We start from the raw sequence: 57671 nt of genomic DNA on the forward strand, positions 1-57671 counted from the left end.
TGGCGCCCTGCTCATCGTGCTCGGTCATGACCCAGTTCATCAGGTTGGCGAACGGAATGGGCCTCATGATGTCGCTCATTGTCTTATCCCCTCTATTTCATGACAGCTAGGACGGGGCCCACTGTCATAATCCAAACATCTCCCTCGACATGACAGGTAGGACGGGGCCCCGTGTCATAATCTGGCGGCTTCCCGCGCGCAGGCGCACGACGGGCGCAAAAGCATGACAGCTGGAACCGTCCTAACTGTCATACGGTTAATAGGTGCGGCCGTTGAGGTCGCCCCAGAGCTTCTTGGACTGCTCCATCGTCCAGGCGTTGATGCGCTCCTCGTCGAAGGCCACGAACTCGCGGTCCTTGTAGAGCACACGGCCGTTGACGATGGTGGTGCGGCAGTTCTTGCCCATCATGCCGAACAGCATGTGGCCGTCGACGTTCTCCTCGCTGAACGGCGTGAACTTGTTGTAGTCCATCACGATGACGTCGGCGGCGGCCCCCGGCTTCAAAACGCCGATCTCGCGGCCGAAGTAGGTGCTCGCCATGGCGGGATTGTTCTGGAAGAGCATCGTCATGGCCTCGCCCCAGCCGACGTTCGGCATGGCGGCGTTGTGGCGCTGGATGATCAGGAAGACCTTCAGGCTCTCGAGCATGTCGTGCGTGTAGGCGTCGGTACCCATGTGCACCGAGATGCCGCGGCGGAAAAACTCGAGCACCGGCGCGCAGCCGACGGCGTTGCCCATATTGGACTCGGGGTTGTTCACGATATGGGTGCCGGTCTCCTTGATGATGTCCATCTCGGCAGGCGTCACGTGGATGCAGTGGCCGAGCATCGTCCGCGGACCCAGCAGGTCATGCTGGAGCAGGCGCTCAATCGGCGAGATGCCGCCGCGATTCAGGCGCGAATCCCACACGTCGTTCATGCCCTCGCACACATGGATGTGGAACCCGGTGAGGCCGTTGTTGGCCTCGGCCATCTTGTCCATGGTCTCGTCGGAGAGTGTGAAGGTGGCGTGCCCGCCGAACATGGCGGCGATCATGGAGTTGCCCTCGGCCTGGGCCTTCGCGGCCCACTGCGCGAACTCGGCGTTCTCGGCGATCGACTGGTCGCGCTTCTCATCGCCGCGGCGGTCGGAGGTCTCGTAGCACAGGCAGGCGCGGATGCCCGTCTCCTCGCAGACGTCCTTGATGGCAAAGAGGCTGCCGGGGATCTCGCAGAAGCTCGCGTGGTGGTCGAAGATCGTGGTCACGCCGTCGCGCAGGCTGTCGAGCACCGTGGCGTAGGCCGAGGCGCGCGTGCCGTCGAGCGTCAGGTTGTCGTCGATCTTCCACCACTGCTGCTCGAGGTTCTCGAGGAAGTTCGTGGGGTTGCAGCCCTTGATGGCAAGGCCGCGGGCCAGGCCGGAGTAGATATGCGTGTGGCAGTTCACGAGACCGGGCATGATGATGCCGCCGTGGGCGTCCACGTACTCCGCATCCGGATTCGCCTTGACCAGCTCGTCCTCGGCCCCGACGGCGACGATGCTGTCGCCGTCGATGAGCACCGCCCCGCGCTCCAGATAGGGCATCTCCACGTCACGCGTGACGACCGAACCGTTACCAACGATGAGCATGGGTTCTCCTTTCGTCGTCTAAGGCGGGGTTTAACACCTCGGACAGATATGGGTCGGTACGGCAGGGGGTCATCCCTACCGCACGCAGCGCGCCGGAACCCCGGTCGGCGGGCACCTCCCCCACCATCGCGCCTCTAGGCATGGGCTGCGGCAGGGCGAGTTCACGCCCTGCCGCGCGTGGCGGGATGACGCTCCCGTCGGGCGATAAGCGGATTACTTCTTGTGATCGGGCAGAACCGTACCGACCGCGGCCTCCTTGGCGGCGTCGACGTGACGGTCGACCGGCGGGGTGGGCGGAAGGATGAGGTTCAGGATGATGGCCATGATGGCGCAGGGGGTGATGGCGTTGGAACCCACGACGGTGGAGATCCAGGTGGGCATGCCCTCGCCCGCCAGGCAGCCGGATGCCATCCAGATGCCGAGGCCGAACACGACGGAGGTGCCCACGATGGTGGCCACGCGCTGGGTCAGGCCCTCCTTGGTGAACATGCGGATGCCGTTCATGGTGATGGTGCCGAACACGCCGACGGTCGCGCCGCCGATGACGGGCTGCGGGATGGCGGTCAGCAGGGCGGAAAGCTGCGGGAACAGGCCGGCGAGCGCGAAGACCGCGGCGACGATGGCGAAGACCCACTTGTTGATGACCTTGTTGGAAGCGATGATGCCCACGTTCTGGCCGAGCGCGCTGGTAGGCAGGCCGCCCAGGAAGGCGGAGATGATGCTCGTCACGCCCTGGGAGACGATGGCGCCGGAGAGCTCGCGCTCCTCGGGCATGCGGTCGATGGAGCCCAGGCAGGCGGCGGAGACGTCGCCGATGACCTGGATGGCGACCATGGGATAGACCACGGCGAGCGTGATGCAGACCTCGGGATGGAACTCGAGCGCATAGGGCATGATCTTGGGCAGGGCGAAGATGCCGGCCGAGCCGACGCTCGAGAAGTCGAGCATGCCGAAGGGCGCGGACACGATGATGCCCACGATCATGCCGAAGAACACGCTGCCGAGCTTGAGCGTGCCCTTGGTGAAGTTGGACAGGAAGAAGACCACAGCGAAGGTGATGAGCGCCACGATCCAGCTCTGCGGGGTGCCCCAGATGGGCGTGCCCTCGCCGCCGGCCATGTACTTCACGGCGGTGGGATACAGCGACACGCCGATGGTGAAGATGACCGTGCCGGTCACGACCGGCGGGAACAGGTTCTTGACCTTGCTGTAGAACAGGCCGAAGAGGATCGCCGCGATACCGCCGACGATCTCGCCGCCGAGCAGCGAGCCGAACGAGAAGTCGGCGCCCATGGCCTGCAGCGCAGGCAGGAAGGCGAACGAGACGCCCATGACGATGGGCAGGCCGCCGCCGATGCGGCGGAAGGGGGCGAACGCCTGGAGCGCGGTGTCGATGGCCGAAAGGATCAGCGCGACCTGGATGATGTCGGTGCGCTGCTGCGCCGTCCAGCCGTAGACCGAGGCGATGATGATCGCTGGGGTGATGATGCCCGCAAACGACGCCAGAACGTGCTGCAGGGCGCAGGGGAGCATGTCCTTGATGGGCGGCATACCCTCCCGGGTAAAGAGATAATCGTGCGCGCTGCCCGTCTTCTGGGCTGTTGCTGTCTGTTGCGTCATAGGCGTGTACCTCCCGTGAGTTACGCATCCGCAGCACCCGTAGCTTCAGCAGATGCGAAGCCGCTCCCCTCTGAAGCGGCGCCTAGCTTGACATCCGGGCGATGGCCGCCCGGCCATTAAATAGCCTGTCCCTCTACCGGCGATTCAATGCGAACAAACAATTAGTTAGGCTAACTGAATGTTTGTACTATTCTTATAGACCTCCATCCCATCGGTTACAAGAAAACCCGTGTGCGGTTCGGTGAGCGGTGCTTTCCGACCGCTCACCGTGCTTTACAAACCCCCGTCTACTTCGGAGCGGATGCGTGCGATACCGCTCTTCTACCCGATAAACGAGCCCTGCGCGATCTGCTCGGCGATACCGAGATAGCGCTCCTGGACATACGGCTCCACGAGCACATCCGACAGCGTGCCGACGCTGATGCCGCCCGTGGAGGCGTCGCCGGCAACCGTCTTGTTGCCAAAGGAGCCGCTCTCGATATCGCGAAACGCGTTTCTCATCATCATGGCGTTATCGGTCACGATGCTGCCGGCGATCACCTGGTCGTAGGCGCTGCCGGCGTCGTTGGGCTGCGCGATGGCCATGCCGAAACCGGTCTCGCTCAGGGCGCGGCGCGCGCCAACGTCGACAATCGACGCGTCGCCGAACAGGACGTCGACCTGGTGCTCCCGGATCATCTCGAGCGCGATCTCGTAGCCGCGCTCCTCGTCGTCGAACGACTCGGCGTAATCGGCGACCACCCGGATGTTCCCGTTGATGGCGCGCGCCGCGGCCTCGTAGTTCTCGACCTTGACCTTCGTGCCCGCAAGGCCGGTGCCCCCGATGAAGCCGATCACACCGGCCTGCGAGATGAGGCCCGCAAGCGCGCCGGCGAGCTGGCCGATCTGCGCGTTGTTGGGCACGAGGTTCTCGACGTTGTCGAGCTCGAAATCGCCGTTCAGCACGATGAACTTCACGTCCTCGTGCGAGGCGGCGACATCTGCCACCGCCTCGGTGTACTGCGCGCCCGGAGCGAAGACGATGGTGCAGCCGTCGGCGATCAGGTCCTCGATTGCCTGGGGCCAATCGGGCTCGGACACGCTCTCGGTCACGGTGTGCTCCCACTGATGGGCCTCGGCGGCATCCACGAGCGCCCGGTAGCAGCTCTCGCCCCAGCCGCCATCGTCGATGACGCCGTCGATGAACATACCCGCCTTATGGGGCGCGTCCTTCGAGCAGGCGGAGAGGGTCGTCGGCAGCACGAGGGCGCATGCGGCTGCAAGCGAGCAGCGGATGGCGTTCCTACGGCTGATTGCATAAGCGGTCATTGTTCACCCCACTGATGTATGCGTTACCTATCAATGTGTAAGATGCCCCGCCCTCCACCCCGCGCGGGGCAAGCGGGCGGCGCGAACAATCGGCAAGCGGTCGGGCGGCAACCGGGAGGGATTCCGATGCGCAGAACACGGGAGCATCCGCGCACGGAACCGGAGGCCGCCCGAACGCCGGGGAGGGACTAGGCGGCGTCGCCCGCGTGCTCGGCGCTGACGCGCTCGGCGATATCGGCGCACTCGTTCACCGCGCGCTCCACCGCGTTCACGATGTTCTGGTAGCCCGTACAGCGGCAGAGGTGACCCGAGATGAGCTTGCGGATCTCGTCGCGCGTGTAGCGCTTGCCGGAGCCCACGATCTCGGTCGCGCTCATGATGATGCCGGGCGTGCAGAAGCCGCACTGGACGGCGGCCTCGTCGACGAGCGCCTGCTGGACGGGCGTCAGCGTGCCGTCGCGCGCGAGCAGGCCCTCGGTGGTGATGATCTCGACGCCCTCGCACCATACGGTGAGATAGAGGCACGAATCGATGGCGGTGCCGTCGAGCAGCACGGTGCAGGCGCCGCACTCCTCCACCTCGCAGCCGCGCTTGACGCTCGTGAGGCCCAGGCGGTCGCGCAGGGTATCGAGCAGCATCTCGCGCTCGTCGACGCCGACCTCCATCGGCTTGCCGTTCACGGTCATCTTCACGAAGCGCATCATGCGTGCGCGCCTCCCTTCAGGGCCGTCTCGCGGATAAGACGGCGCGACAGCTCGACGATGAGCTGCAGACGGAACTCCTTGGACGCGCGCCAGCTCGTGCGCGGGTTCATCTCGGCGCAGGCGAGCTCGCCCACGCGCTCCACGGCCGCCTCGACCGTAAGCCCGCGCAGGGCGTCCTCCGTGGCGGTCGCGCGCTTGGGGTACGGGCCGGCCACGCCGAAGGCGAGGCGAATGTCGGCGATATGCTCGCCATCCGTATCCATCTTCACCAGGCAGCCCACGCCCATCGTGGCGATCTCGAGCGCCTCGCGCTTGCCGTACTTGCAGTAGGTGCCGGCAAAGCCCTCGTAGCCCGCGCGTGGAAAGCGGATGCACACGAGTACCTCGTCGTGCGCGCGGCTCGTGCGGCCGGGGCCGGTGTACCACTCCGACACGGGGATGTCGCGCACGCCCGCGGGCCCCTGCACGCGCATCACGGCGTCGTAGGCGACCACGCTCGAGGCGGTGTCCGCCGAGGTGATGCCGTTGCACACGTTGCCGCCGATGGTGCCCACGGCGCGCAGCTGCGGGCCGCCGGGCGTGTCGGCCGCCATGCACAGGGCGCCCAGATACCGCGCGACAAGTGGATTCTCATGCACCTCGCGAAACGTGCAGGCAGCGCCGATCTCGATGGTGCCGTCGGCGCACATGCGGATGCCGCGCAGTTCGGGCAGGTTGTGGATCGATACCAGACGGCAGCCCGCATGGCGGCCCTCGCGGATCTGCACGAGCAGGTCGGTGCCGGCGGAGATGATGATGGCCTCGGGGTCGGCCGCAAGCGCGGCGACGGCGTCGTCCACCGAGGTCGACAAGTGGATGGATTCGAAGTCGTACATCAGATGAGCCCCTCTTCCTTGAACTTGGCGACGAGCCGCTGCTGCGTCATCGGAATCTGGTAGAACGCGCATCCCGTCGCGTCGAGGATGGCGTTGCGCAGCGCCGGCGTGGGCGGCATGAGCGGCGGCTCGCCGAGCGCCTTGTTGCCGTACGGGCCGCTCGGGTCGTCGGTCTCCACGAACAGGCAGCGCAGGTCGGGCACGTCCATGGCCGTCGGGATCTTGTAGTCGAGCAGGTTGGGGTTGAGCAGGCGGCCGGTCGCAGGATCGATGAGCTGCTCCTCGTAGAGCGCCGCACCGATGCCCTGCGCCATGCCGCCGTGCACCTGGCCCTCGGCCGTGGCCGGGTTCAGGATGCGGCCCGAATCGTGCACGTTCAGGATGTCCAGGATCTTCACGCGGCCGAGCGGCATGTCGACCTCGACCTTCACGAAGCAGGTGCCGAAGGCGAAGGTGTTGTCGCGCACCTGGGCGGTTTCCTCGGCATGGATGTGGACGGAGTGGCGGAAGCTGTAGAACGCCTCCTGCGCGAGGTCGCCCATGTCGAGGACCTTCGTCCCGGCCTCATCCACGATCTCGCCGTCGACGATATCCAGGCCGCGCGCGTCGGGCAGCAGCTCGTAGGCGTAGTCGAGGATGTTTTTGCGGAACGTCTCGGCTACCTTTTCACCGCGTGGCCCGTCACGTAGCTCTGGCGCGACGCGTAGGCGCCCGTGTCGAAGGGCGTGACGTCGGTGTCCTGGAAGCTCACGATGTGCATCCAGCTCGTCGGGATGCCGATGGTCTCGGCCGCCATCTGCGAGAACACGGTGTCGGCACCCTGGCCGATCTCGGTGGCGCCGATGGAAAGCTGGCAGGTGCCGTCCTGGTTCAGCACGAGGCGCGCCGTGGAGGTCTCGAGCGAGATGGGATACACGCCGGTCTTGTACACGAAGGCGCTCATGCCGATGCCGTGGCGGATGGGGCCGGTCTCGTCCTTGTACTTAGCCTTGAACTCATCCCAACCGGAGGCCTCGCGCCCGGCGATGAGCGTCTCGGGAAAGCCGTTCGCATGGTTGGCGATGCCGTTGAAGGGGTCCGCATAGCCTTCCGGCATGAGGTTCTTCAGGCGGAAGTCGATGGGGTCCCAGCCCTCCTTGCGGGCGATGTCGTCCATCATGCACTCGACGGTGAACTGGCCCTGGGGCATGCCGTAGGCGCGCATGGCGCCGGGCGCGGGGATATTGGTATAGACGATCGTGGCCTGCGTATGGCAGCCGACCTTGTCCTTGTACGCCCAGCGGAAGGCGTTGATGGCGTTGGCCGCCAGCGCATGGCCATGGCTCGCGTAGCCACCCTGGTTCGAGAAGCACTCGCAGCTGCGCGCGATGATGTTCATGTCGTCATCGTAGGCGCACTGCACGTTGAAGCTCATGGGGTGGCGCGAGCGGGTGTTCTGGAAGACTTCCTCGCGCGGGAGCTCGATTTCCACCACGCGGCCGCCGAGCTCACGGGTGAGCCAGGCGCACAGGGGCTCGTAGAGCACCTCCTGCTTGTTGCCGAAGCCGCCGCCGATATAGGGCTTGATCACGCGGATATCGCCCCAGCCGCAGCCAAGCGCCTGACCGCAGACGCGGCGCACGATGTGCGGAATCTGCGTGGACGACACCACGGTGATGCGCTTGCCCTCCATGTAGGCGAAGCAGACGTTCGTCTCGATATGCGTCTAATCGACCTGCTGGGTCTCGGTATGGGCCTCGTAATGATGGTATTTCGGGTCGGCGAGCGCCGCCTCCACCGAGTCATAGCCGGTGCCCTCGAGCGGGGTCACCATGTCGGAGTGCGCGAGCACGTTCGTCTCGCGGACCTCGGGGTGCAGCACCGGCGCATCCGGCGCGAGCGCCTGCTCCACCGTGGTCATGACCGGCAGCTCCTCGTAGGTCGTGTGCGCGAGCACGGCGCGCACGCCGCGGTCGGCCGCCACGTTGTCCTCGGCCACCACGACGGCGATGTCGTCGCCGTAGATGCGCACGCGGTCGTCGAGCAGGCGGCGGTCCGCCACGTCCTGGTGCGCGGGCTCCACGCTCCAGGGATGCCCCGGCGTGGGAAAGCGGTGCACGGGCACGTCCTTGTACGTGAAGACGGCAACCACCCCGGGGATGGCCTCGGCCTCGGTCGTGTCGATCTCGCGCACCCAGCCGTTGGCGATCTGGGCGTGCACGAGGCGCGCCACCAGGCACGGCTTGGGGCACAGGTCGTCGGTGTACTTCGCCGTACCCTTCACCTTGTCGAGCGCGTCGACGCGCGTCACGGCGGTGCCAACCTCGCGCATGGGGGCGACCTTTTTCCAGAATTGCTGCTCCATGCGTCTCCCTCCTCGTTTCGCTTCCTGTTCCTATGCGTCAGGGACCGCCCGGCAGCGTGGACCCGCGCGGCGGGCAGCTGCTCAGAAGCCGACGTGTCCCCAGGGCCCGGCGATCAACCGGTCCCGTTCGATACGAGATGTGATATGAAATGTGAAAACGTTGCTTCCCGACCGTCTTACCTACAAGGTCGGGAACGCATGCGCTACGGACGATGCGCGCTGCTGGAGCCCGCACACGATGCAGACCTCATGAAACCCCCTTTTTCGCCACGGGTTCCCTCCCGTGGCAGTCCATGCGCACGCCAAGCGGTCCAGCGGAATCTCTCACCTTCAAAACCGGTAGCATGTGCAACCTAGGAGCTCTAACAGGCATTATACGCATCGCGGGGACCTATGACCGCCTCAGGATAAAAATAGTTATCTATTAACGGGGATAATTCGTAGCTGCGCTTTTTCGGAATCGTGATAATAAAAAGTTGTAACGCTATCCGCTCGCAGGCGCAAATCGACCGTTGGCGGGCGCTCCACCGTTGCATTCGCGTTCCCGCCACGGGACAATGAGAATACCTTATCGCGTTGGGAGAGCACATGAACAAGACGGTCGAGGGCTACCTGCCCTTCTTCAATTTCCTGAGCACCATCGTCGGCGGCAACACCGAGGTCGTCCTGCACGACTTCACCGACCTGTCACACTCCATCGTCGCGCTCCACAACGGGCACGTCTCGGGCCGCAAGCTGGGCGCTCCCGCCACGGACTTCGCGCTCAAGATGATCAGCAGCGATATCCCCGCCGATCAGGACCATACGGATATCTACCAGTCGCACAGCACGTCCGGCAGGCCGCTGCGCTCCTCGACGCTCTTCATCCGCGAGGACGGCAAGCTCGTGGGCATGCTCTGCGTCAACACCGACACCTCGATCATCGTCAAGCTCCAGTCGCTCGTCGACACCATCGTCGAGACGCTTCCCCCTGGAACCAACGACAATCAGGGCGAGCAGGGGCGCCATGCGGGCGCCATCGGCGAAAACCTGACCGCCTCCGTCGACGACCTCGTGGAGAAGACCGTCAGCGAGTTCGCCACCGCGCGGGACAAGACGGCCTCGGAGCTTTCGCCCAACGAGCGCCTCGAGCTCGTCAAGATGCTCCAGGACGACGGCGTCTTCCTGCTCAAGGGTGCGGTCACCGTCGTCGCCCAGTCGCTGGAGATCTCAGAGCCGAGCGTCTACCGCTACCTGCAGAAGGTGCGCCGGGGCTAATGGCCCGTTTCATAAACTAAAAACCTATTCGCTCGGCCCCTCGCCCGTGCGCGAGCGGCGGATGCTGCGCAGGCCGCGATAGATCGTAGGCTCCGAGATGCCGAGCAGGCAGGCGATCTCGCCCACCGCGCCCTTGATGCGAAAGACCCCCTGGGAATCCAGGACGCTCAGCAGGCGCAGGCGCTCGTCGGCGGGGATCTTCGTTCCCTCGAAGCCCAGAAGCCGGCAGGCGTCCTTGAGGGCGGCCTCCACCGAATCGCCCGAGGCGCTCATGGTGCGCTCGGATGCAACGGAGTCGAACTGGTCGCGCACGGCGCCCAGACGCTGCTGGCGCTGGCCGTCGGCGCCGCCGGGAATATAGGACTCAATGAGCCCGTGCAGGGCGTCCTCAAGTGTGCGGAAGGCGGCGATATCGCGGTTGATGCTCAAAAAGCCGACGATGCGATCGTCCTCGCGAATGGGATAGACGCCCGAATAGAGCGTGCGGCCGTCGAGCGATTTGGTGGGAAAGCCCGTGCGATGCCCCTCGAGCTCCTCAGGATGCTCAAGGAGCTCCGTCAGGTAATCCGAGAGCGGCGCACCCTCGCGACGGCCCGACACATACGGATGCACGAGCTTGATGAGCGAATGCGACGGGTCCTCCAGGTCGTGCAGGGCGATCTCGGTCTGGGCGCCGAACATATCGCCCAGAAAAACGCACAGGGGGATGTAGCGGGATACCGTCTGGTTCATGGGGTTCGCACCCTTCATCGCGGGGCGGAAGAGGGTCGTGGCAAAACGATTCGGCAGCCCGCGGCGCACGGCGGCTGGTGACCGACCTTCAGCATAGCATCGTACCCCACGGGCACCGAAGGATTCTTCCGGCACTTGAGGGCTGCGGGCGGCACGCCGAAAGACGTGCCGCCCGCAGATGCCTGATACGTTGTGGGAGTTCGCCTACAGCGCGGCGATGACCTCGATCTCGACGAGGCCGCCGGCGGGAAGCGCAGCCACCTGGAAGGCGCTGCGGGCCGGGAAGGGCTCGGAGAACTTGGAGGCGTAGATCTCGTTCACGGTGGCGAAGTCGGCGATGTCGGCCAGGAGCACCGTGGTCTTCACGACGTTGTCGAACGTGGCGCCCGCGGCGGCGAGCAGGGCCTCGATGTTGGCGAGGGACTGGGCAGCCTGGGCCTCGATGCCCTCGGGGAGCTTGCCCGTCGCGGGGTCGATGCCGAGCTGGCCGGACAGGAACAGCATGTTGCCCGTCTTGATGCCGGCAGAGTAGGGGCCGAGGGCGGCAGGGGCCTTATCGGAGGAAACGACGTTCTTGTCCATGGAATGCTCCTTTGCAATACGTTGGAACGGTATATCCACAACGGATGCCGGTGTCCGGAGGCTATGCGTGGACCTCGGCATCCGTTGCGGCATGGGGCCGAAAAAGGCACGAGAGGCCCCGGCGCGATGCGCTGATTTCGATACTAGCCCGCCAGCTGATGCTGTGCAAGTTTTTTATCGGTACTAAGAATGTTTTATCTTCCAACGGTGGCATCTTCGGTCCCTGCGGCGGCCTGCGCACGCGAGGCCACACCACCATGCGGATAGCCTGCGGAGATGCGCGGCCGCGCTTGCGGCAACGCTATACTCTTGTCCGATACACAGCCAGAACCTGCAGAAAGGCGCGTATGTCGCAATCGCTTGGGCACCTCGTGCCGCCCCGTCATCCCGAGCTCCTCTCCCCCGCGGGAGGCCCCGAGCCCTTCGCCGCGGCCCTCGCGGCGGGAGCCGACGCCATCTACTGCGGCATGGGCACCTTCAACGCCCGCCGCAAGGCCACGAACTTCACCGACGAGGCCTTCGAGGCCGCCTGCCGTGCGGCGCACCTCGCCGGCGCCCGCGTCTACGTGACGGTGAACATCGTCATCAAGGACACCGAGATGGCCGATGCCCTCGAGCTCATCCGCCGCTGCGCCGCGCTCGGCGCCGACGCCTTCATCATCCAGGACTGGGGCCTCTTCTTCGAGGTGCGCCGTCTCATGCCCGAGCTCGAGCTCCACGTGTCCACGCAGGCGAACATCCACGACCTGCGCGGTGCCCTCTGGTGCCGCGAGGCGGGAGCCGACCGCGTGACGCTTTCGCGCGAGCTCTCGGTCCCCGAGATCGACCGCATCTCGCAGGCGGGTATCGACCTCGAGGTCTTCTCCCACGGCTCCATCTGCTTCTCGTATTCCGGCGTCTGCCTGCTGTCGAGCTTTGCCTGCGCCGGCCGCTCGGCCAACCGCGGCATGTGCGCTCAGCCCTGTCGCCTTCCCTACGAGCTGCTCGACGAGGACGGCTCCGTCATCCCCACGCCCGGCCGTGAGCGCGCCCTGTGCCCGCGCGACAACTGCACGGCCGACATGCTGCCCGAACTCCTGCGCGCCGGCGCGGGTGCCCTCAAGCTCGAGGGGCGCATGAAGGCTCCCGACTACGTCTACTCCGTGACCCGCGCCTACCGCGAGGCCCTCGACGACGCCATCGCCGGACGCACGCCGGACGCACGCGACGCCGCTGACCGCGCCCGCCGCCTCAAGCGGTGCTTCAACCGCGACTTCACGAGTGCCTACCAGCATGGCACCTCTGGCGACGAGATGATGAGCTACGAGCGCTCCAACAACCGCGGCCAGATCGTGGGCGAGGTCGTGGGCAGCAGGCGCGCCAACAACCCCAAGGGCCTGCACCCCGACGACCGCCGCGTGCGCGCCGCCATCGTGCGCATCCGCCTCGACGAGCCCGTGGGTGCCGGCGACCTGCTCGAGCTGCGCCACGACGACGAGTTCGACCAGTTCCTGACCGTGATCGCCCAGGCCGATGCCGCTGCGGGCGAGACCATCGAGTGCCGAGCCGCGCGCTCCATGCCCGAAGGCGCCCTCGTGCGCCTCATCCGCAGCCAGGCCGCGCTCGATGAGGCCTCTGCCGCCCTGCATCGCGACGTCCCGCGCAAGCGGGCGGTCCACGTGAGGGTTCGCGCGCACAAGGGCGAGCCCTTCACCGTCGAGCTCGCCTGCGCCGACGACCCCGCCGCCACCGCCTGCGCCGCCGGCTTCACCGTCGAGCCCGCGCGCACGAAGGCGGTCACCGAAGCGGACCTCATCGAGCACGTCGGCCGCATGGGCTCAAGCCCCTTCGAGGCGGCATCGTTCGACATCGACCTCGAGGACGGCTGCGGCATGGGTTTCTCCGCCGTGCACAAGGTGCGCGCACAGGCCTGCGAAGCACTCGAAGACGTCATCGTTGCGGGTTACCGCGAGCGCGCCGAACGCTTGGCTGTACTCGAGGGCTTCGAGCAGACAGCCTACACGGCGGCCAGCGCCGAAGCACCGTCGGCGGATGGCGCTCCCCTGCCCCAGATCTGCGCCGTCGCGACCACCATCGAGGCGGCAGAGGCCGCCCGTGCGGCGGGAGCCGACCGCATCTACATGACCACGGACATCCTCGAGGCGGCGGGCCTCGATGCCGAGCACACTGCCGTGCGCGGCATCGTGCCCATCCTGGACGAGATCTGCCGCGCCGCCGACGGCGAGCGCCTCGACCCCTGGCTGCAGGCGGGCAGCCCCGCCGCCATCGGCAACATCTCGGAGCTCGCCCGCGCCGCCGAGGTCGGTGCGGCGCCCGAGATCCGCACCTGCCTGCCCGTCCACAACGTCGCCTGCATTCGCGCCCTCGAGGCGCACGGCGCCGCGGGCTTCTGGCTTTCCCCCGAGCTCACCTTGGACGAGATCGAGCGCATCGCCCCGCACGCCACGGCACCCGTAGGCATCGTCGTGTCCGGCCGCCCGCGCGTGATGACGAGCGAGCACTGCATCCTGCAGGTGGCGGGCGCCTGCATCCACGACTGCGCACGCTGTCGCCTGCGCTCGCGTGGGCTTGCCCTGCGCAATATCGACGGCAAGGTGCTGCCCGTTCGCACCGACATCCACGGCCGCTCGCGCCTCTACGACGGCTTCCCGCTCGACCTCACCCCGCAGATGGGCAAGCTGCTCGCCGCGGGCGTGACGCGCTTCGCCGTCGATGGCACGCTGCTTGAGGCAGGCGAGCTCGCGAACCTCGTCGAGCGCGCATGCCGCGCACGCGACGCCGCGCTCGCCGGCCGCAAGCCTGCCCCGCGGTTGAAGGGTGCCACCGCAGGCTGCCTGTTCGTAGGTGTCGACTAACATGCCAACCCCGCTCGCGATCCTCTTCGAATCCGATACGCTCGTCGCCGTGGACAAGCCTGCCGGCATCATCGTCCACGGCGACGGCACGGGCGCAGAGACGCTCACCGACCGCCTCGCCGCAACCCTCGCCGCGCGCGGGGGCGAGGTGGCAACCCGTATCGACGAGCTGCAGGCCCTCCAGCGCCTCGACCGCGAGACCTCGGGCATCGTGCTGTTCTCGACCGCCAAGGCGACGCAGGGCACCTACGACCGCGCCATCGCCGAGCACCGCTTTGAGAAACGCTACCTCGCGATCGTGGAGGGCAAGCCGAACTGGCGCGAGCGCACCTTCACCGGGCCCATCGGCCGCGATCGCCACGACGCACGCCGCATGCGCGTCAGCCGAACCGGCAAGCCAGCCACGACGCACGCGCGCGTGCTGGCCGCAAGAACCGTGCACGGCCGCGCGCTCACCCTGCTCGACATCCGCATCGAGACGGGCCGCAAGCACCAGATCCGCGTGCACCTCTCGCATGCCGGGCTGCCCCTCATGGGAGACGCCCTCTACGGCCGTGCGGACACCGCCGGACTCATGCTCCACGCCGCGCATCTGGCCTTCACCGACCCGGTCAGCGGCGAGCACGTGTCGATCGACGCACCTGCACCTGTGCGGATGCGAACCCTCTTCGGCCGCAAACTAGGTCCGGCATAGCCTCTACCCGCAATACCTGGCCCACAAGGCGGCCAAACATGCGAGAACCAGCGCGAGCGGGTAAAATCCTATGATCCGGCGAGGTCCGTGCGCGGGCGGCGCTCCATTTGTGGAGGCGACGCCTATGGATGTAATCCTCAATCTTCCGAAAGCCCTCGCGACCATCGCGAGCACCGCGAAGACGCTCTTCGAGCTGTACGAGCGGTGGAAGGAGAGAAAGCGCAAAACGGATGACGTAGCGAGATAGACAGAGCCCGGGGGCAACCGGGCTCTTGAATCAATGACCTGCGCCGCCCGCGACCTGTAACCACTAGGCGGGCTTCGCTGGCACTATCATTCTACCCTATCTTTCGGCGTCCACACGGCAGTCACGATTCCCGGATCCCGTGCCTCCACCGCGTCGGAGGAATTCGACCTTGGACCCTTCTCCTCTAAGTCGATCCACCCCGCACGAATGCATGTCCGCCTTATCTGCGAGCTCAGCCCGGCATAGCCTCCTGGGCCACGCTCCACCCCGCAAACCCTGCGTTCTGCAACAATAGACAGAAGAACCAAGAGCAGCGGAGGGGCAATGAGGATCTAACCAGCACAGGTGACGGATCGAAATCGTTCGAGCAGCAGGATGCCGCCTTCGAGCGCGATGAGCGCAGCGAGTACCGGCAGGTCATCTGCTTTCCCGACCTGCCCCGCCAGCGCATCCTCGGCTTCGGAGCTGCGCTCACCGAGGCATCCGCCTGGACGTTCGCGCAGATGCCCGCCCCCGTGCAAGATGAGTTCCTGATGAGCTGCTTCGGCCCCGCCAGCCACGGTGGCAACGCCTACACCCTCTGCCGCACGCCTCTTCAGAGCTGCGACTTCGCACAGGGCAGCTACGCCTACGTCTCCCGCCCGCGACGCGGACAAGACGTGCTCGGCTCCTTCTCGATCGCGCGCGATCAGGCGCTCCTCATCCCCTTCATCCGCTGCTGCATGGCACTTGCGCCCACGCTCACGCTCGTGGGCGCGCCCTGGAGCCCGCCGGCCTTCAGAAGACGAACCGCTCGATGTGCCATGGAGGCCGACTGCGCGCCAAATACCGCGACACCTGGGCGCAGGTGCTCGCCCGCGCCGTCGCCGCTTGGCGCCAGGAAGGCATGCCGCTCGAGTACCTCAGCGTGCAAAACGAGCCCCTCGCCCGCCAGACATGGGATTCCTGCCTCTACACCGCGCAGGAAGAAGCCATCTTCGCCGCCCGGCACCTGCGCCCCGCCCTCGACGCCCAGGGCGTCGCTGACCTCAAGCTCCTCGCTTGGGACCACAACAAGGATCGGCTCATAGCGCGCATGCAGCAGCTTGAGCACGAGCTGGATGGCCTAGGCACCACGTATGAGGACGTCTTTGCCGGCACCGCATTCCACTGGTACACCGGCGACCACTTCGAAGCCGTCCGCACCGCACGCCAGATGAAGCCCGCCCTCGAGCTCATCCACACTGAGGGTTGCGCCGCCTATTCCCACGGCAAAGGCACGCGCACACACGCGGACGCCGAACACTACGCCCGTGACATCATCGGCGATCTCAACGCCGGCGCCACCGCCTACATCGACTGGAATATCCTCCTCGACGAAACCGGCGGCCCCAACCACACCGGCAACTACTGCGACGCCCCTATCATGTACGACCGTCGCACCCAAACCCTCACCTACAACCGCAGCCACACCTACCTCGGCCACTTCTCCCGCTTCACCCAGCCCGGCGCCCGCATCTTTCCCACCTCGTCCTACACCGACCGCCTCGACACCCTCGGCGTCCTCAACCCCGACGGAACAAAGGTCCTCATCCTCCTCAACCGCACCACCAAACCGAAAAAGCAACCATCCGAGAAGGCACGAACACCGCCGCAACCACCCTCCCCGCCCACAGCATCCAAACCTGCGTGTGGAGGTAGACGACCCAAGACGCGCCCCCAAATGAACCAGATAACCTCAGGAACCGAGAAACCCAAGAACCCCAGTCAACCCCCCGCCCGTCGTCCCGGCGGCACGCCGGGACGACAAAGCATAGGGCCCACCCCGCCCCGAGCAATCAGCAGAACAGGGGGTCCTCAGGCCAAAGCCTGAGGACCCCCTGTTCTGCTGATTGCTCGGGGTGGGGTGGGCGCCAACTTCCTCCCGCCTACCGGCCGCCGAGCTCCGAAAACGCAGGAAGGCCCCCGAGGGCCTTCCTAAGCCGACAATCCCGCAGCCGCGCAGCGGCGAGGACGTCGGCGTGGAAGCCCTCGGGGGCCTTCCGATGGGACGCTTTACGCTCTACGACTTAGAACTCGGCGCCGCACTTCTTGCAGACGCGCAGCTTGTTCTTGCCGTCCTTCTTGTGGCCAACGCGCGTGGCCTGGCCGCACTTGGGGCAGATGAGCATCACGTTGGAGGCGTCGATGGCGGCCTCCTGGGAAACGATGCCACCCTGCTGGTTCTGAGCGGTGGGCTTCATGGCCTTCTTGACGATGGCCACACCCTCGACGACAACCTTGCCCTCAGCGGGAAGCGCGCGCAGAACGGTACCGGTCTTGCCGCGATCCTTGCCGGAGAGCACCTTGACGTTATCGCCCTTCTTGATGGACATAGACATAACGGTCTCTCCCTCACTACAGGGTCTCGGGTGCAAGCGAGACGATCTTCATGTACTTCTTGTCACGAAGCTCACGAGCGACGGGCCCGAAGATACGGGTGCCGACGGGCGAGCCGTCCTTGTTGATGACGACGGCAGCGTTGTCATCAAAGCGGATGTAGGAGCCGTCCTTGCGGCGGATCTCCTTCACGGTGCGAACGACGACGCAGCGAACGACGTCCTTCTTCTTGACGTTAGCGCCCGGGGTGGCCTCCTGGACAGCGGCGATGATCACATCGCCGATGCCGGCATAACGACGCTTGGAGCCACCGAGCACCTTGATGCAGCGAACCTTGCGCGCACCGGAGTTGTCAGCAACCGTGAGCATGGTTTGCATTTGAATCATGGTAGTTCCTCCGAATAAGAGAACGACGAGAGGTGCGCCGGCCAAACTGGGGCCGAATCGGCGCCGGCGCGGCGCACATCATCGTGGAAGCGTACGATCGTGACTACTTGGCGCGCTCGATGATCTCGACGAGACGCCAACGCTTCATCTTGGACAGAGGACGGGTCTCCATGAGGCGGACGGTATCGCCGACGCCAGCGGTGCACTCCTCATCGTGAGCATGAAGCTTCTTGGTGGTGGTCATCATCTTGCCGTACTTGGGGTGGCGCTTGCGCTCCGTGGTCTGGACAACGATGGTCTTGTTGCCCGAGATGGAGACGACGACACCCGTACGAACCTTGCGCGCGTTGCGCTCAGTCGTTTCAGACATGCTCTAACTCCTGAATCTACTCGGCGGCAGCGGTCTTCTCCGCTGCGATCTGACGGGCGCGCTGCTCCGTGAGGACACGAGCGATGTCCTTCTTCACGGTCTTGACGCGAGCGGTGTTGTCCAGCTGGCTGGTCGCCATCTGGAAGCGAAGGTTGAAGAGCTCGGCGCGCATCTCCTTCAGCTTGTCAGCAAGCTGAGCGTCCGAAAGCTCACGAATCTCTGCGGGCTTCATTACTTATCCTCCTCGGCAGCGGCGTCGTTGTTGCGGATAAGAATCTTGGTCTTGATCGGCAGCTTGTGCTGGGCAAGACGCAGAGCCTCACGTGCAATCTCCTCGGAGACGCCGGAAATCTCGAACATGACACGGCCGGGCTTGACGACGGCCACCCACTCCTCGGGATTACCCTTACCGGAGCCCATGCGGGTCTCCGCCGGCTTCTTGGTGATGGGCTTGTCGGGGAAGATCGTGATGAACACGCGGCCGCCACGCTTCATGTAACGGGTCATGGCGACACGAGCGGCCTCGATCTGACGGTTGGTGATCCAGTGAGCCTCGAGAGCCTGCAGGCCGTAATCACCGAAATGGAGCTCGGTATGGCCCTTAGCATGACCCTTCATGGAGCCACGCTGCACCTTGCGGTGAAGAATACGCTTAGGGGCAAGCACTACTGACCCCTCCTCTCGGAATTACGACGACGAGGACGCGACGGACCCTCGAGAGCCGGGTTGGGGACCGGCTGGCCGGGGAGCTTCTCGCCCAGATAGATCCAGACCTTGACACCGCAGGCGCCCATGGTGGTGTGGGCGACGGCCGTGCCGTAGTCGATCTTGGCGCGCAGGGTGTGCAGAGGCACGCGACCCTCGCGGTACCACTCGCGGCGGCCCATCTCGGCGCCACCGAGACGACCGGAGCACTGGATACGGATACCCTTGGCACCGGACTTGCGAGCGGTCTGAACGGCCTTGCGCATAGCGCGACGGAAGGCCACGCGGCCCTCGAGCTGCTCGGCCACGGACTGGGCGACCAGGGTGGCGTCGAGCTCGGGACGCTTGATCTCAATCACGTCGACGGACAGGTGACCCTTGTCGACGCCGACGACCTTCTCGAGGTCGTGACGAAGGGTGTCGATCTCGGCGCCCTTCTTGCCGATGACGATGCCCGGACGGGCGGTGAAGATGATGATCTTCACCTTGTCGCCGGCGCGCTCGATCTCCACGCGGGAGACGGCGGCACGGGACAGGCGCTTCTTGAGGTACTTGCGGATCTCAAGGTCGTTGCCGAGGGTCTCGGCGTAGTTCTTGTCGGCGAACCAACGGGAACGCCAGTTCTCGGTGATGCCGAGACGGAAGCCGGTGGGGTAGACTTTCTGACCCATGCTAGCTTACGCCTCCTTTCGCGGAGCGACGACAACGGTGATGTGGCTGGTGCGCTTGAGGATGCGGGAAGCGGAACCCTTGGCGCGAGGACGGATGCGCTTGAGCGACGGGCCCTCGTCGACGTAGGTGGCCTTCACGACCAGATCGGAAGCGCGCAGGCCGTTGTTGTTCTCGGCATTGGCCACAGCGGACTTGAGAACCTTCTCGACGTCCACGGCGACGGCGCGGTTGCAGAAATGAAGGATGTCGAAAGCCTGGGCAACGGACTTGTTGCGGATCAGGTCGACGACGAGGCGAGCCTTGCCGGGGGAAACGCGAACGTACTTGGCCGTCGCGCGGACCTCGACGGTCGCGGTGTCGGTAGACTTAGTTGCCATTTACGAAGAACCCCCCTATTTGGCCTTGTGGCCACGGAACGTACGGGTCGGCGCGAACTCGCCGAGCTTGTGACCAACCATGGACTCGGTGACGTACACGGGCACGTGCTTGCGGCCGTCGTGGACGGCGATGGTGTGACCGACCATCTCGGGGAAGATGGTGGACGCGCGGGACCAGGTCTTCACGACGTCCTTCTTGCCGGCCTCGTTCATCGCGACGATACGCGAGAGAAGGCGAGCTTCCACGAACGGGCCCTTTTTGAGACTTCTGCTCATAAGTGCTAACTCCTAAAACTCGGTATCGACTACTTGCGACGACGACGGATGATGAGGGCGTTGGAGACCTTCTTCTTGTTGCGGGTGCGATAGCCCTTGGTCGGCTTGCCCCACGGAGTAACAGAAGGACGACCGGAGGTGTGGTTCTTGCCCTCGCCGCCGCCGTGCGGGTGGTCAACCGGGTTCATGACCGTACCGCGGACGGTAGGACGGACGTTCATCTTGCGCTTACGACCGGCCTTGCCGATGACGATGTTGGAGTGCTCGGCGTTGCCGACCTCGCCGATGGTGGCGCGGCAGGTGAGCAGGATGCGGCGCATCTCGGAGGACGGCATACGCACGATAGCGTACTTGCCCTCCTTACCCATGAGCTGGCAAGCGGTGCCGGCGGAACGGGCGATCGCGGCGCCCTTGCCGGGCATGAACTCGATCGCGTGAATCAGGGTACCGACGGGGATCTCGGACAGCGGCATAGCGTTGCCCGGCTTGATGTCGGCGCCGGCGCCGGAGACGATCATGTCGCCGACCTTGAGGCCCTTGGGGCACAGGATGTAGCGCTTCTCGCCGTCCACGTAGTGGAGCAGGGCGATGCGGGCGGAACGGTTCGGATCGTACTCGATGGTAGCGACCTTGGCCGGCACGCCGTCCTTGTTGCGCTTGAAGTCGATGATGCGGTAGCGACGCTTCACGCCGCCGCCCTGATGACGGACCGTGATGCGGCCCTGGTTATTACGACCGGCCTTCTTGGGAAGCGGCTCGAGGAGCGACTTCTCGGGCTTGTTGGTCGTGATCTCGGCGAAGTCCGAGATCGTCTGCCAACGCCTACCGGCGCTGGTCGGTTTAAGGTGCTTTACAGCCATTACCTATCCCTTTCGAATCTATCCGCTCGCCACCGCAAGCTGGGATGCGGGTGCGGTGACACCGGATTTACCACGGTACCGGGCGGCTCCATACTATGGGCCCGGTACTCCTTTGCTCGTCTCCCCTTCCGGGAAGACGGAAGAACACACGGGTCGAGAACTTAGGCCTGGTTGCCGAAGATCTCGATGGTCTGGCCCTCGGCCACCGTCACGACGGCCTTCTTCCAAGAGCGGGTCTTGCCGGCGATGTAGCGAACGCGCTTGATCTTGGGCTTGACGCTCATGGTGTTGACGCGGACGACCTTCACGTTGAAGATCTCCTCGACGGCGTCCTTGATCTGGTACTTGTTAGCGTCCTTGTGAACCTCGAACGTGTACTTGTTCTCCTCCATGTTGGAGTAGGAACGCTCGGTCACGATCGGGCGGATGATGATCTCGTGTGCGGTCATTTAGGCGAGCACCTCCCCGAAGTGAGTCGCGACGTCCGCGGGCATCAGCAGAGCGCCGTTGTTGACGAGGTCGTAGGTGTTGGCCTCGGACGGCGTGATGATGAACGTCTTGGGGATGTTACGGAACGACAGGTAAGCGTTGATGTCGTCCTCGCGGACGATGATGGTCAGGCGCTTGCCCTCAAGGCCGAGAGCCTTGAGCAGGGCCACAGCAGCCTTGGTGGACGGCTTCTCGAAGCCGTAGTCGTCAACGAGGAAGAGCTCGTTGTCGCGCACCTTCGCGGAGAGCGCGGAGCGCATGGCGAGCTTGACCTCCTTGTTGTTCATACGCTTGACGTACGTACGGGGCTTGGGCCCGAAGATGACGCCGCCGTGACGCCACTGACCGGCGCGGGTGGAACCCTGGCGAGCGTGGCCGGTGCCCTTCTGACGCCAAGGCTTCTTGCCGCCACCGGAGACCTCGGAACGGCCCTTGGTGGACTGGGTGCCCTGACGCCAAGAGGCCATCTGGCACTTGACGATGTGATGCATGACGTGGATGTTCGGCTCGATGCCGTACACCTCGGGAGCGAGCTCGACCTCGGCGGTCGCCTTGCCCTCGCTGTTCTTTACTTCAAACTTAGACATTCTGTTCTCCTTGGTATGACTCTAGGACCTAGTGCTACAGAGGCCTTTAGGCCATACGGATGGCGACCAGAGCGTTCTTGCCACCAGGGACGGCACCCTTGATGAGCATGAGGTTCTGCTCGGCATCGATGCGGACAACGGTGAGGTTCTTCACGGTCACGCGCTCATCGCCCATGTGACCGGCCATCTTGACGCCCTTGAGGACGCGGGCGGGATAGGCGCACTGGCCGATGGAGCCCGGATGACGCTTGAAGTGCGAACCATGGGTCATAGGACCACGGCGCTGACCCCAGCGCTTGATGCGGCCCTGGAAGCCCTTACCCTTGGAGGTGCCGATGACGTCGACCTTGGTGACGTCAGCGAAGTCAGCGACGGTGACGACCTCGCCAACCTTGTGATCCTCGCCGTTCTCGACGCGGACCTCACGCAGGTAACGGACGGGCTCGACGCCGGCCTTGGCGAAGTGACCAGCCATGGGCTTGTTCACGTTCTTGGCCTTGATGTCGCCGAAGCCGATCTGGACGGCATCATAGCCGTCGGTGGTCTTGGTTTTAACCTGCGAGACCGCGCAGGGGCCAGCCTGGATGACCGTGACGGGGACGACGTTGTCGTTCTCGTCCCACACCTGGGTCATACCGATCTTGCGGCCGAGAATCATGCTGATCATTCAATGATCCTAACTCTCGGTGGTCTTGGGACACTGCGTCCGCCCCTTGCGGACGCCCCTAGAGGACCACTACCGGACGTGCGTGCTCCGAAGCTTTGCATTCCGCTCGCTTTCGGCAGTGCGGCAACCCAACGCGCACCGGCCTTATGCAGGCAGAATCCTCCCCTATCGAGGCACAGCTTGATTAGTATACACGGCCGCGGGCGTGTCCATATTTTCTTCGCATTGAAATCCCAGCTCAAACCGTCCGGTCGACCCACACCGCGTGCAATTTCGGGGACAGGTCCCAAACTTTCATGCGCGCCTGCGCTTTCAATTCCAGGCATCTCGCAACGCATGAAAGTTTGGGACCTGTCCCCGAAATTGCACGCGGGGCCTACAGCGCCTGATTCACGATGGCGGTGTTGGTGAAGCTGCGGTCACTCGGGTCAAACGTATACACGAGAACGCAGCAGTTGCCCAAGTGGACATCCTGAGGGCACGCCGCCCAGTGCTCCCAGGCCTTCTTGAACTGAAGCGTCGCCGACCCGTGGCTGCATGCCAGCAGGTTCTCGACGCCATCGGCCAGCATCAGGTCGGTCAGGGTCGCAACGATGCGCTCCCGCAGTTCCTTGCTGCCCTCTCCCCCGTATGGAACGAGCGCCTCGCCCGGGTCCCACAGCTCGCAGGGCACATCCGCTGCCGGCCCCGCCTCGAAGGGACCGTAGCTGCGCTCCATAAGGCCGTCGATCGGCTCCACCGGGGGAAGGCTGCGGTAGCCCGCGGCCTCCAGATCGCCGCGCACGAGCTCGAGCGTCGTCTTGGCGCGCCCGAGCGGCGAGGTGCACAGGCGGTCGAAATCCACATGCCGCTTGGCCAGCCAAGCGGCAGCGGCATGCGCCTGCTCGATCCCAAGCGGTGTGAGCGGCGCATCGCACCGTCCCTGCACGCGACCCTGCAGGTTGAACTCCGTCTGGCCATGCCGCAGCAGATAGAGCGTCGACACTTCTACCTCTCCCCTTCTTCTTGCCTAGCGCACACCGGCCATGCCGGCCTCGAGGATGCGCAGCTGCGCCAAGGTTTCCTCGGGCGTCACCAGCTGCGGCGCACCGTGCGCAACCGTCTCGTACAGCGCATCGTAGAACTGCGCATAACTCGTGCGCTCACTCGGAACGCGCTCCTCGCGGGTTACACCCGCCTCGTCCATATAGCGCAGCAACCCGTACTGCTCGGGCACATCCAGGCCGAAGTCGTCATGACCCTCAGGCAGATAGAAATGCTTGAGGTCGCGCTCTTGCTGGTCCTTCTCCATCTTGATATACGCGCCGCGGTCGCCATAGATGGCAAAGCTCGGGCGCGGCAGGGCCGTCGCGTAGTTCGCATGCGCGGTGGCCTTCAGGTTGCGATCGTCGTAGTAGAGGTCGTAATCGAAATAATCGACCGCCGTTCCCGGGCCGTTCATCTGCCGTACCTCAGCATGAAAACGGTCCGGCACGCCGAACCAGGCGATAAGCTGATCCAGGCAGTGGGACGCATGGCCGTACGCCGCATTGTTCACGGCATCGAAGCCGACGCCGTCCATCATATGCGGGCGGAAATAGTCGTAGCTCGTCACGACCTCGAACACCCGGCCGAGCACGCCCGACGCGAGCACGCGCTTGGCCGTCACGTAATCGGAATCAAAGCGCCGGTTCTGATAGCACTGCACCGTCACGCCCTTGGCCTTGGCGGTTGCAAACAGATCCGCCGCCTCGGCCTCCGTCGCCGCAAACGGTTTATCCACCACCACATGCTTACCGGCCAGCAGCGCTTCCTTGGCCTGCTCGTAATGCAGCCCCGACGGCGTGCAGATCTCGACCACATCGATTTCCGGATCGCCCAGCACATCCTCGATGCGATCGACATACCGCGCCCCCGGCACCTCGGCCCACGCATCGTGCCTGATATGCCGGGCAAAGATCGTCGCCACACGGAACTTATCGGGCCTCACCTGCACGAACGGCACGTGATACCTGTTCGTGCTCTTGCCGTTGCCGATATACGCGACGTTCAGCACGCGATTGCCCATACAAGCCCCCTCCATGACGCCAAAAGAAACGCAACGACCATCCTACCGCAAAGTGGGGACGAGACAGCAAGCTGTCTCGTCCCCACGACAGTGCGAATGCATCGAATACCGCACCAACCACGTCCCCCCGCCGGGCGACCCCTAAGGGCGTAAACGCAGGGAGCCCCCGGGGTGCTTCCTAAGCGAGTCCTTTTCGCGCCGCAAGGCGCGATGACTCGCGTGGAACACCCCGGGGGCTCCCGGTGGGATCCGTTATAGACCTTATCGCCTACAGCTTGATCTCGATGTCAACGCCGGCGGGGAGGTCGAGACGCATCAGCGAATCGACGGTGCCGCTGGTCGGGTCGAGGATGTCGATGAGGCGCTTGTGGGTGCGCATCTCGAACTGCTCACGGGAGTCCTTGTCCACGTGCGGGGAGCGGATAACCGTGTAGAGGTTGCGCTCGGTGGGCAGGGGGATGGGGCCGGACACGCGGGCACCGGTCTTCTGAGCGGTGTCGACGATGAGCTTAGCGGACTGGTCCACGACCTCGTGATCATAGCCCTTGAGGCGAATCCTGATCTTCTGGCTAGACAACGTTACCTCCAAATGGATTGCGAGGCACTTCCTCGCATACAAAAACTTCTACGTGCGAGGAATCTTAGGCGTTACCGCCGGCCTTGCCGACGACCTCGTCCACGATGGACTTGGGCGCAGGCTCGTAAGAATCGAACTGCATGGTGTAGGACGCGCGGCCCTGGGTCTGCGAACGCAGGTCGGTCGCGTAGCCGAACATCTCGCCCAGCGGCACCTTGGCGCGGATGAGCTTGGTGTTCTTGCGGTCCTCCATGCCCTCGATCTTGCCGCGACGGCCGGACAGGTTGCCCATGACGTCGCCCATGTACTGCTCGGGGGTCTCGACCTCGACGGACATGATGGGCTCGAGCAGCTGCGGGTCGGACTTCTTCAGGGCGTCCTTGATGGCCATGGAGCCAGCGATCTTGAACGCAGCCTCGGAGGAGTCGACCTCGTGGTAGGAACCGTCGAACAGGGTCACCTTAACGTCGAGGACAGGGAAGCCGGCGATGACACCGGTCTGCAGCGCCTCCTGGATGCCCTTGTCGATCGAGGGGATGTACTCCTTGGGCACGACACCGCCGACGATGGCGTTGACGAACTCGTAGCCGAAGCCCTCTTCCATCTTCTCGAGCTTGATGACGGCGTGGCCGTACTGACCGCGACCACCGGACTGGCGGACGAACTTACCCTCGGCGCGCTCGACGTCGTGACCAGCGGTCTCACGGTAGGCGACCTGCGGCTTACCGACGTTAGCCTCGACCTTGAACTCACGGAGCAGACGGTCGACGATGATCTCGAGGTGCAGCTCGCCCATGCCGGCGATGATGGTCTGGCCGGTCTCGTGGTTGGTGGACACCTGGAAGGTCGGGTCCTCCTCGGCGAGCTTGGTGAGCGCGAGGCTCATCTTGTCCTGCTCGGCCTTGGTCTTGGGCTCGATGGCGATGTCGATAACGGGCTTGGCGAACTCCATGGACTCGAGCACGATCTCGTGGCCCTCGGCGCACAGGGTGTCACCGGTGGTGGTGTTCTTGAAGCCCACGGCGGCGACGATGTCGCCGGCGGCGCAGGAGTCACGGTCGATACGCTCGTTGGCGTTCATCTCGAGGATGCGGCCCAGGCGCTCGCGCTGGCCGTTGGTGGCGTTCACGACGTAGGAGCCGGACTCGGCCTGGCCGGAGTACACGCGGAAGTAGGTCAGCTTACCGACGTAGGGGTCGGTCATGATCTTGAACGCGAGAGCGGAGAACGGAGCGTCGAAGTCGACGGGACGGGTGTCCTCCTCGCCGTTGTCGGGATTGGTGCCGACGATGGCGGGAACGTCGAGCGGGCTCGGCAAGTAGTCGACGACAGCGTCGAGCAGCTCCTGGACGCCCTTGTTCTTGTAGGCGGAGCCCACGAGAACGGGGTTGAGCTCGTTGGCCAGAACGCCCTTGCGGATGGCGGCCTTGAGCATGTCCACGGGGATCTCCTCGTCCTCGAGGACCATCATCATCAGGTCGTCGTCAAAGTTCGCGGCGGCGTCGAGCAGCTCAGCGCGCTTCTCGGCGACGATCTCCTCGAACTCAGCCGGGATGGCGTCCATCGGCTCGGGGTAGGTCATGCCCTTGTCGTCGGCCTTGAAGTCCCACGCGGTCATGGTGACGAGGTCGACAACGCCCCAGAAGTTGTCCTCAGCGCCCATGGGGACCTGGATGGCCACGGCGTTGGCGTCGAGGCGATCCTTCATGGTCTCGATGGCGTTGAAGAAGTCGGCACCGATGCGGTCATACTTGTTGATGAACGCGATGCGGGGGACGTTGTAGTTGTGGGCCTGACGCCACACGGTCTCGGACTGGGGCTGAACGCCGGCGACGGCGTCGAACACGGCGACGGCACCGTCGAGGACGCGCAGGGAGCGCTCGACCTCGGAGGTGAAGTCAACGTGGCCCGGGGTGTCGATGATCTGGATGCGGTAGTTCTTACCGTCCTTCTTCCAGAAGCAGGTGGTAGCAGCGGAGGTAATGGTTACGCCGCGCTCCTGCTCCTGAACCATCCAGTCCATGGTGGCAGCGCCCTCGTGAACCTCACCGATCTTGTGGGTCTTGCCGGTGTAGTACAGGATGCGCTCGGTCGTGGTGGTCTTACCGGCATCGATGTGGGCCATGATGCCGATGTTACGGGTCTCGGACAGCTTGTACTTAGGCTTAGCCATGAAAATCTATCCTTCCTGAGACACTACCAGCGGTAGTGAGAGAACGCGCGGTTGGCCTCGGCCATCTTGAAGACGTCCTCGCGACGCTTCACGGAAGCGCCGACGCCGTTGGAGGCGTCGAGGATCTCGTTGGCCAGACGCTCGGCCATGGTCTTCTCCTTGCGGGCGCGGGCGAAGTTCACGATCCAGCGGATGGCGAGCTGCGTGGCGCGACGGGAGTTGACCTCCATGGGGACCTGATAGGTAGCGCCGCCGACGCGCTTGGGTTTGACCTCGAGGGTCGGGCGGACGTTGTCCATGGCCTTCTTGAAGACGGACAGGGCGTCCTGCTCGGACTTGGCGGCAACCATGTCGAACGCACCGTAGACGATGCGCTCAGCGGTGGCCTTCTTGCCGTCGAGCAGGATCTTGTTGATGAGCTGAGTCACCAGGCGGTTGTTGTACACGGAATCCGGCTGGATCTCGCGATGAAGATTCTTAGTCTTGCGACGAGGCATGTTCGTTTCTCCTCTGATATAAGTAGCGGCTTCGCGGGTTCGGGCTTGGCGCCCCTATGCTGAGCCGCAGATACGGTTCGTTACAGGATCAGGCTACTTCTGCTTCGGACGCTTGGCGCCGTAGCGGGAACGAGCCTTCATGCGGTTGTTGACCGGAGCGCAGTCGTAGGCGCCACGGATGATCTTGTAGCGAACACCAGGGAGGTCGCGAACACGGCCGCCGCGGACGAGCACGATGGAGTGCTCCTGGAGGTTGTGGCCCTCACCGGGGATGTAAGCGGTGACCTCGATGCCGTTGACCAGGCGCACACGGGCGACCTTACGCAGAGCGGAGTTCGGCTTCTTGGGGGACGTGGTGAACACGCGGGTGCACACGCCGCGCTTCTGAGAGTTGTGCTGCAGAGCGGCGTTCTTGGACTTGGCCGGCTTGGACTGGCGGCCCTGGCGGACTAGCTGGTTGATAGTAGGCAAAGCGTACTCCTTTTCGAAATGATTCCAGCTTTATACTTGGTGCAACGGCTTGAATCGAGGCGTCAGCATCCACCTTCGAAACACGCAGTTCGCAAGGTTACGCCCGCGTGGCTGCGGTGTCAACAGACCACGCTCCCGGGCGTATCTGCATTTGGGCCCCTTTCCGCCAAATCTCCACACAGGAACGGGGATGCCGCCCCTCGGGCTGCTGCTCAGCCGCCTGCCAAGTGTTCAACACCCACAATCGAGGCCCACAATCTAAGGGTTACCTGGTTTACCAATCGCCAAACCCGTAGGTTGTGGGCCTCGGTTGTGGGTGTTTCGCCTCGCTAACTATTCGCTACCGTCAATCGTCGACCCCTTACCCCTCGTCCAGCGGCGGATGACGAAGCGCCTCAGCTCCTCCTGGCGCCCGGCGAACCCTTCGGGATAGCCACCGAGATCGATATGGGCGTTGCCTGCGATCGTGGCCATCAGGCGACGAAAGCTTACCGGGTTGAAGAGCTGCTCCTTGTTGACTTCCACGATAGTGAAGCCCATGGCCTGCAGGGCATGGCGGCGCTCGTTGTCGATCGCCTGCTGGAGCTCCTCGTCATGGCGGGCTCCCTGGTACTCGACATCCTGATTGCCCCGCCTGATATGCACGTCGCACACGACATACGAGCGCCGCGTGTACGTCCGCGCCTGATCGCTCAGCTCAACGCGGCGGTTCATCTCAAGGTCACAGATCTGCAGGCCGCCAAGGGCCTTGCGCACCGTCATCGGCATCGTCATGGCGGTCTCCATCGGGCTGCGCGCGCCGTCGCGCACCGAGCGCAGAGCCCGCAGCGCCTTCGTGCGCCCATGGCAGCCCTTCGGGATGGAAAGGAAGAAGGTACGCAGGCGTGCGACCGTCGTGAGCGGGCGCGGACGGTCGAGGTAGTCTCCCCCGCCCTCGGGAAGCGCGTAGGTAGAACAGAGCTCGAAGTAGTACTCGATGAGCTCGAGCTCGTCTATCTCCTTGGCGGCCTCGAACGCGCAGAACTCCACGCTCACGACGAACACCTTGGGCGCAAGCCTGACGATTGCCCGCGCGGGAACGTCGCGGTCCCAGACGAGAAACCGCGTCTGCTCGTCGTTTCGCTTGTCCCTGACCGATTGGACCAGCACGTCGATTGTGGAGTCGGAGCCAAGCGGCACACCGAGCGCCTCGAGTTCCACGCGGGCGGCTTGAACGGCGGCGATACCGGGCGCCCCCTCGGCGAGCCGGGAGGCATGGTCCGGGATGCGCATCCGCATCTTCGGGAGGTTGGGGGCGCGGTAGATGGCCCGCGCGGTTTTCGAGCACAGCACGACAGCATCCATGGGGCCATTGTGAGCCAGACTTCAAACCCCGATCGGGCTCGCGCCGCCTTTCTCCCCCGCCGTCTTACGAGCAGCTCAACGCATCTCAACCATACTGTTGGATTCGGGAACGAATCCGTTGAATCCGCCCTCCGGGACGCTCGTTTTGCACGTTTCCCTAACCGTTCTCATGCGGCGGTCACGGCCTTCGCTTCAAATATGGGGATGCGCCCCTCGAATCTGCGGTTCCCGCGCGACGCCGTCGTATAATGTGGAGCGCACGAATTGCCACTGCAAAGGAGACATCATGAGGATTGCCATCCCCGTCGAGACCGACCAGGGTCTCGACGCACCCCGTTCCGGCCACTTCGGCCACGCCGCGTACTTCACCATCGCCACCGTCGAGAACGGCGAGGTCACCGCGGTCGAGTCCGTCAAAAACGTCGAGCACGATGAGTGCGGCTGCGGCGGCGTGATCCAGCACGCCCTCGACCAGAACATCGACGCCATCATCGCCACCGGCATGGGCATGCCGCCCTACAGCCGCTTCACCGCGGGCGGCGTGGCGGTCTACGCCGAGCGCGTCACCCCGATCGCCGGCGACGTGCTCAAGAAGTTCCTCGCGGGCGAGGTGGAGCCCATGGATCCCAATTCCGCCTGCAGGCACTAGCAGCGCGCGGACGCACAAACACGAAAAGGCCCTTGGGCGATGCCGAATCCGGCAGCCCAAGGGCCTTTTTCTTACCCAGTCGACCCGGGAACGCGAACGTCGCTCGCGACGCGCCGCCTACTAGCGGCTACCGACGTTCCCGCTTCCCCCGAACGAAGCGCCGGTGCCGCCGTTGATGATGACCTCGCCGACACCACGGTTGGCGATGGCCTCGTCGCCCGCTGCGATCACGCCCTCGACGCGCTCGATGCGCTTGCCGCCCGCCACGTCCTCGAGCTCGGCATCGTCCAGTGCAACTTCCTTCTCGCGAATCACGTCAGTTATGGTGAACGCTCCTTTGATATATCAATCGATCTGGCGAGGGGCTGTCCCTCTCGCCATCTACAACATACCCGAAGGCATTCGCATGTCATGCGCTGCGGCATGAACGGACGGTTATGGGCACGAGCGATTGCCGCCCGTGAAAGTTTGGGACCTGTCCCCAAACTTGCAGAAACGCCCGCCTCCCCGAGGGAAGGCGGGCGTCGTCATGCGCGAAGGGGCATGTGGGGGACCTTAGTCCTCCTGCTCCTCGGGATGCTGCTCGTCGGAGTCGACGAGCTGGTTCAGCAGCTCATCGAGCGAGGCCATGTCCTCGTTGATGATGCCGTTGCCGGCAGCGTCCTTCTTGGAGGTGTCGACAGGTGCGCCGAGCATCTCCTCGTCGGAGTCGAAGTGGTGGCGCGGAGCGCTCGTGCCCAACAGGATGTCGTCCGGGCCGTCCGGGCTGAACACCATCTGCAGCAGCTGGGAGAGATCCTCCTCGTCCGCCACGTCGTCGGTATTGTCGAGGATGTACAGGAGGTTGTGCGCCTCCAGGCCGTCGCGCAGCTCCTCGATTGCCTTGGCGCCGATGCCGTCGATGCGCAGCAGGTCCTCCTCGGACTTACCCACGAGGTCACCGACCGTTTCGATGCCGACCTCGCTGAACTTGTTGGTCCAGCGCTGCGACACGCCCAGGTCGTCGAACAGGTACAGGCGAGCATCCTCGGCGGAGATGGTGCGGCCGTTGCGGGTGAACGAACCGTCGCCCGCGCCGTACTCGTCGTAGCCGGTCCAGTCGAGCTGCTGCGGGAGCTGCTCGTCGAGCTCCTTGAGCTCCTCGGGCGCCCAGTCGGGCAGCGTCTTGGCGGCAGCGGACGTCGGGCCGTCGATGTTCACATAGCCGTCGGCGGTGCGGTAGGTCAGCGTCGCGTTGGCGTACGGCTTGAGGCCGGTACCCGCGGGGATCTTCTTGCCCACGATGACGTTGGACTTGAGGTCGAGCAGGTGGTCGACCTTGCCCTCGATGGCAGCCTCGGTCAGAACGCCCGCAGTGCGGATGAACGACGCGGAGGACAGCCAGGAGTCGATGGAGGACGCGACCTTGAGTGTACCCAGGATGACGGGCTCGGCGGCGGGAGCCGCACCGCCCAGGCGGGCGACGCGCTCGACCTCGTCGGCGAACTCATAGCGGTCGACGTACTGGCCGAGCAGGTACTTGGAGTCGCCGGGGTTGGTGATCTGGACGCGGCGCAGCATCTGACGGGCGATGACCTCGATGTGCTTGTCGTTCAGGTCGACGCCCTGACTGGTGTAGACGTCCTTCACGCTCTCGACGAACGTGTGCATGGTGGACTCGATGTCGGTGAGCTTGCGCAGGTTGCGGAAGTTCACGAAGCCCTTGGTGATCTGGTCGCCGGCGCGGACCTCGCAGCCGTCCTCGATGCCGGGCATGAAGCGCACGGACGCGGGGACGCGCTTCTCGTCGAGGATGCGCGTGGGGTCGTCGATATCGGTCAGGGTGAGCACGTACTCGGACTTCTCGGGCTTGATCGCGAGCATGCCGGAGTACGGGGCCAGATCGGCCTCGCGACCCAGGATCTTCTCGTTCACGTTGCCGACGACGTCGAACATACGGCCAACCGTAGGCAGACCCTGCGTAATGTCGTCGACGCCCGCGACACCGCCGGAGTGAATGGTACGCATCGTCAGCTGCGTACCGGGCTCGCCGATGGACTGGGCGGCGATAATGCCAACCGCGGTGCCGATGGCGACCGGACGACGGGTGGAGAGGTCCCAGCCGTAGCACTTCTGGCACACGCCGTACTTGGAGCGGCAGGTCAGCAGCGCGCGCAGCTTGACCTTCTTCATGCCGGCGTCGAGCATCTTCTTGAGGTCGTCGACGCTCTCGATGTAGCCGTCCTTCTCGAAGAGCACGGTGCCGTCGGGCGCCACGACGTCCTCGATGAAGCAGCGGCCCACGAGGTCGGCGTTGATGTCCTCGGTGCCGGGGATGATCAGGTTGTAGGTCACGCCCTCGGTCGTGCCGCAGTCCTCCTCGCGGACGATGACGTCCTGCGCCACGTCGACCAGACGACGGGTCAGGTAACCGGAGTCGGAGGTGTGGGACGCGGTGTCGACCAGGCCCTTACGGGCGCCGTAGGTCGAGATGAAGTACTCGAGCGGCAGCAGGCCCTCGCGGAAGTTCGCCTTAATGGGAAGGTCGATCGTCTCGCCGGACATGTCGGCCATGAGGCCGCGCATGCCGCCGAGCTGACGCAGCTGGGTCTTGGAACCACGGGCGCCGGAGTCGGCCATCATGAAGATCGGGTTCTCCTCATCGAACATGCCGAGCATCTCCGCGGCGACGGTGTCGGTCGCGCGGGTCCACTCGTTGACGACCTCGATGTGGCGCTCCTGCTCGTTGATGAAGCCTTCCTCGAAGTACTCGTTGATCTGGTCGACGCGCTTCTGCGCGGCGTCCAGGATCTGCGGCTTGTCCTCGGGGATGAGAGCGTCCCACAGCGAGATGGTCAGGCCGGCGCGGGTCGCGAAGTGGAAGCCGGCGTACTTGATGGCGTCCAGGATCGGGCCGACCTCGGCCTGCGGATAGCGGTCGCAGCAGGCGGCCACGAGCTTGGACACGTCGCCCTTGACCATCTTGTAGTTGATGAACTCGTAGTCGGCAGGCAGGCACTGGCGGTTGAAGATGATGCGGCCGATGGAGGTCTCGAAGCGCGCGGTCTTGGAGCCGGTGACGTCGTAGTCCACGACCTCGTTGCGGTCGTTCTTCACGCGGAACAGGCGGGTGCCGTCCTCGTTGATGACGTTGGCCTCGTCGGAGCTCACGCGCACGATGATCTTGGCCTGGAGGTCGACCTCGGTGCGGGCGTCATAGGCGTTGAGCGCGTCGTCGAAGCTGGCGAACACGTGGCCCTCGCCCGGCAGGTTGTCGCGAACCTGGGTGAGGTAGTACACGCCGATGATCATGTCCTGCGACGGGACGTTCACGGGCTTGCCGGACGCCGGGGAGCGCAGGTTGTTGGCCGAGAGCATCAGCACGCGGGCTTCGGCCTGCGCCTGCTGCGACAGCGGCACGTGGACGGACATCTGGTCGCCGTCGAAGTCGGCGTTGAAGGGCGCGCAGACCAGCGGGTGCAGGTGGATGGCCTTACCCTCGACGAGCACGGGCTCGAAGGCCTGGATGGACAGGCGGTGCAGGGTCGGGGCGCGGTTCAGCAGCACGAGACGGCCGTCGATGACCTCCTCGAGGATGTCCCACACGAAGCTGGCGGAGCGGTCGATGGCGCGCTTGGCGCCCTTGATGTTCTCGACCTTGCCGAGCTCGACCAGGCGCTTCATGACGAAGGGCTTGAAGAGCTCGAGCGCCATGGTCTTGGGCAGACCGCACTGGTGCAGCTTCAGCTTGGGGTCGGTAACGATAACGGAACGGCCGGAGTAGTCGACGCGCTTACCGAGCAGGTTCTGGCGGAAGCGGCCCTGCTTGCCCTTGAGGGCCTCGGCGAGCGACTTCAGCGGACGGCCGCCACGGCCGGACACCGGGCGCCCACGGCGACCGTTGTCGAACAGGGCGTCCACGGCCTCCTGCAGCATGCGCTTCTCGTTGTTCACGATGATCGCGGGGGCGTCGAGGTCCAGCAGGCGCTTCAGGCGGTTGTTGCGGTTGATGACGCGACGATACAGGTCGTTTAGGTCGGACGCGGCGAAGCGGCCGCCGTCGAGCTGCACCATCGGGCGCAAATCGGGCGGAATGACCGGGATGACGTCGAGGATCATGTTCGCGGGGTCGTTGCCGCCCTTCAGGAAGGCGTCGACGACCTCGAGGCGCTTGACAGCCTTCTCGCGCTTCTGCTTCTGGCCGTCCTCGTCGGCGATGATGGCCTTGAGGGTCTCGGCCTCCTTCGGGAGGTCGATGGCGGCGAGCAGGTCGCGGATGGCCTCGGCGCCCATGCCGCCCTCGAAGTACATCGAGTAGTAGCGCTTCATCTCGCGGAACAGCGGCTCATCGGAGATGAGGTCGCGCTCGGTGAGCTGCATGAAGGCCTGGAAGGCGTCGGAGCGGAGCTGCTTCTCGTCCTTCGTCTCCTCCTCGATGTCGACGATGCCGGCGGCGATCTCCTCGGGCGTCAGCGGCTCCTCGTCGGAGAACTCGTCGAAGTTCTCGGGGTCGCCCTGGGCCTTCAGGCTCTCGATCTGGCGGGCGCACTCGGCGTCGATCTCCTCGAGATCGGCAGCGAGCTCCTCGCGCAGGTCCTCGGCGTCGGCCTCGCGGGCCTCGTAGTCCACGTGCGTGATGATGTAGCTGGCGAAGTACAGAACCTTCTCCAGGTCCTTGGACTTGATGTCCAGAAGACGGCTCATCGGGAAGCTCGTGGGGCTCTTGAAGTACCAGATGTGGCTGACAGGGGCCGCCAGCTCAATGTGGCCCATGCGCTCGCGGCGGACCTTCGAGGTGGTCACCTCGACGCCGCAGCGCTCGCAGACGATGCCCTTGAAGCGGATGCCCTTGTACTTGCCGCAGGAGCACTCCCAGTCCTTGGCGGGACCGAAGATCTTCTCGCAGAACAGGCCGTCCTTCTCGGGCTTGAGGGTACGGTAGTTGATGGTCTCGGGCTTCTTGACCTCGCCGTGCGACCAGGAGCGGATCTGATCGGCGGAAGCGAGCGAGATCTTTACCGCATCAAAATCAGTGGTTTCGAAATCTGCCACAGTCAGCTACTCCTTATCAGTCGTGGAAGCGGCGAACGCGTCGAGCAGGGCGTCGACGGCGTCGGCGGAGGTGTCGGCCTCGTCGATGGAGGGCAGGTCGCCGAGCGCCTCGACGTCGGCCTCATCGGCGGTGACGACCTCGGGCTCGTACACGTTGTTGTGCATCGGCTCGATGTCGAGTGCGAGCGAGCGGATCTCCTTGACGAGAACCTTGAAGGACTCGGGGATGCCGGGGGTCGGGACGTTCTCGCCCTTGACGATGGACTCGTAGGTCTTGACGCGACCCACGGTGTCGTCGGACTTCACGGTCAGGATCTCCTGCAGGACGTTGGAAGCGCCGTACGCGTAGAGCGCCCAGACCTCCATCTCGCCGAAGCGCTGGCCGCCGAACTGCGCCTTGCCGCCCAACGGCTGCTGGGTCACGAGGCTGTAGGGGCCCGTCGAGCGCGCGTGGATCTTGTCGTCCACCATGTGGCCGAGCTTCAGGATGTAGGAGACGCCCACGGTGATCGGCTCGCGGAACTCCTCGCCGGAGCGGCCGTCGTAGAGCGTGGTCTTGCCGCGCTCATCGAGCTGCGTCACGAACTCGGGGCGCATGTGCTCGCCATAGCGCTCGGTCGCGAGGTTGAGCATGTTCTTGTTCGCGCGACGGATGACGTCGGCGATCTCGTCCTCGGTGGCGCCGTCGAAGACCGGCGTCGCCGTGAAGAACGGGCCGGGCACGTAGGTGTCGGAGTCCTCAGAGGAGGGATCCCAGCCGCAGGCGGCAGCCCAGCCGAGGTGGCACTCGAGCAGCTGGCCGACGTTCATACGGGAGGGGACGCCCAGCGGGTTCAGGATGACGTCGACCGGGGTGCCGTCGGCCATGTAGGGCATGTCCTCGACGGGCAGGACCTCGCAGATGACGCCCTTGTTGCCGTGACGGCCGGCGATCTTGTCGCCCTGCTGGATCTTGCGGCGCTGCGCGACGTAGACGCGCACCTGCTCGTTGACGCCCGGGGCCAGGTCGTCGCCGGCCTCGCGGCTGAAGCGGACGACGTCGATGACGCGGCCGTAGGAGCCGTGCGGCATCTTGAGCGAGGTATCGCGGACGTCGTGGGCCTTGGCACCGAAGATGGCGCGCAGCAGGCGCTCCTCGGCGGTCAGCGCGCTCTCGCCCTTGGGCGTGACCTTGCCGACCAGGATGTCGCCGGGGCCGACCTCGGCGCCGATGCGGATGATGCCGTCCTCATCGAGGTTCGCGAGCATGTCCTCGGACAGGTTCGGGATCTCGCGGGTGATCTCCTCGGGACCGAGCTTCGTGTCGCGGGCGTCGATCTCGTGGCGGGAGATGTTGATGGAGGTCAGCAGGTCCTCGGCCACCAGGCGCTCGGAGACGACGATACCGTCCTCGTAGTTGAAGCCCTCCCACGGCATGTAGGCCACGACCAGGTTCTGGCCGAGCGCGAGCTCGCCGTGATCGGTCGAGGGGCCGTCGGCCAGCGGCTGGCCCTCGACGACCTCGTCGCCCACGCGCACGAGCGGGCGGTGGTTGATGCAGGTGGACTGGTTGGAGCGCTGGTACTTGGGCAGGTGGTACTCCTCCAGGCCCTCGGCGCTCTTCACCGTGATCTTGGCGGCGTCGGCGAAGATGACCTCACCGGCGTGCTTGGCCAGCGTGACCTCGCCGGAGTCGATGGCGGCGCGGCGCTCCATGCCCGTACCGACGTACGGCGCGATGGGGTGCAGCAGCGGCACGGCCTGACGCTGCATGTTCGCGCCCATGAGGGTACGCTTGGCGTCGTCGTGCTCGAGGAACGGGATGAGGGTGGCAGCCACGGAGAGCATCTGGCGCGGGCTCACGTCCATGTAGTCGATGTCGTCCACGGGCACGTCGGCCGGGGCGCCGAAGGAGCCGTCGAAGTCGCGCGTACGGGCGACGACGCTGTGCGGACGCACGACGTTGCCCTCGGCGTCGATGGCGACGAACTCGCGGGTGGCGGGGTCGATCGGCGTGTTGGCCGGCGCGATGATGTGGTTCTCCTCCTCATCGGCGGTCATCCAGTCGATCTCGTCGGTCACCTTGCCGTCGACCACGCGGCGGTACGGGGCCTCGATGAAGCCGTACTCGTTCACGCGGGCGTAGAGCGCCAGCGAGCCGATCAGGCCGATGTTGGGGCCTTCGGGGGTCTCGATGGGGCACATGCGGGCATAGTGCGAGTTGTGAACGTCGCGGACGGCCGTCGGCACGTTCGTGCGGCGGCTGGAGCCGGACTTGTGGCCGGCAAGGCCGCCGGGGCCGAGAGCCGAAAGACGGCGCTTGTGGGTAAGGCCGGTCAGGGGGTTCGCCTGGTCCATGAACTGGGACAGCTGCGAGGAGCCGAAGAACTCCTTGATGGCGGCCACGATCGGGCGGATGTTGATGAGCGACTGCGGGGTGATCTCGTCGATGTCCTGGGAGCTCATGCGCTCGCGGACGACGCGCTCCATGCGGCTCATGCCGATGCGGAACTGGTTGGCGACGAGCTCGCCCACGGTGCGGATGCGGCGGTTGCCGAAGTGGTCGATGTCGTCGGTCTTGTAGCCGGGCTCACCCGCGGCCAGGGACAGCAGGTAGCGCAGGGTGGCGACGATATCCTCGTCGGTGAGGATCGTCACCTCCTCCTCCGTGGTGAGGCCGAGCTTCTTGTTGACCTTGTAGCGGCCCACGCGGGCGAGGTCGTAGCGCTGGTTGTTGAACAGCAGGCCCTCGAGCAGGCTGCGGGAGGCGTCGACCGTCGGGGGCTCGCCGGGGCGCAGGCGACGGTAGATCTCGATGAGGGCGTCCTCGCGGGTGAGGGCGGTGTCGCGCTCGATGGTGCGCTTCACGACGTCGGAATCACCCAGCAGGTTGTAGATGTCGTCGTTGGTGACGGCGATGCCCAGGGCGCGCAGGAACATGGTCGCGGACTGCTTGCGCTTGCGGTCGATGGACACCACGAGCTGGTCGCGCTTGTCGACCTCGAACTCGAGCCAGGCGCCGCGCGCGGGGATGACCTGCGCCTTGTAGACCTGCTTGCCGCCGTCCATCTCGGAGGAGTAGTACACGCCAGGCGAGCGGACGAGCTGGGAGACGACGATGCGCTCGGTGCCGTTGATGATGAACGTGCCCTGATCGGTCATCATGGGGAAGTCGCCCATGAAGACGAGCTGCTCCTTGATCTCGCCGGTCTCCTTGTTGACCAGGCGGACGTCGGTCAGCAGCGGGGCCTGATACGTCATGTCCTTCTCGCGGCACTCCTCGACGCTGTGCGCGGGATCGCCGAACTGATGCTCGCCGAACGTCACCTCCAGAACGTGGTTCTGGCTCTGGATGGGGCTGGACTCACGGAAGGCCTCGCGCAGGCCCTCGTCCATGAAGCGCTCAAAGCTCTGCTTCTGCACGGAGATGAGGTTGGGCAGCTCCATCGCCTCGGGGATCTTCCCGAAGTTGACGCGGGTGCGCTCTGTTGCCGTTACGGCCTGTGTAGACTTCTGCACCAGGTGTTTCCTCCTTCGCGGGAAAAACGGTTGGTCGGCACGACCTGCGGCTCTTCGCAGACTCATGCCAGTTATCGCAATCTATTAGTTTATCAGGTGCATTCCGTTCGGCAAGAAAAGTCTTGACTGAGGCGACTATTTGGGGTAGCAAAAAAGTTGCTCGCCATTTGCCCTGCTAAACCCCTACGAATCGAACACCTGTTCATGAGTTTTCCGTGGATAGCCTCTTTGGGGACGTAGCCAAGAGAGGCCATCGCCCGCCCGCCGGGCACTGTCCGCTTTCAGGACGGGGATGTTTTGGGACATTCGCAGTCCCTTCCGAGAATATATATATTCTCGGAACGCAAATCGTCGTTTCCGCAGGATTCACTCGGTTGGAGTTCCCAGATTATATATATTCTCGGCGCGCCGCCTTGGATGGCCCCTTCGCTGGCTCCTTTGGGGACGTAGCCGGGAGAGGCCACCCGGAGCGGCACCAACACGCGGGAGCATCCCCCGAGGGTTCGCGCCGCTCCGGGTGGCCTCTCCCGGCTACGTCCCCAAAGGAGCCAGCGGGTGCCGCGTGGGTATACTGCGCACGAGGCGAGAGAAAGGCGGCGCAGCATGTTCAGCCCCATACACGATGACCAGGGACGTCCCAAGGCCATCGCCGACATCGCGTACGCGGACCTCGAGCAGCTCCGCGAGCTCGACGAGGGCTACGCCCTTGAGTTCAAGCGCAGCCTCTCCCCCACCGTGGCCAAAAAGCTCCCCAAGATCATCGCCTCGTTCGCCAACTCCGCGGGCGGCTGGCTCGTCATCGGCATCGCCGACGACGACCATGCGCTCACCCCGGTGCCGCGCCTGGCCGCCGACTACAGCCAGATCATCGGCGAGCTCTGCCGCCGCCATATCACGCCCGCCCCGCGCATCGAGGTGCGCTTCTTGCCCGACCCCGCCCAGAGCGACCAGGGCGTCGTCATCATTCAGGTGCTCGAGGGCGATTTCCCGCCCTACATCGCCGACGGCGTCGTCGACGTGCGCGAGGGCTCGACCTCCGGCCCCGCCGCCAGCTCGGCGCTCGTAGAGCTCTACGGCAAGGCCACGCGCCGCCGGCTGGAAGTCGAGCGCTTCTGCCGCCGCACCGTCTTCTACGCGCTGCCCGACACCCCGCTGTTCAACCTCTACTTGTTCCGCATGGGCAGACGCGCCGCCGAGGCGCCCTCGCGCGACGAGGTCAACCAGCACGTCGAGGCCATGCGCACGGCTTTCGCGCGCGGCCGGCTCGCCGGCCGCGTCCACCACGCCCACGACTCCCTCATCTTCAGCGTCCCCACCCGCGACGACCCCCGCGTTCCCCACTCTGCGATCGAGCTGTTCGGCGACGAGTCGGTCAAGCTCTCCGTTCCCGCCGTGCTTGTGGGACCCGAGGACTATGAGCAGGCCCTCTCCGCCCTCGGCCTTGCCATGAAGGACCCGGCGCCCGCGAATCCGGCCTGCCCCGCAACGGATGCCCCCACCGACCGCCTGCGCATCATGAGCGCCGCGGACACCCTCGCGCGCGTGACGCGCATGGCCGCGGTCATCGACCGCTACATGCGTGAGCGCAACATCCCCTGGCAGCAGTACGCCGTCGCCTACGAGCTTGAAAACCTCGCCGGCGTCGTGCTGTGGAGCGAAGAGCCCCTCTACCTGGACTACGTCCGCGCGCGCGGGCCGCTCTTCTGCGCCACGACCGACTGCCTCTCGCGCGTGCGCTACCTGGACGACGGCGGGCACGACAGCTTCCGCGCGCGGCAGTTCGCCGGCAGTCACTTCTTCGAGGCATGCGGCCTTCCCCTGGGCTCGCCCGATGCGCGCGACAACGACCTGGTCGACGCCCTGCTGCGCGGCGCGCACGGGGCCGCGCGCAACCATATCGCCCGCGCAAACGAAAACGCTCCGAAGCGCTGACACTGCCTGCTCGCCCCTGAAAACAACAACGGGCCCGCCGCTCGCAAGGAGCGACGGGCCCGCATGCCGTTCGCGGCAAAGGCTCTGCTTGAGCTTTACGCCTCCTGCTTATAGAAGCTCTTGAAGGCGGTGAAGATGGCGGCGGCGAGGCCGGCGCCCACGAGTGGAGCGAAGATGAAGACCCAGACCTGGTCGAGCGCAAGGGTGTTGCCCTCGAACGCCATGACGAGCGCGGGGCCGAAGCTGCGGGCGGGGTTCACGGAGGTGCCCGTCAGAGGGATGCCCATGATGTGCACGAAGGTCAAGGTGAGGCCGATGACGATGCCGCCAAAGTGGCCGGTCTTGCCGTCGGCGGTCACGCCCAGGATGGTCAGCACGAAGACCATGGTCAGGATGACCTCGACCAGGCAGGCGCCGAGCATGGAGATGCCGGTGGAAGAGGCCTCGCCGTAGCCGTTGCAGCCGAGGCCGGTCGCGGCGACACCGCCGAGATCGGCGCAGTTGTTGATCACGAGCATGAGCACCAGGGCGGCGATGATGGCGCCGACGAACTGGCCGATCCAGTAGCCGAACAGGTCGGTAAGCGAGATGCGCTTGTCGGCATACATGCCGAAGGTCACAGCGGGGTTGATGTGGCAGCCCGACACGTTGCCGATGGCAAAGGCCATGGCGACGATGGACAGGCCGAACGCGAATGCGATGCCCAGGTTGCCGAGGGTGGAGCCGGCGATCGCCGCGCTGCCGCAGCCGAAGAAGGTCAGCACGAACGTGCCGAGCGCCTCGGCGACATACTTCTTGATGGACATTGATCCTCCTCTTTCCAGCGCGCCGCACCAGCGCGGCGCAAAACGGCGCACCATGAAAGCAGGTTGGGCGAAAAAGCGCAACGGAAAGCGGCAACCGTCAATCAAAGGTTCAGCATGGACCGCTGCCCGGATGGAGCCCTCACTCAAAAAGAAACGGGACCGTCTTGGACGGTCCCGCGCATCGTGCAAGCTGTCGTGATTGTGGGCGCGAACGCTAGCGCTTGAGGCCGCCGCGCTCGTCGATGGCCTCCCAGAAGGCGTCACGGAAACGCGGATCCTCGGCGGCCATGAGGGCGTTCGTGGCCATCCAGCCGGAGGGCGTGCCGGTGTCGTAACCAGACAGCGGGTCGATGACCACGGCATACATGGCCTCGCGCTCGAGGCTGCGCGCCATGGCGTCGGTGAGCTGGATCTCGCCGCCCTTGCCGGGCTCCTGGTCGCCCAGCAGGTCCATCACGAGCGGGCTCAACAGGTAGCGGCCCACGATGTAGAGGTTCGAGGGGGCGTCCTCGGGAGCGGGCTTCTCCACGAGGCCCGAGACGCGCCAGACGGCACCCGGCTCGTCGTCGGCGGGATCGCCGGACTCGGGTACGGTGCCCACGCGCTCGCCGGCGATCACGCCGTAGCGGCTGACCTCATCGGGCGAGCAGGGCGCGACCGCGATAACCGAAGCGCCGGCGTGGGCGTTGGACACGGCCATCATCTTGGTGCAGATGTCACGCGCAGGGACGACGTAGTCGCCCAGCAGCACGAGGAAGCTCTCGCCCGCAACGGCGTCAGCGGCAGAGCGGATGGCGTGGCCGAGGCCACGGGGCTCGTACTGGTAACGGAAATCGACGGGCATGTTGCCGGCAGCGGCGACGGCATCGGCATAGGCTGCCTTGCCGCGCTCGCGCAGCAGGCCCTCCAGGGAGCGATCGGGCTGGAAGTAGCTCAGCAGCTCGGGCTTTCCGGGCGAGGTCACGATGATGACGTCATCGACCTCCTCGGGCTCGAGCGCCTCCTCGACCACGTACTGGATGACCGGCTTGTCGAGAACCGGAAGCATCTCCTTGGGCGTGCACTTGGTCGAGGGCAGAAAACGCGTACCCAGACCGGCCGCAGGTATGATTGCCTTCATGTTCGGAATCTATTCCTTTCACAGGCGCGGGCATGTGGCCCGCATATCCCAGACGGCGCGGTCGCATCGCACCGAATCTCACTAACCCAGCAGGGTACCCCATTGCGTCATGTTCCGCGAACGCATCCTGCCAAATTGCGTTGGAAATGCGCAGATGCAACTGAAATATCAAGGGAATGTCACGCGATGCCGTGGTTTGCAACCGGCTGTCCCCCGTATCCGACCGCTCACGGTACCGACAGGATGCAAGCGATCAAGGGCGCGATGTGCCGGCCCGTCCTTGTCCGCCGCGTAAAGACGGCTACCTGGTACCAAAAGGCCGGAATGCACCCTCGCAGGCGCCCGGTTCCGGTCTTCCAGTACCGGAATGCCAGAGGCGTGGAGCCCCGCCCGATTTCACGCCATACAACGAAAGGGGCCCGGTTTCCCGGACCCCTTTCGAATCGGCGGCGATCATGCCGCCGTATCAAGCAGGCGTGAAGCCTGCCAGAAGTTACTTGAGGGAGACGGCAGCGCCAGCAGCCTCGAGCTTCTCCTTGGCAGCCTCGGCGTCCTCCTTCTTGACACCCTCGAGAACGGCCTTGGGAGCGCCCTCGACGACCTCCTTGGCCTCCTTGAGGCCGAGGGAAGTGAGCTCACGGACGACCTTGATGACCTGGATCTTGTTGTCGCCGAAGCCCTCGAGCACGACGTCAAACTCGGTCTTCTCCTCCTCGGCAGCGCCAGCGCCGGCAGCAGGGGCGGCCACGACGGCAGCCGGAGCAGCGGCGGACACGCCGAAGGTGTCCTCGATAGCCTTGACGAGCTCGGAAGCCTCGAGCAGGGTCATTTCCTTCAGAGCCTCGATGATCTCATCGGTGGTAAGCTTAGCCATTTTAAGCAATCCTTTCGGTTTCCCTGCTATGCAGGGAGATCTTTCTTGCATGGCGCGGGGTGCGCCGGACGGGTGCGGGCTCGCGCCCGCGGGCAGGCGACCTTAGGCCGCCTTCTGCTCGGAGACCTGCTGGATCGAACGAGCAAGACCGCTGGAAACGCCGTTGACGCAAACAGCGATGTCGCGTGCGAAACCAGAGATGAGGCCGGCGATCTGGCCCAGGAGCTGGTCCTTGGTGGGGAGCTCGGCGATAGCGTTGACCTCCTCGGCCGTCACTGCCTTGCCCTCAGAGATACCGCCCTTGATCTCGAGCACGCCCTTGGACTTCGTGGCGAAGTCCTTGAGCGCCTTCGCAGCCTCGACGGGCTCGTTCTCGTAGAACACGTAGGCGACGGGGCCGACGAGAAGCTCGTCGATCTCCGGCTGCTCCTGGTTCTTGAGAGCGATGCGCACGAGGTTGTTCTTGTAGACCTTCATCTCGGCGCCGGTCTCGCGGAGCTGATGACGCAGCTCCTGAGCCTGCTTCACCGTCAGACCCTTGTAGTTGACGACGAACACACCGTTGTTGTTCTCGATGCGAGACTCGATCTCGGCGACCATGTCGATTTTGTACTGCTGTGGCATATGGGTTACACCTCCTTCTCGCTTTTCTTCGGGCACGGACCCGTGCAGGACGTGACGGGGGCATGCCTTGAGAAAAGAAAGCCCCCGCGCTGACAAAGAGCGACGGGGGCGAGAAGACATATCTACTCGACCACCTCGGCTGGCGGGTTACCCCATTGAGCCTTTGGGGAGAATCCCCTCGGCGCCGGCTGTCTCTGGCAGCGGATTCGTGCGTGAACCTCAAGTAGTATGGCGTGCCGGCATCCCGGCGTCAAGCACACGGGCGGGAATCCCCCATCTGCACAAGGCCTCCACGGCCTGGCCTCTTTGGGGACGTAGCTGGAAGGCGCCAACCGCCGGCGTGGCCGGCGGTTGGCGCCTTCCAGCTACGTCCCCAAAGAGGCCAGGTGCCGCTCGTCGGCAAATCGCTGCCGCTCGTTTCCGCGGGCGTCCCCCGGTCGGTTTGTGCGGCCGGGCATCGCGCGCCTCCCCTATCGTAGCCAGCGACAGGCGGGCTCGCGCGCAAGCCCGCAAACAACTGCAAGCTCACTATGAAAGGAGGGACACATGGCAGATGCAACCGCCGCCCAGCAGGGCGGCATGAAGAAGACCCTTTCGCTGTGGAACTTCTTCACCATCGGCTTCGGCGCCATCATCGGCACCGGCTGGGTTCTGCAGGTCGGCGACTGGATGGTCGTCGGTGGCGGCCCCGTCCCGGCCATGATCGCGTTCCTGCTGGGCGCCATCTTCCTCGTCCCCATCGGCGCTGTCTTCGGCGAGCTCACGGCGGCCATCCCCATCTCGGGCGGCATCGTCGAGTATGTCGACCGCAGCTTCGGGCGCATCCCGTCCTACATCACTGGATGGTTCCTCGCGCTCGGCAACGGCATCCTGTGCCCGTGGGAGGCCATCGCCATCTCCACCCTCGTTTCCGACATGTTCGGCAGCCTGCCCGGCCTCGAGTGGCTGCGCGCGGTCAAGCTCTACACCATCATGGGCGCCGACGTGTACCTCATCCCCACCGTCATCGCGCTGGGCTTCGCCGCCTACGTCATCTACCTCAACTTCCGCGGCGCAAGCTCTGCCGCCAAGCTGCAGGCCTTCCTCACCAAGGCCCTGCTGTGCGGCATGCTGCTGGCCATGGGCATCTCGATCGTCACCGGTTCGCCCGACAACGCCATGCCCGTGTTCTCGCAGGTGACGAACGCCGGCGGCAGCGAGCCCGCGACGTCGGCCGGCAACCTCTTCGCCGGCATCGTGAGCGTGCTCGTGCTCACCCCGTTCTTCTACGCGGGCTTCGACACCATCCCGCAGCAGGCCGAGGAGGCCGCTGAGGGCCTCAACTGGAACAAGTTCGGCAAGATCATCTCGCTTGCCCTGCTTGCCGCCGGCGGCTTCTACATCGTGTGCATCTACTCCTTCGGCACGATCCTGCCCTGGCATGAGTTCGTGGAGAGTCCGGTTCCGGCGCTCGCCTGCCTGAAGAACATCAACATGATCCTCTACATCATCATGCTGTGCATCGCGACGCTCGGCCCCATGGGCCCCATGAACTCCTTCTACGGAGCCACGAGCCGCATCATGCTCGCCATGGGCCGCAAGGGCCAGCTGCCCGAGCAGTTCGCCGAGGTCGACCCGAAGTCCGGCGCCCCGCGCCTGGCCTGCGTCGTGCTCGCCATCATCACCGTGGTCGGTCCCTTCCTGGGCAAGAACATGCTCATCCCGCTGACCAACGTGAGCGCGCTCGCCTTCATCTTCTCGTGCACCATGGTGGCCTTCGCCTGCCTGCGCATGCGCTACACCGAGCCCGACCTGCCGCGCCCCTACAAGGTGCCCGGCGGCAAGTTCGGCATCGTGCTCGCCTGCGCCGCCGGCTGCATCATCATCGGCCTGCTCGTGCTTCCCTTCAGCCCCGCATCGCTCAACCTCGTCGAGTGGTCGATCGTGCTCGGCTGGCTGGTCGTCGGCATCGTGCTGATGTTCGCCACCAAGACCAAAAAGGCCTAAACCCACATGCAAGTTTGGGGACAGGTCCCAAACTTGCACGGATAAAGGAGGAACGCTATGTCCACCAGCTACGCAATCGTTCACGGCAAGCTCGTCGACGGCCTCGGCGGCGCCCCGGTCGAGAACTCCCTCGTTCTCGTCGAGGACGGCAAGATCACCTATGCCGGCGCCTACCAGGACGCCCCCGAGGGCTTCGAGGTCATCGACGCCACCGGCAAGACCGTCATGCCCGGCCTGATCGACACCCACCTGCACTTCTCGGGCAACCTGACCGACGACGACACCGACTGGGTCATGCAGCCGCTGCTGGAGAAGCAGGCCGTCGCCGTCAAGCAGGCCTATGACTGCCTGACCCACGGCCTCACCACCGTGTGCGAGATCGGCCGCTTCGGCATCCACGTGCGCGACTGCATCAACAACGGCGTCTTCAAGGGCCCGCGCGTCTACGCCACCGGCCTGGGCTTCTGCCGCACCGCCGGCCATGGCGACTCGCACCACTGCAGCCAGCTCGAGAACAAGGAATCCCACCCCTGGGGCGACCAAGTCGACGGCCCCTGGGATCTGCGCAAGGCCGTGCGCCGTCGCCTGCGCGAGAACCCCGACGCCATCAAGATCTGGGCGACCGGCGGCGGCATCTGGCGCTGGGACTCCGGCCGCGACCAGCATTACTGCGCTGAGGAGATCCAGGCCGTGATCGACGAGGCCAAGATGGTCGGCATCCCCGTGTGGAGCCACTGCTACAACTCGCACTCCGCCGCCTACGATTCGGTCCGCTTCGGCTGCGAACAGCTCATCCACGGCTTCGACATCGATGAGCGCACCATGGACCTCATGGCCGAGAACGGCACGTTCTTCACGCCCACCATCGGCTTCCTTCCCACCTGGTACTCCACCTATCCGCCGGTCTACGTGCCCGAGATCCACGACAAGTACGAGGGCACGCTCGTTGAGAAGGAGCTGCAGCGCAACTACGACTGCCTGCGCGAGGCCAAGAAGCGCGGCGTGATCTTCACGATCGGCTCGGACTCCTTCAGCTTCGTGACGCCGTACGGCTACGTCACCATCGACGAGATGTACGACTTCGTCGACAAGGTGGGCATCTCGCCTCTCGAGACCATCACCTGCGCCACCATCAACGGTGCCAAGATGGCCCACTGCGACGACGAGACCGGCTCGCTCGAGGTCGGCAAGTGCGCTGACCTGCTGATCGTCAACGGCGATCCGGCGACCGACATCCATGACCTCACCCCCGAGAACATGGACGTCATCATGAAGGACGGCTGGATCGTCGAGTCCGGTACCTTCGGCGAGCGCAACAAGTACTCCGCGTAGGACTGACCTGACCGGGCCCGCCCCGGGGTTTCCACGCGCGCGTCCTCGGCCTGCGGCCTGCGGGATTGCGCGCTTAGGAAAGCCCCGGGGGCGGGCCCTGCTGCTACACGCTTGCGGTGTGCTGCGCGGGCGGTGGCGGGGTCGCGTCCAGGCCGGTGGGCGGGGGTCTTGATTGGGGCTCTTTCGGCGCGTGCGCGCGGTGGGGTTACGCTTCTTGTTGCCCGTCGTTTGCTCCCCGCTTTTTATTACCCTCTGGCGATGGGAGTTGAGGCCGCGTAGTATGAGGGGCGTTTGGGGCTGCGGCCCCTTTTTGGCGTTTTGGGGCGGCCGTGCAAGTGGGCCGCATACGATTGCGAAAGGAAGGCGCGTGGGCGGCATTCCGCATCCGATCCGCTGGTCACAGCGGTTGAATCCCACCAAGGTCATGCGCTCGAGCCAGGTTGCCATGACGGTACTTCTGGGCCTGTGCGTGCCCCTGCTGCTTGTCATGCTCGTGTGGGACCTTATCGACAACCCGCATCCTGTGCCCGCCGTCGTCACCATCGCGGGCCTCGTGCTGCTGTGCTTCTTCTTCTCCTATGTGTTCGTCGTACCCGATGATCTCACCTCGAGCGCGACCGACCGCACGCTCGCCATCGCCTCGAAGATCTTCGTGCACACGCGCCAGGGCATGACGCCCGAGGCGGCGCTCGGCGCCTGCAAGATCATCCTGCCCGAGACCCTCGCCTCCGCCATCTGCATCACCGACGGCAAGCAGGTGCTCGCCTGCTGGGGCGAAAGCTCCGACCGCTGCCCCGCGGGCACGCCCGTCACCCTCGACACGACGAAGCGCGTCATCGAGAGCGGGCACATGAGCGTGTTCTCGCGCGACGGCGCACCCGAAGACGAGCTTCGCTACTTCCCGCGCCTGCGCGCCGGCGTGGTGGCGCCGCTCACCGTGCGCGGCCGCTGCGTGGGCACCTTCGAGCTGTTCTACCCGCGCTTCGGCAATATCGACATGCGCCAGACGGCGCTCGCCACGGGCTTCGCCGACCTCATCTCCACGCAGCTCGCGAGCTTCGAGCTCGAGCGGCAAGACGAGCTGACCGCCCGCGTCGAGCTGCGCGCCCTGCAGTCGCAGGTCGACCCGCACTTCCTGTTCAACACAATCGGCACCATCGTCTCGCTCGTGCGCACCGACCCCGAGAAGGCGCGCTCGCTGCTCATCGACTTCTCCAACTACTACCGCACAACGCTCTCCGACTCCGACACCCTGACCTCGCTTGAGCACGAGCTCGAGCAGGGCATGCGCTACATCAACCTCATGCAGGCGCGCTACGGCGCCGACCGCCTGCGCGTGCGCACGGATGTCGATCCCGGGACGTTTGACTGCCGCGTGCCGCCCTTCATCCTGCAGCCGCTGCTCGAGAACTGCATCCGCCATGCCATGCGCGAAGCCGAGCCGCTGTCGATCGTCATCTCGTCGCGCAGGACGGCCGGCGGACTCGAGATCTCGGTCGACGACGACGGCATCGGCATGAGCGACGAGGTCCGCGCCCACCTGTTTGAGCCCCGCGACGCGGCCGTCGAGGAACCGGAGACCGTGACCGCCGACGGCTCCATCAAGCGCGGCTGCGGGCTTGCGCTCTCCAACGTGCTCATGCGCATCCACTTCTTCTACGGCGAGGCCTCGGGCATACGCGTGGATTCGCAGGAGGACGTGGGCACGAGCGTGACCATCGCGCTTCTCGGCGAGCCTCACGAACCGAGCCGCAACTGATAGCCTTCCCTCCGCTGCACCCTGCACCCCATCCGCGCCCGACGCGGCGACCAGATGAAAAGGAGACCCATGGATACCGAACTGTGGACCGTGCTGATCGTGGACGACGAGCCGCCCATCCGCTCCGAGCTGCGCTACCTGCTTTCGCGCGACGGCAGGGTCGGCGCGATCGACGAGGCGAGCAACGGTTCGGAGGCCGTCGAGAAGCTGCTTGCCAGCCGTCCCGACGTGCTGTTTTTGGACATCCAGATGCCCGGCACGAGCGGCATCAAGCTCGCCGAGACGCTGGCGAACCTCAAGCACCCGCCCGCGGTGGTCTTCGTGACCGCCTTCTCGGAGTTCGCCGCCGAGGCGTTTGAGCTCGACGCCGTCGACTACGTGCTCAAACCCGTCGAGGAGGCACGGCTCACCCGCGCGCTCGACAAGGTGGGCGCGCATCTCGACGCGCGCAAGCCGGCAACTCAGGCCGAGCACGTGCACCGTCTGGCGGTCGAGCGCGGCGGGCACCGCGCCTTCATCCCCGTGCGCGACATCTGCTACATCGAGGCGAATGCCGACTACTCGAACATCATCTGCCGTGGCGGCACCTACCTTTCCAACGAGTCCATCTCCGCTCTTGAGCAGCGCCTGGAGCCCGAAGGGTTCCTGCGCGTGCACCGCAGCTACCTGGTGAACATGGACGAGGTGCGCGACGTCGAGATCGCGCGAGGCGGCACGATGGAGCTCCGTTGCGCCCATGCGGACGCCACCGTTCCCGTGTCGCGCAGGCGGGCAGCCCAGGTCAAGGAGCGCCTGGGCCTCGTGTAGGCAGCCCTGCCTGGCCTCTTTGGGGACGTAGCCGGGAGGCGCCAACGGCCGGCTCGACCGGCCGTTGGCGCCTCCCGGCTACGTCCCCAAAGAGGCCAGGCGACTGGCGATGCCCACTTTCAGGACGGAGATGTTTTGGGACATTGCGTGGCCTGCCGCGCAATGTCCCAAAACATCTCCGTCCTGAAAGTGGGCATCGCTCTAGATGCTCGCCACGAACCGCGCGAGACGGCGCAGGCCCTCGTCGAGGGCATCGTCCGCTACGCAATACGACAGGCGCACGTGACCGGGCGCGCCGAAGCACTCCCCCGGCACAAGCCCCACGCCCGCCTCGCGGATGGCGCGCTCGCAGAACTCCTCGGCACCCATACCCGTCTGCTCGATGGAGGGAAACGCGTAGAACGCGCCGGCGGGGCGCACCGTGTCGAGTCCCATGCCATCGAGCGCCGCGAGCACCCGGTCGCGGCGGGAGCGGTAGACCTCGAGCATGGGCTCCGGATCGACCTCAAGCGCCCGCGCCGCGGCGGACATCACGAAGGCCGGCACCGACGACACGGAGAACTGATGCGCCTTGGCGATCTGCGCCGCCACGGGGCCGTCGGCCGCAAGCCAGCCCACACGCCAGCCGGTCATCGCCCACGGCTTGGAGAAGCTGTCGATCACGACCGTGCGGTCGCGCAGCTCGGGATGGCGCTGGGCGAAGCGCTCATAGGGGCCCTCGTACACGAGGCGGTTGTAGACGTCGTCGCAGATCACGTAGATACCGTGCTCGGCCGCGACCTCGGCGACCGCATCGAGCGATGCGGCATCGAGGATGCATCCGGTCGGGTTGCCCGGCGAGCAGATGACGATCGCCTTCGTCGCGGAGGTGACACAGGCGGCAAGCGAATCTTTGCGGACCTGGAACGCCGTCGGAGCCGTATCGAGCTGCACGACGCGGCCATGGCACATGAGCACGTCGGATTCGTACACGGTGAAAGCGGGCACGGGAATGATGACCTCGTCACCCGGATCGAGCAGCGCGCGGAACGTCGACGAGAGCGCCTCGGTGGCCCCGACGGTCACGATGATGTCAGCCGCGTCGTAGGCAAGGCCCTGGTCGGACATGTAGCCTGCGATGGCCTGGCGCAGCGCGGGCGTGCCGTTGTTCGGCGGATAGTGCGTCTCGCCCCGGGCGAGGGCCGCTGCCGCTTCCGCGCAGATCGGCTCGGGCGTGGCGAAATCCGGCTCCCCGAGCGCCAGCGGGATGCAATCGCCCTGCTCGGCGGCGAGCGCGTTGATGCGCCTGATGCCCGAGGGCGCAAGCTGCGCCAGCGCGGAATTCGTCGGTCTGATCATACGGTCCTCCTTCGTGCCATTGCCATCCACGATACCGCAAGCGCGCGTGCCCTCCGGGCGGCTGCCCCGCCGCCGCGACGATTTAACGTGGCGAGGCGGCAGTGAATAGCGAACACGGTACAATGCGAAGGACACCGCCACCTGAAGGAGCGCCTCGTGCATACGCTCATCTGCGATCTTGACCAGCGCGAACGCGACGCGCTCGACCTGCCCGAGACACCCGACGTGATCGTCGGGCGCGAGGCTCTCGAGGCGTCCGCCCCCTGCCGGGGCTGCTTTCGCTGCTGGACCGAGACGCCGGGGCGCTGCGTCATGCGCGACCGCCTTCAGGACCTGGGAGCCCTGCTCGGAGCGACCGATCGGCTCGACATCATCTCCGCCTCGTGCTTCGGCGGCTACAGCCCGCTCGTCAAGCGCGCGCTCGATCGGGCGCTTCCCTACCTGCACCCGAACTTCCGCATCGTCGACGGGCAGATGCACCATAGGCTGCGCTACCCACAGAGCTTGCGGCAGCGCATATGGCTGTACGGAACGCGCGACGATGGCGAGCGCACGACGTTTCTCGGGATCGCCCGGGCCAACGAGGTGAACCTTGGTACGCAGGTCGAGGGCATCTGGTTTCCCGAGCGCGCTCGCGATGCCGGGCGGCCCGACGGTGCCCTGGGCGCGCTAGGCGTCGGCAGCCCTGTTACCGACGCGCCCGTGCTTGGAGCGCCGGGAGCGCCCCAACGCATCGCCCTTGTCAACGCGAGCCCCAAGGCCAAAGGATCGGCAACCGAGCACCTGCTCGCCGACTTCGCCGATGCGCTCGGCGCCTACGCGCGCCTGTCCGGCAGCCCTGTTCCGAAGATCATCGACGCCCACTGCACGCTTCGAGGAGAGCTCAGCGCTCCGAACGCACGCAAAGGCGGCGTCGACCTGAGTTCCTGCGAGGCCATAGTCATCGGCTACCCGCTGTTCGTCGACGCGCTGCCCGCACACCTGACCGCATGGCTCGAGCGAGCCGCACGCGAGGGCGCACTCGCCTCCGGCACGAAACTCTACGCCATCTGCAACCTGGGGTCCTACGAGGCAGAGCAGGCGCTTTCCTCCTTCGGCATCCTGCGCGGGTTCTGCCACGCGGCGGGCGTTTCCTGGTGCGGCGGCCTCGCCATCGGCGGGGGCGGCATGATCGTACCCTTTGCCCACAGCCCGCGCATGGGGGGCATGCGCCGCGCGCGTTCGGAGGGCATCGATGCGCTGATCGCCGCCGTGCGCATGGGGCTCACCGTGCAGGACGCAAACGAGCGCTTCGGCCGCGAGGCATGCGGTCTCGACCCGTCTGCCATACTCGCTCGATGCCCGACTCCCCGCGCGATCTACAAGCTGGCGGCTGAGGCGCTGTGGCGCAAGCTTGCGCGGGCCAATCATGCGGATCTGGATGCGCAGCCCAGCTACGATCTCGGCGCACATGCCGGTACCTCAGGCAGCTAGCGAGTTATGAAGCCCGTTTTCAGCGTTTCTTTTGCCATCGGTTGAGTAGAACCCCGGATTCCCGACGTTCCGCTTATTAAAACCCCAGTTCAGAGGTTTAAAGGATGAAGCGCGCACGCCCTCTACTCGCCCAGACACGAAAGAAACGCTGAAAACGGGCTTCATAACTCGCTGCCGTCGCTTGAAGCGGGCGCCTCAAGCGCCTTGGCCCCGTGACGGCGGCCCGCACGCGCCCCTGCCCGCCGTCGCACGCGAGAGAAGCGAACAGGTGTTTGCGTCTATGGTAGAATGGAATGCTACCGAGACAAGCTGATCCGCAGGAGGGAGCGTGCCATGGCCGATGCGCAGGACATCATCGATCGCCTCATGAGCGATGAGCGCTTCCGTCGTGTCGCGCGCTTCTCCAGCAAGGTCTACACCGACGAGCCCATCCTCACGACGGGCCGCCAGATGGCCAACTACCTGCCCGACCGCTACCGCGAGATGCGCGCCATCTCGCGCTGGCAGCAGGGCCGCGACGGCCGTCAAGGTCGATGGCTTTCCGAAGCCGAGCTCTTCTTTCGCCAGGGCGTCTTCATGGCGGACTTCGAGGACGACTGCCCCTACCATGGCACCTTCAAGTCGTACTATCCCACCTACAACGCCATGAGCGACCGCCAGCTGCGCGGCTACTTCACCTGGCGGGCTGCCGTGCGGCGCGGCGAGATCGAGGAGACGTCCCTCTCCTTCGCCTATGTCTATCTGTACGAGCTCATCTGCGGCATCGGCGTGAGCGATCCGACCGAGGGTTTCGAGCGCCTCTTGGCGTTCTGGGGCGCCTACCGGGAGTTCTCCCCCGAGATCGATCGGTTCGCACGCCTGTGGCTGCAGGATTACGTCGTCTACCACGGCCTCGACCCCAAGCTCATCGCCGACCAGAAGGGCATGGCGTTCGACCGCGCCGTCGTCGAGCTTCACTCGGCGCAGGACGCCGCACTTGCGCGCGCTGATGCGGCAGCGCCCGTGGGCGGGCGCAAGCGCTCGATCGCAGGGGCCCTGCTGCCGCCCGACCCCGAGCTCGAGGAGCGCCTCGCGCGGGCAGCGGATGCGCTCTCGTCCTATCGCATCCTCGATGGGCGCTTCGCCCGCGAGAACCCGCGCGCCGTGATCCACGTGGTCGCCGCCGTCTACGTGCAACTATGCCGCTATTACGACAAGCATCGCAAAGCCGGCCTCATCGAGAGCCTTTTCGGCGAGCGCGCCGAGCTTCCCTACACGATGTTCGCCTCCGCGGTGTTCTTCGACCCCGTCCGCCATCCCGACACGCAGGTCGAGCTCAGCCCGCTTTGCCGTTTTACCTGCACAGACGGGCTGTGGAGCTGCGACCGCCTGCACGGCAGCCGCGCGCGGAACCCCAAGCTGGGCGAGGTCATGCGGGCCGTCGACCGCCTCATGCGTGCTGCCGCGAACTTTGAGCATCCGCTCAAGGACGAGAAGATCCCGCGCTACCTCGAGCAGATCATCGAGCGCGAGATTACGGCATGGACCGCATGGGAGCAGGCGCACACGCCGCGTCGGGTCGATATCGACCTCACGAAGCTCTCGGGCATCCGCGCTGCCGCGGCCGAGACACGCGAGGCCCTGCTCGTCGACGAGGAGCGCGAGGACGCGGCCGCGGGCACGACAACCGATGAAGCCGCGGAGTCGCGGCACACGGTGGCCGGCCGTCCGGATCCGCTCGACGCGGCCGTTCCACATCACGCAGAGCTGAGCCCCGAGGAGAACCCCGTACGCCCCGCGGGCCGTGACCCCGACGCGCACGGTGCGCCGCCCGCCGCCGGTGAGCCATCGCTCAAGATGCCCACTCCGGCCCCGCGTGCGGACAACCCATCCGACGCCCCACTCACCGACGTGCAGGCGCGCTACCTCGCTGCGCTATCCACCTGCGACCGCGCCGGCACCTCCGCGGCCCTCGCCGCCGCCGGCACCTCGGAGGACCTGCTCGTCGACGCCATCAACGAAGCCCTGTTCGACCTGGTGGGAGACACCGTCATCGAGTTCGGCGCATCCGGCCCCGAGCTCGTTGAAGACTACCTGCCCGACATCGAGGAGCTGCTGCACCATGCCTGATACCGCAACCGCCGTGCGCGTGCCCAAGCGCGTCGCCGCCGTCATTCTGAACTCGCTCAAAGGCGGCGTCGTGCCGCGCATCGGCCTGCCCTACATCACCGTGGGCCGCGAGGTCGAGATCCGCGCGCTGCTGACCGACCTCGACCTCATCGCCGACGGCGGCGCGAGCTTCCGCTTCCTCGTGGGCCGCTACGGCGCGGGCAAGAGCTTCCTGCTGCAGACGATCCGCACCCACGCGATGGGCGAGGATTTCGTCGTGGCGGATGCCGACCTCTCGCCCGAGCGGCGCCTGCAGGGCGGGCAGGGCCAGGGCCTTGCCACCTACCGCGAGCTCATCCGCAACCTTTCGACCAAGACCCGACCCGAGGGCGGCGCGCTCGGCCTCGTGCTCGACCGCTGGGTCGCGCGCATCCGCGAGGCAGCGGGCGACGGCGATGTCGAGGCGCAGGCGCGCGCGAGCGTCGCCAACCTCGAGGAGCTCGTCCACGGCTTCGACTTCGTCCGCATGCTCATGATGTACGTGCGCGCCGACACGGAAGGCGACGACGAGGCGAAGTCATGCGTCATGCGGTGGCTGCGCGGCGAGTACCGCACCAAGACCGAGGCGCGCACCGACCTGGGTTGCTCCACCATCATCACCGATGACGACTGGTACGACTACGTGAAGCTCTTCGCGACCTTCCTCACGAACGCCGGCTACCGCGGCCTGCTCGTGCTGATCGACGAGCTCGTGAACCTCTACAAGATCCCGAACGCCATCACGCGCCAGTACAACTACGAGAAGATCCTCACGATGTACAACGACACCCTGCAGGGCAAGGCGCATCACCTGGGCATCATCATGGGCGGCACGCCGACCTCCATTGAGGACCGCCGGCGCGGCGTGTTCAGCTACGAGGCGCTGCGCAGCCGCCTCACGCAGGGCCGCTTCGCCCGCGAGGACATGCGCGACATGCTCGCGCCCATCATCCGCCTGCACCCGCTCACCTACGAGGAGCTGCTCGTCCTCATCGAGAAGCTCGCGCAGATCCATGCCGGGTACTTCGGCTACGAGAACGCCGTGACCGACGAGGACCTGGCGGCATTCCTGCAGATCGAGTTCGGCCGCGTGGGCGCCGACTCGCACCTCACGCCGCGCGAGGTCATCCGCGATTTCATCGAGCTGCTCGATATCGCCTACCAGAACCCCGATCAGAGCCTCTCCGCCCTGCTGCGCGACGAGGGTGCGATCGCGGGGGCGGGCGGCCCCGCAGACGGCAACGGCGCAGCCACAGGCGACGCCCCCTTCGCGGAGTTCACGATCTAGCAGCGTCATTCCGACATAAAGACAGGAGCCAGCGGTCCGCATACCTCCACGGGCTTCCAACGCACCTCACACGAGCCGATGCCGTATACTCAGGCTCCGTGCGCCATCACATCAATCTGATGCCTCTTGTCGCAATCGATTTCATTATTACCAATGACAGGGGCTTCGCCAATCGTTGGCTCAGCCCCGTCATTTTCAGATGCATAAGGACCTTCTCCTCAACAAGAGAGCGATAGCATTTCGCTCTACGCAATGATGCCGATTTTATACTCAGCGCGATTCTCTTTCGTTGCGCGTTGCCTCGTAGTCCCTTCCCCTGCTGGCAGCAGCCCTTTTCTCTTACAACCCGACCATCAACAATCTCCTTTTCTGCCCCACTACCTATCTCGAGAACGAGAAATCGTTCCGGGTAAATCTGAAGCACCATTAACATAAAGCGCGCGATAGCTTTGCCTTCAATGGCAGAAAACTGCCAACCGTTATTTGGAAGACTTATAAATAGCATATTCCTTGTCTATCTCAGTGCCACCCATCGCTATCCGCCGAAACGTTCTTGCACTTCTTTATGACATATGTCCTAATATAAAAAAGTAGGGGGTGATTTGAATGGCAGTATATTTCATTGCACCAATCGAATACTCCAATCGAGTCAAAATAACACGATATTGAATGTGCAATCTGATGTAACGCCTTTCATCAAATAGCGTACGAACAGGGGCAGCTAATGTTTAAAAGCGACTTGACGATTGACAGTCGGGAAGCGATGGCACTGTTTGCCGCTCTTCTTTCTGCTATCGGCGTTTTACTGTATTGGTTGTTTTACTCAACTCTTGCTGATGTCTACTATATATATACAGCAGAGACTATTTATCACTTTATATGCATTCCGGTTCTTACGCTGTCTCTTTCGTATTTCCTTGCAAGCCATTTCCTTCGCATCAGATTGCCAAGAGCCGCATGCACCCTGATCAGATTCATCTCGTATGCCTCTTTATTGGTCTATACAGTTAGCCTTATTATCCTCTGCACTCAGGGATATACAATCGGATACCTCACTAAATACTATTTATACTCTATAATATTTTTTATATCTAAGTTTGTTTATCTTGTCGGTTTTTGCATAGGCATAACAAGACCTGACGCCCGCCTTAGGATGTGAAATGCAATGAAGATACATAGGATTGAGTTTTTTGCAGTTTTTGCTTTTGTTTTTTTCACAGTATTCGGGTTCTCCAGTGGCCCAATTAGTGCTTATGCCGATGGCGCTTCATCCTTTGGGCAGAATGATTCTATCGTCGCTTATTTGGAAAACGAGGATGGAGAAATCACTGAAGTTGCCGGCC

The 57671-nt window shown here is 64.9% G+C and carries 52 protein-coding genes and 1 pseudogene (2 of these 53 running past the window's edge); 15 read left to right on the plus strand and 38 right to left on the minus strand.

Features of this window, described 5'->3' with window-relative positions; genetic code table 11:
- From ygfK to H6A16_RS10725, 9 genes are all read right to left on the minus strand, one after another.
- On the minus strand, positions 1–79 hold the start of the coding sequence (gene ygfK / locus H6A16_RS03225) for a putative selenate reductase subunit YgfK (protein ID WP_204616072.1). Its footprint begins 2921 nt before the window's first position; only the first 79 of its 3000 coding nucleotides appear in the window; it begins with the start codon at positions 77–79; the stop codon falls past the left edge of the window.
- Between the two features lie 177 nt (positions 80–256).
- Positions 257–1609 (minus strand): putative aminohydrolase SsnA, encoded by a 1353-nt coding sequence (ssnA, locus tag H6A16_RS03230; RefSeq protein WP_204616074.1) that lies wholly within the window; start codon positions 1607–1609, stop codon positions 257–259.
- Positions 1610–1822: 213 nt separating this feature from the next.
- Complete coding sequence (locus H6A16_RS03235) at positions 1823–3229, minus strand: uracil-xanthine permease family protein (RefSeq protein WP_204616077.1); 1407 nt, start codon at positions 3227–3229, stop codon at positions 1823–1825.
- 321 nt (positions 3230–3550) lie between these two features.
- Complete coding sequence (locus H6A16_RS03240) at positions 3551–4537, minus strand: BMP family ABC transporter substrate-binding protein (RefSeq protein WP_204616079.1); 987 nt, start codon at positions 4535–4537, stop codon at positions 3551–3553.
- 188 nt (positions 4538–4725) lie between these two features.
- Complete coding sequence (gene xdhC / locus H6A16_RS03245; RefSeq protein ID WP_239458152.1) at positions 4726–5241, minus strand: xanthine dehydrogenase subunit XdhC; 516 nt, start codon at positions 5239–5241, stop codon at positions 4726–4728.
- Positions 5238–6116 (minus strand): xanthine dehydrogenase subunit XdhB, encoded by an 879-nt coding sequence (gene xdhB / locus H6A16_RS03250; protein ID WP_204616081.1) that lies wholly within the window; start codon positions 6114–6116, stop codon positions 5238–5240. The genes xdhC and xdhB overlap by 4 nt, the downstream gene beginning before the upstream one ends.
- Positions 6116–6880 carry a molybdopterin cofactor-binding domain-containing protein gene (locus tag H6A16_RS10880; RefSeq protein WP_342589709.1) on the minus strand — a complete coding sequence of 255 codons (765 nt, stop codon included), beginning with the start codon at positions 6878–6880 and terminating at the stop codon, positions 6116–6118. Before H6A16_RS10880 ends, xdhB begins: the two co-directional genes overlap by 1 nt.
- The gene (locus H6A16_RS10885) at positions 6775–7788 is read right to left on the minus strand and encodes a molybdopterin cofactor-binding domain-containing protein (RefSeq protein ID WP_275052340.1); all 1014 of its coding nucleotides are present in this window, start codon (positions 7786–7788) and stop codon (positions 6775–6777) included. The genes H6A16_RS10880 and H6A16_RS10885 overlap by 106 nt, the downstream gene beginning before the upstream one ends.
- Positions 7789–7821: 33 nt before the next feature.
- Complete coding sequence (locus tag H6A16_RS10725) at positions 7822–8460, minus strand: hypothetical protein (RefSeq protein ID WP_239458153.1); 639 nt, start codon at positions 8458–8460, stop codon at positions 7822–7824.
- A 588-nt stretch (positions 8461–9048) separates the two neighbouring features.
- On the opposite strand from H6A16_RS10725, the gene H6A16_RS03260 reads away from it, so the two are divergent.
- Entirely contained in the window at positions 9049–9717 is a 669-nt protein-coding gene (locus H6A16_RS03260) for a helix-turn-helix transcriptional regulator (protein ID WP_204616083.1), read from the plus strand.
- 24 nt (positions 9718–9741) lie between these two features.
- Here the strand turns inward: H6A16_RS03260 and H6A16_RS03265 are convergent, their stop codons facing one another.
- Positions 9742–10449, minus strand: a complete 708-nt coding sequence (locus tag H6A16_RS03265; RefSeq protein WP_204616085.1) for a helix-turn-helix transcriptional regulator — start codon at positions 10447–10449, stop codon at positions 9742–9744.
- Positions 10450–10653: 204 nt separating this feature from the next.
- Positions 10654–11031: a RidA family protein gene (locus tag H6A16_RS03270; RefSeq protein ID WP_204616087.1), complete on the minus strand. Its 378-nt coding sequence runs from the start codon at positions 11029–11031 to the stop codon at positions 10654–10656.
- Between the two features lie 347 nt (positions 11032–11378).
- Here H6A16_RS03270 and H6A16_RS03275 point away from each other — a divergent pair, with 347 nt between their 5' ends.
- The 4 genes and pseudogenes from H6A16_RS03275 to H6A16_RS10735 all read left to right on the plus strand — a co-directional run bounded on the left by H6A16_RS03275 (position 11379) and on the right by H6A16_RS10735 (position 16679).
- A complete protein-coding gene (locus H6A16_RS03275) occupies positions 11379–13886 on the plus strand; it encodes a U32 family peptidase (RefSeq protein WP_204616089.1) in 2508 nt (835 codons plus the stop codon).
- A gap of 1 nt (position 13887) precedes the next feature.
- Positions 13888–14580, plus strand: a complete 693-nt coding sequence (locus tag H6A16_RS03280) for an RluA family pseudouridine synthase (protein WP_204616091.1) — start codon at positions 13888–13890, stop codon at positions 14578–14580.
- Positions 14581–15330: 750 nt separating this feature from the next.
- Positions 15331–16244, plus strand: a pseudogene (locus H6A16_RS10730) (glycoside hydrolase family 30 protein); the annotation flags it as partial.
- Positions 16233–16679 carry a glycoside hydrolase family 30 beta sandwich domain-containing protein gene (locus tag H6A16_RS10735; RefSeq protein WP_239458172.1) on the plus strand — a complete coding sequence of 149 codons (447 nt, stop codon included), beginning with the start codon at positions 16233–16235 and terminating at the stop codon, positions 16677–16679. The pseudogene H6A16_RS10730 and the gene H6A16_RS10735, both read left to right, overlap by 12 nt.
- Positions 16680–16875: 196 nt before the next feature.
- Here H6A16_RS10735 and rplX read toward each other — a convergent pair whose 3' ends face one another.
- The 19 genes from rplX to H6A16_RS03380 all read right to left on the minus strand — a co-directional run bounded on the left by rplX (position 16876) and on the right by H6A16_RS03380 (position 29684).
- Positions 16876–17187 (minus strand): 50S ribosomal protein L24, encoded by a 312-nt coding sequence (gene rplX, locus H6A16_RS03290; protein WP_235421795.1) that lies wholly within the window; start codon positions 17185–17187, stop codon positions 16876–16878.
- Positions 17188–17203: 16 nt separating this feature from the next.
- Positions 17204–17572, minus strand: a complete 369-nt coding sequence (gene rplN, locus H6A16_RS03295) for a 50S ribosomal protein L14 (RefSeq protein WP_204616093.1) — start codon at positions 17570–17572, stop codon at positions 17204–17206.
- 103 nt (positions 17573–17675) lie between these two features.
- Positions 17676–17942: a 30S ribosomal protein S17 gene (gene rpsQ, locus H6A16_RS03300; protein WP_204616095.1), complete on the minus strand. Its 267-nt coding sequence runs from the start codon at positions 17940–17942 to the stop codon at positions 17676–17678.
- A gap of 16 nt (positions 17943–17958) precedes the next feature.
- Positions 17959–18174: a 50S ribosomal protein L29 gene (gene rpmC / locus H6A16_RS03305; RefSeq protein ID WP_204560820.1), complete on the minus strand. Its 216-nt coding sequence runs from the start codon at positions 18172–18174 to the stop codon at positions 17959–17961.
- Entirely contained in the window at positions 18174–18608 is a 435-nt protein-coding gene (rplP, locus tag H6A16_RS03310; RefSeq protein ID WP_204616098.1) for a 50S ribosomal protein L16, read from the minus strand. The genes rpmC and rplP overlap by 1 nt, the downstream gene beginning before the upstream one ends.
- On the minus strand, positions 18608–19318 hold the full coding sequence (gene rpsC, locus H6A16_RS03315) for a 30S ribosomal protein S3 (protein WP_204616100.1): 711 nt from the start codon (positions 19316–19318) through the stop codon (positions 18608–18610). The genes rplP and rpsC overlap by 1 nt, the downstream gene beginning before the upstream one ends.
- Positions 19319–19324: 6 nt before the next feature.
- The gene (rplV, locus tag H6A16_RS03320; protein ID WP_204560814.1) at positions 19325–19696 is read right to left on the minus strand and encodes a 50S ribosomal protein L22; all 372 of its coding nucleotides are present in this window, start codon (positions 19694–19696) and stop codon (positions 19325–19327) included.
- 15 nt (positions 19697–19711) lie between these two features.
- On the minus strand, positions 19712–19972 hold the full coding sequence (gene rpsS / locus H6A16_RS03325; RefSeq protein WP_022349932.1) for a 30S ribosomal protein S19: 261 nt from the start codon (positions 19970–19972) through the stop codon (positions 19712–19714).
- A 29-nt stretch (positions 19973–20001) separates the two neighbouring features.
- Positions 20002–20832: a 50S ribosomal protein L2 gene (rplB, locus tag H6A16_RS03330; protein WP_204616103.1), complete on the minus strand. Its 831-nt coding sequence runs from the start codon at positions 20830–20832 to the stop codon at positions 20002–20004.
- 161 nt (positions 20833–20993) lie between these two features.
- Entirely contained in the window at positions 20994–21281 is a 288-nt protein-coding gene (rplW, locus tag H6A16_RS03335; protein WP_204616105.1) for a 50S ribosomal protein L23, read from the minus strand.
- On the minus strand, positions 21282–21908 hold the full coding sequence (gene rplD, locus H6A16_RS03340; protein WP_204616107.1) for a 50S ribosomal protein L4: 627 nt from the start codon (positions 21906–21908) through the stop codon (positions 21282–21284).
- Between the two features lie 46 nt (positions 21909–21954).
- Positions 21955–22575 (minus strand): 50S ribosomal protein L3, encoded by a 621-nt coding sequence (gene rplC, locus H6A16_RS03345; RefSeq protein ID WP_204616109.1) that lies wholly within the window; start codon positions 22573–22575, stop codon positions 21955–21957.
- A gap of 376 nt (positions 22576–22951) precedes the next feature.
- Positions 22952–23560, minus strand: coding sequence for a histidine phosphatase family protein (locus tag H6A16_RS03350; protein WP_204616111.1), 609 nt, complete (start codon positions 23558–23560; stop codon positions 22952–22954).
- A gap of 24 nt (positions 23561–23584) precedes the next feature.
- Complete coding sequence (locus H6A16_RS03355) at positions 23585–24622, minus strand: Gfo/Idh/MocA family oxidoreductase (RefSeq protein ID WP_204616113.1); 1038 nt, start codon at positions 24620–24622, stop codon at positions 23585–23587.
- Positions 24623–24890: 268 nt separating this feature from the next.
- Positions 24891–25199, minus strand: a complete 309-nt coding sequence (gene rpsJ, locus H6A16_RS03360; RefSeq protein WP_022386569.1) for a 30S ribosomal protein S10 — start codon at positions 25197–25199, stop codon at positions 24891–24893.
- Positions 25200–25263: 64 nt separating this feature from the next.
- Positions 25264–27372 (minus strand): elongation factor G, encoded by a 2109-nt coding sequence (gene fusA / locus H6A16_RS03365; protein ID WP_204616115.1) that lies wholly within the window; start codon positions 27370–27372, stop codon positions 25264–25266.
- A gap of 23 nt (positions 27373–27395) precedes the next feature.
- Positions 27396–27869: a 30S ribosomal protein S7 gene (rpsG, locus tag H6A16_RS03370; protein WP_204616118.1), complete on the minus strand. Its 474-nt coding sequence runs from the start codon at positions 27867–27869 to the stop codon at positions 27396–27398.
- 93 nt (positions 27870–27962) lie between these two features.
- Complete coding sequence (rpsL, locus tag H6A16_RS03375) at positions 27963–28340, minus strand: 30S ribosomal protein S12 (RefSeq protein WP_066829371.1); 378 nt, start codon at positions 28338–28340, stop codon at positions 27963–27965.
- 333 nt (positions 28341–28673) lie between these two features.
- On the minus strand, positions 28674–29684 hold the full coding sequence (locus H6A16_RS03380) for a hypothetical protein (protein ID WP_204616120.1): 1011 nt from the start codon (positions 29682–29684) through the stop codon (positions 28674–28676).
- A gap of 286 nt (positions 29685–29970) precedes the next feature.
- Here H6A16_RS03380 and H6A16_RS03385 point away from each other — a divergent pair, with 286 nt between their 5' ends.
- Positions 29971–30333 carry a NifB/NifX family molybdenum-iron cluster-binding protein gene (locus H6A16_RS03385; RefSeq protein WP_204616122.1) on the plus strand — a complete coding sequence of 121 codons (363 nt, stop codon included), beginning with the start codon at positions 29971–29973 and terminating at the stop codon, positions 30331–30333.
- 120 nt (positions 30334–30453) lie between these two features.
- Here H6A16_RS03385 and H6A16_RS03390 read toward each other — a convergent pair whose 3' ends face one another.
- The 3 genes from H6A16_RS03390 to H6A16_RS03400 form a co-directional block, all read right to left on the minus strand.
- Entirely contained in the window at positions 30454–30648 is a 195-nt protein-coding gene (locus H6A16_RS03390; RefSeq protein WP_204616125.1) for a hypothetical protein, read from the minus strand.
- A gap of 240 nt (positions 30649–30888) precedes the next feature.
- Positions 30889–35364 carry a DNA-directed RNA polymerase subunit beta' gene (locus H6A16_RS03395; protein ID WP_204616127.1) on the minus strand — a complete coding sequence of 1492 codons (4476 nt, stop codon included), beginning with the start codon at positions 35362–35364 and terminating at the stop codon, positions 30889–30891.
- A gap of 6 nt (positions 35365–35370) precedes the next feature.
- Entirely contained in the window at positions 35371–38928 is a 3558-nt protein-coding gene (locus H6A16_RS03400; RefSeq protein ID WP_428830074.1) for a DNA-directed RNA polymerase subunit beta, read from the minus strand.
- Between the two features lie 537 nt (positions 38929–39465).
- Between H6A16_RS03400 and H6A16_RS03405 the strand changes: the two genes are divergently transcribed.
- On the plus strand, positions 39466–40794 hold the full coding sequence (locus tag H6A16_RS03405) for an AlbA family DNA-binding domain-containing protein (protein ID WP_204616132.1): 1329 nt from the start codon (positions 39466–39468) through the stop codon (positions 40792–40794).
- Positions 40795–40889: 95 nt separating this feature from the next.
- On the opposite strand, the gene H6A16_RS03410 is transcribed toward H6A16_RS03405, so the two are convergent.
- The 4 genes from H6A16_RS03410 to rplJ all read right to left on the minus strand — a co-directional run bounded on the left by H6A16_RS03410 (position 40890) and on the right by rplJ (position 44218).
- On the minus strand, positions 40890–41600 hold the full coding sequence (locus H6A16_RS03410; RefSeq protein ID WP_239458155.1) for an aquaporin: 711 nt from the start codon (positions 41598–41600) through the stop codon (positions 40890–40892).
- A gap of 214 nt (positions 41601–41814) precedes the next feature.
- Positions 41815–42720: a UTP--glucose-1-phosphate uridylyltransferase gene (locus H6A16_RS03415; protein ID WP_204616134.1), complete on the minus strand. Its 906-nt coding sequence runs from the start codon at positions 42718–42720 to the stop codon at positions 41815–41817.
- A 493-nt stretch (positions 42721–43213) separates the two neighbouring features.
- Entirely contained in the window at positions 43214–43594 is a 381-nt protein-coding gene (gene rplL / locus H6A16_RS03420; protein WP_204616136.1) for a 50S ribosomal protein L7/L12, read from the minus strand.
- Positions 43595–43696: 102 nt separating this feature from the next.
- The gene (gene rplJ / locus H6A16_RS03425) at positions 43697–44218 is read right to left on the minus strand and encodes a 50S ribosomal protein L10 (protein ID WP_204616139.1); all 522 of its coding nucleotides are present in this window, start codon (positions 44216–44218) and stop codon (positions 43697–43699) included.
- A gap of 546 nt (positions 44219–44764) precedes the next feature.
- Here rplJ and H6A16_RS03430 point away from each other — a divergent pair.
- From H6A16_RS03430 to H6A16_RS03445, 4 genes are all read left to right on the plus strand, one after another.
- Positions 44765–46204 (plus strand): APC family permease, encoded by a 1440-nt coding sequence (locus H6A16_RS03430; protein ID WP_204616142.1) that lies wholly within the window; start codon positions 44765–44767, stop codon positions 46202–46204.
- Positions 46205–46261: 57 nt separating this feature from the next.
- Positions 46262–47536, plus strand: a complete 1275-nt coding sequence (locus H6A16_RS03435; RefSeq protein WP_204616144.1) for a metal-dependent hydrolase family protein — start codon at positions 46262–46264, stop codon at positions 47534–47536.
- 424 nt (positions 47537–47960) lie between these two features.
- Positions 47961–49295 (plus strand): GAF domain-containing sensor histidine kinase, encoded by a 1335-nt coding sequence (locus H6A16_RS03440; protein WP_428830075.1) that lies wholly within the window; start codon positions 47961–47963, stop codon positions 49293–49295.
- Between the two features lie 69 nt (positions 49296–49364).
- Positions 49365–50102 (plus strand): LytR/AlgR family response regulator transcription factor, encoded by a 738-nt coding sequence (locus tag H6A16_RS03445; protein ID WP_204616149.1) that lies wholly within the window; start codon positions 49365–49367, stop codon positions 50100–50102.
- A gap of 201 nt (positions 50103–50303) precedes the next feature.
- On the opposite strand, the gene H6A16_RS03450 is transcribed toward H6A16_RS03445, so the two are convergent.
- The gene (locus H6A16_RS03450; protein ID WP_204616151.1) at positions 50304–51440 is read right to left on the minus strand and encodes a pyridoxal phosphate-dependent aminotransferase; all 1137 of its coding nucleotides are present in this window, start codon (positions 51438–51440) and stop codon (positions 50304–50306) included.
- Positions 51441–51596: 156 nt separating this feature from the next.
- On the opposite strand from H6A16_RS03450, the gene H6A16_RS03455 reads away from it, so the two are divergent.
- From H6A16_RS03455 to H6A16_RS03470, 4 genes are all read left to right on the plus strand, one after another.
- Positions 51597–52913 carry an NAD(P)H-dependent oxidoreductase gene (locus H6A16_RS03455; RefSeq protein WP_204616153.1) on the plus strand — a complete coding sequence of 439 codons (1317 nt, stop codon included), beginning with the start codon at positions 51597–51599 and terminating at the stop codon, positions 52911–52913.
- A 333-nt stretch (positions 52914–53246) separates the two neighbouring features.
- Positions 53247–55022 (plus strand): TerB N-terminal domain-containing protein, encoded by a 1776-nt coding sequence (locus H6A16_RS03460; RefSeq protein WP_204616154.1) that lies wholly within the window; start codon positions 53247–53249, stop codon positions 55020–55022.
- Positions 55015–56328, plus strand: coding sequence for an ATP-binding protein (locus tag H6A16_RS03465; protein ID WP_204616156.1), 1314 nt, complete (start codon positions 55015–55017; stop codon positions 56326–56328). The genes H6A16_RS03460 and H6A16_RS03465 overlap by 8 nt, the downstream gene beginning before the upstream one ends.
- Positions 56329–57493: 1165 nt before the next feature.
- Positions 57494–57671, plus strand: the 5' portion of a protein-coding gene (locus H6A16_RS03470; RefSeq protein ID WP_204616158.1) for a hypothetical protein. It continues 476 nt past the right edge of the window; only the first 178 of its 654 coding nucleotides appear in the window; it begins with the start codon at positions 57494–57496; its stop codon lies off the right edge, out of view.

It is taken from the genome of Collinsella tanakaei, from assembly GCF_016900375.1.
GTDB lineage: Bacteria > Actinomycetota > Coriobacteriia > Coriobacteriales > Coriobacteriaceae > Collinsella.

Excerpts from the sequence above, each read along its gene's own strand:
- ssnA (WP_204616074.1), bottom strand. The coding sequence starts at position 1,609 with ATGCTCATCGTTGGTAACGGTTCGGTCGTCACGCGTGACGTGGAGATG.
- H6A16_RS03235 (WP_204616077.1), bottom strand. The coding sequence starts at position 3,229 with ATGACGCAACAGACAGCAACAGCCCAGAAGACGGGCAGCGCGCACGAT.
- H6A16_RS03240 (WP_204616079.1), bottom strand. The coding sequence starts at position 4,537 with ATGACCGCTTATGCAATCAGCCGTAGGAACGCCATCCGCTGCTCGCTT.
- xdhC (WP_239458152.1), bottom strand. The coding sequence starts at position 5,241 with ATGATGCGCTTCGTGAAGATGACCGTGAACGGCAAGCCGATGGAGGTC.
- xdhB (WP_204616081.1), bottom strand. The coding sequence starts at position 6,116 with ATGTACGACTTCGAATCCATCCACTTGTCGACCTCGGTGGACGACGCC.
- H6A16_RS10885 (WP_275052340.1), bottom strand. The coding sequence starts at position 7,788 with ATGGAGGGCAAGCGCATCACCGTGGTGTCGTCCACGCAGATTCCGCAC.
- H6A16_RS10725 (WP_239458153.1), bottom strand. The coding sequence starts at position 8,460 with ATGGAGCAGCAATTCTGGAAAAAGGTCGCCCCCATGCGCGAGGTTGGC.
- H6A16_RS03260 (WP_204616083.1), top strand. The coding sequence starts at position 9,049 with ATGAACAAGACGGTCGAGGGCTACCTGCCCTTCTTCAATTTCCTGAGC.
- H6A16_RS03265 (WP_204616085.1), bottom strand. The coding sequence starts at position 10,449 with ATGAACCAGACGGTATCCCGCTACATCCCCCTGTGCGTTTTTCTGGGC.
- H6A16_RS03270 (WP_204616087.1), bottom strand. The coding sequence starts at position 11,031 with ATGGACAAGAACGTCGTTTCCTCCGATAAGGCCCCTGCCGCCCTCGGC.
- H6A16_RS03275 (WP_204616089.1), top strand. The coding sequence starts at position 11,379 with ATGTCGCAATCGCTTGGGCACCTCGTGCCGCCCCGTCATCCCGAGCTC.
- H6A16_RS03280 (WP_204616091.1), top strand. The coding sequence starts at position 13,888 with ATGCCAACCCCGCTCGCGATCCTCTTCGAATCCGATACGCTCGTCGCC.
- H6A16_RS10735 (WP_239458172.1), top strand. The coding sequence starts at position 16,233 with ATGTACGACCGTCGCACCCAAACCCTCACCTACAACCGCAGCCACACC.
- rplX (WP_235421795.1), bottom strand. The coding sequence starts at position 17,187 with ATGTCTATGTCCATCAAGAAGGGCGATAACGTCAAGGTGCTCTCCGGC.
- rplN (WP_204616093.1), bottom strand. The coding sequence starts at position 17,572 with ATGATTCAAATGCAAACCATGCTCACGGTTGCTGACAACTCCGGTGCG.
- rpsQ (WP_204616095.1), bottom strand. The coding sequence starts at position 17,942 with ATGTCTGAAACGACTGAGCGCAACGCGCGCAAGGTTCGTACGGGTGTC.
- rpmC (WP_204560820.1), bottom strand. The coding sequence starts at position 18,174 with ATGAAGCCCGCAGAGATTCGTGAGCTTTCGGACGCTCAGCTTGCTGAC.
- rpsC (WP_204616100.1), bottom strand. The coding sequence starts at position 19,318 with ATGGGTCAGAAAGTCTACCCCACCGGCTTCCGTCTCGGCATCACCGAG.
- rplV (WP_204560814.1), bottom strand. The coding sequence starts at position 19,696 with ATGGCAACTAAGTCTACCGACACCGCGACCGTCGAGGTCCGCGCGACG.
- rpsS (WP_022349932.1), bottom strand. The coding sequence starts at position 19,972 with ATGAGCAGAAGTCTCAAAAAGGGCCCGTTCGTGGAAGCTCGCCTTCTC.
- rplB (WP_204616103.1), bottom strand. The coding sequence starts at position 20,832 with ATGGCTGTAAAGCACCTTAAACCGACCAGCGCCGGTAGGCGTTGGCAG.
- rplW (WP_204616105.1), bottom strand. The coding sequence starts at position 21,281 with ATGACCGCACACGAGATCATCATCCGCCCGATCGTGACCGAGCGTTCC.
- rplD (WP_204616107.1), bottom strand. The coding sequence starts at position 21,908 with ATGTCTAAGTTTGAAGTAAAGAACAGCGAGGGCAAGGCGACCGCCGAG.
- rplC (WP_204616109.1), bottom strand. The coding sequence starts at position 22,575 with ATGATCAGCATGATTCTCGGCCGCAAGATCGGTATGACCCAGGTGTGG.
- H6A16_RS03355 (WP_204616113.1), bottom strand. The coding sequence starts at position 24,622 with ATGGGCAATCGCGTGCTGAACGTCGCGTATATCGGCAACGGCAAGAGC.
- fusA (WP_204616115.1), bottom strand. The coding sequence starts at position 27,372 with ATGGCTAAGCCTAAGTACAAGCTGTCCGAGACCCGTAACATCGGCATC.
- rpsG (WP_204616118.1), bottom strand. The coding sequence starts at position 27,869 with ATGCCTCGTCGCAAGACTAAGAATCTTCATCGCGAGATCCAGCCGGAT.
- H6A16_RS03380 (WP_204616120.1), bottom strand. The coding sequence starts at position 29,684 with ATGGATGCTGTCGTGCTGTGCTCGAAAACCGCGCGGGCCATCTACCGC.
- H6A16_RS03385 (WP_204616122.1), top strand. The coding sequence starts at position 29,971 with ATGAGGATTGCCATCCCCGTCGAGACCGACCAGGGTCTCGACGCACCC.
- H6A16_RS03400 (WP_428830074.1), bottom strand. The coding sequence starts at position 38,928 with ATGAGTCTGCGAAGAGCCGCAGGTCGTGCCGACCAACCGTTTTTCCCG.
- H6A16_RS03405 (WP_204616132.1), top strand. The coding sequence starts at position 39,466 with ATGTTCAGCCCCATACACGATGACCAGGGACGTCCCAAGGCCATCGCC.
- H6A16_RS03410 (WP_239458155.1), bottom strand. The coding sequence starts at position 41,600 with ATGTCCATCAAGAAGTATGTCGCCGAGGCGCTCGGCACGTTCGTGCTG.
- H6A16_RS03415 (WP_204616134.1), bottom strand. The coding sequence starts at position 42,720 with ATGAAGGCAATCATACCTGCGGCCGGTCTGGGTACGCGTTTTCTGCCC.
- rplL (WP_204616136.1), bottom strand. The coding sequence starts at position 43,594 with ATGGCTAAGCTTACCACCGATGAGATCATCGAGGCTCTGAAGGAAATG.
- rplJ (WP_204616139.1), bottom strand. The coding sequence starts at position 44,218 with ATGCCACAGCAGTACAAAATCGACATGGTCGCCGAGATCGAGTCTCGC.
- H6A16_RS03430 (WP_204616142.1), top strand. The coding sequence starts at position 44,765 with ATGGCAGATGCAACCGCCGCCCAGCAGGGCGGCATGAAGAAGACCCTT.
- H6A16_RS03435 (WP_204616144.1), top strand. The coding sequence starts at position 46,262 with ATGTCCACCAGCTACGCAATCGTTCACGGCAAGCTCGTCGACGGCCTC.
- H6A16_RS03440 (WP_428830075.1), top strand. The coding sequence starts at position 47,961 with ATGCGCTCGAGCCAGGTTGCCATGACGGTACTTCTGGGCCTGTGCGTG.
- H6A16_RS03445 (WP_204616149.1), top strand. The coding sequence starts at position 49,365 with ATGGATACCGAACTGTGGACCGTGCTGATCGTGGACGACGAGCCGCCC.
- H6A16_RS03450 (WP_204616151.1), bottom strand. The coding sequence starts at position 51,440 with ATGATCAGACCGACGAATTCCGCGCTGGCGCAGCTTGCGCCCTCGGGC.
- H6A16_RS03460 (WP_204616154.1), top strand. The coding sequence starts at position 53,247 with ATGGCCGATGCGCAGGACATCATCGATCGCCTCATGAGCGATGAGCGC.
- H6A16_RS03465 (WP_204616156.1), top strand. The coding sequence starts at position 55,015 with ATGCCTGATACCGCAACCGCCGTGCGCGTGCCCAAGCGCGTCGCCGCC.